The sequence below is a fragment of the Streptomyces sp. Inha503 genome (genome assembly GCF_047215865.1).
Taxonomy (GTDB): Bacteria; Actinomycetota; Actinomycetes; order Streptomycetales; family Streptomycetaceae; genus Streptomyces; species Streptomyces lycopersici.
The window spans coordinates 6,344,784-6,401,957 of record NZ_CP178360.1; the positions used below are offsets into that span (position 1 = coordinate 6,344,784).

Annotated in this window: 47 protein-coding genes, 2 pseudogenes and 1 riboswitch (1 of these 50 cut by a window edge); of the genes and pseudogenes, 26 read left to right on the forward strand and 23 right to left on the reverse strand. The window is 71.9% G+C overall.

From position 1 onward, the window contains the following. Together ACJX2R_RS26180 and ACJX2R_RS26185 are read left to right on the forward strand one after the other, a co-directional pair. Window positions 1-289, forward strand: partial view of a GAF domain-containing SpoIIE family protein phosphatase gene (locus tag ACJX2R_RS26180; protein ID WP_413102129.1) — the final stretch only. 1,379 nt of this gene lie to the left of the window's left edge; 289 of the gene's 1,668 nt are visible here — the last part of the coding sequence; the start codon falls outside the window, past its left edge; its stop codon occupies window positions 287-289. Between the two features lie 224 nt (window positions 290-513). Beyond that, window positions 514-2,010 (forward strand): aminopeptidase P family protein, encoded by a 1,497-nt coding sequence (locus tag ACJX2R_RS26185; protein ID WP_413102130.1) that lies wholly within the window; start codon window positions 514-516, stop codon window positions 2,008-2,010. A gap of 76 nt (window positions 2,011-2,086) precedes the next feature. Here the strand turns inward: ACJX2R_RS26185 and ACJX2R_RS26190 are convergent, their stop codons facing one another. After that, complete coding sequence (locus ACJX2R_RS26190) at window positions 2,087-2,641, reverse strand: carboxymuconolactone decarboxylase family protein (RefSeq protein ID WP_413102131.1); 555 nt, start codon at window positions 2,639-2,641, stop codon at window positions 2,087-2,089. A 47-nt stretch (window positions 2,642-2,688) separates the two neighbouring features. Here ACJX2R_RS26190 and ACJX2R_RS26195 point away from each other — a divergent pair, with 47 nt between their 5' ends. After that, on the forward strand, window positions 2,689-4,164 hold the full coding sequence (locus ACJX2R_RS26195) for a PLP-dependent aminotransferase family protein (RefSeq protein ID WP_413102132.1): 1,476 nt from the start codon (window positions 2,689-2,691) through the stop codon (window positions 4,162-4,164). Between the two features lie 101 nt (window positions 4,165-4,265). On the opposite strand, the gene ACJX2R_RS26200 is transcribed toward ACJX2R_RS26195, so the two are convergent. Further along, the gene (locus tag ACJX2R_RS26200) at window positions 4,266-4,769 is read right to left on the reverse strand and encodes an ATP-binding protein (RefSeq protein WP_121824507.1); all 504 of its coding nucleotides are present in this window, start codon (window positions 4,767-4,769) and stop codon (window positions 4,266-4,268) included. A 201-nt stretch (window positions 4,770-4,970) separates the two neighbouring features. Between ACJX2R_RS26200 and ACJX2R_RS26205 the strand changes: the two genes are divergently transcribed. The 9 genes from ACJX2R_RS26205 to ACJX2R_RS26245 all read left to right on the forward strand — a co-directional run bounded on the left by ACJX2R_RS26205 (window position 4,971) and on the right by ACJX2R_RS26245 (window position 15,114). Next, the gene (locus tag ACJX2R_RS26205; RefSeq protein WP_413102133.1) at window positions 4,971-5,789 is read left to right on the forward strand and encodes a hypothetical protein; all 819 of its coding nucleotides are present in this window, start codon (window positions 4,971-4,973) and stop codon (window positions 5,787-5,789) included. Between the two features lie 96 nt (window positions 5,790-5,885). Continuing rightward, entirely contained in the window at window positions 5,886-6,635 is a 750-nt protein-coding gene (locus ACJX2R_RS26210) for a YcnI family protein (protein WP_413102134.1), read from the forward strand. 143 nt (window positions 6,636-6,778) lie between these two features. Beyond that, window positions 6,779-7,438, forward strand: coding sequence for an SCO family protein (locus ACJX2R_RS26215; RefSeq protein WP_413102135.1), 660 nt, complete (start codon window positions 6,779-6,781; stop codon window positions 7,436-7,438). Continuing rightward, a complete protein-coding gene (locus tag ACJX2R_RS26220; protein WP_413102136.1) occupies window positions 7,435-7,929 on the forward strand; it encodes a copper chaperone PCu(A)C in 495 nt (164 codons plus the stop codon). Before ACJX2R_RS26215 ends, ACJX2R_RS26220 begins: the two co-directional genes overlap by 4 nt. Before the next feature lie 6 nt (window positions 7,930-7,935). After that, window positions 7,936-10,092 carry a copper resistance CopC/CopD family protein gene (locus tag ACJX2R_RS26225; protein WP_413102137.1) on the forward strand — a complete coding sequence of 719 codons (2,157 nt, stop codon included), beginning with the start codon at window positions 7,936-7,938 and terminating at the stop codon, window positions 10,090-10,092. Next, window positions 10,089-11,330, forward strand: coding sequence for an iron uptake transporter deferrochelatase/peroxidase subunit (gene efeB / locus ACJX2R_RS26230; RefSeq protein WP_413102138.1), 1,242 nt, complete (start codon window positions 10,089-10,091; stop codon window positions 11,328-11,330). The genes ACJX2R_RS26225 and efeB overlap by 4 nt, the downstream gene beginning before the upstream one ends. 129 nt (window positions 11,331-11,459) lie before the next feature. Beyond that, window positions 11,460-12,395, forward strand: a complete 936-nt coding sequence (gene pheA, locus ACJX2R_RS26235) for a prephenate dehydratase (RefSeq protein WP_413102139.1) — start codon at window positions 11,460-11,462, stop codon at window positions 12,393-12,395. Window positions 12,396-13,009: 614 nt separating this feature from the next. After that, window positions 13,010-14,287 (forward strand): serine--tRNA ligase, encoded by a 1,278-nt coding sequence (serS, locus tag ACJX2R_RS26240; protein ID WP_413102140.1) that lies wholly within the window; start codon window positions 13,010-13,012, stop codon window positions 14,285-14,287. Then, window positions 14,284-15,114 carry an HAD family hydrolase gene (locus ACJX2R_RS26245; RefSeq protein ID WP_413102141.1) on the forward strand — a complete coding sequence of 277 codons (831 nt, stop codon included), beginning with the start codon at window positions 14,284-14,286 and terminating at the stop codon, window positions 15,112-15,114. Before serS ends, ACJX2R_RS26245 begins: the two co-directional genes overlap by 4 nt. 87 nt (window positions 15,115-15,201) lie before the next feature. Here ACJX2R_RS26245 and ACJX2R_RS26250 read toward each other — a convergent pair whose 3' ends face one another. Together ACJX2R_RS26250 and ACJX2R_RS26255 are read right to left on the reverse strand one after the other, a co-directional pair. Then, on the reverse strand, window positions 15,202-15,651 hold the full coding sequence (locus ACJX2R_RS26250; RefSeq protein ID WP_413102142.1) for a phospholipase: 450 nt from the start codon (window positions 15,649-15,651) through the stop codon (window positions 15,202-15,204). A gap of 202 nt (window positions 15,652-15,853) precedes the next feature. Next, window positions 15,854-16,858, reverse strand: coding sequence for an Lrp/AsnC family transcriptional regulator (locus ACJX2R_RS26255; RefSeq protein ID WP_413102143.1), 1,005 nt, complete (start codon window positions 16,856-16,858; stop codon window positions 15,854-15,856). 152 nt (window positions 16,859-17,010) lie between these two features. Between ACJX2R_RS26255 and ACJX2R_RS26260 the strand changes: the two genes are divergently transcribed. The 3 genes and pseudogenes from ACJX2R_RS26260 to ACJX2R_RS26270 all read left to right on the forward strand — a co-directional run. Next, entirely contained in the window at window positions 17,011-18,555 is a 1,545-nt protein-coding gene (locus ACJX2R_RS26260; RefSeq protein ID WP_413102144.1) for an MFS transporter, read from the forward strand. A 327-nt stretch (window positions 18,556-18,882) separates the two neighbouring features. Beyond that, entirely contained in the window at window positions 18,883-19,632 is a 750-nt protein-coding gene (locus tag ACJX2R_RS26265; protein WP_413102145.1) for a hypothetical protein, read from the forward strand. A gap of 39 nt (window positions 19,633-19,671) precedes the next feature. After that, window positions 19,672-19,827: pseudogene (locus ACJX2R_RS26270) on the forward strand (MFS transporter); the annotation flags it as partial. A gap of 212 nt (window positions 19,828-20,039) precedes the next feature. Here ACJX2R_RS26270 and ACJX2R_RS26275 read toward each other — a convergent pair. The 7 genes from ACJX2R_RS26275 to ACJX2R_RS26305 form a co-directional block, all read right to left on the reverse strand. Further along, the gene (locus ACJX2R_RS26275; RefSeq protein ID WP_413102146.1) at window positions 20,040-20,768 is read right to left on the reverse strand and encodes an ABC transporter permease subunit; all 729 of its coding nucleotides are present in this window, start codon (window positions 20,766-20,768) and stop codon (window positions 20,040-20,042) included. Between the two features lie 15 nt (window positions 20,769-20,783). Then, a complete protein-coding gene (locus tag ACJX2R_RS26280) occupies window positions 20,784-21,710 on the reverse strand; it encodes an ABC transporter ATP-binding protein (RefSeq protein WP_138914843.1) in 927 nt (308 codons plus the stop codon). Then, window positions 21,707-22,606, reverse strand: coding sequence for an ABC transporter permease (locus tag ACJX2R_RS26285; protein WP_262704844.1), 900 nt, complete (start codon window positions 22,604-22,606; stop codon window positions 21,707-21,709). Before ACJX2R_RS26285 ends, ACJX2R_RS26280 begins: the two co-directional genes overlap by 4 nt. Continuing rightward, a complete protein-coding gene (locus ACJX2R_RS26290; RefSeq protein ID WP_262704843.1) occupies window positions 22,596-23,645 on the reverse strand; it encodes an ABC transporter ATP-binding protein in 1,050 nt (349 codons plus the stop codon). Before ACJX2R_RS26290 ends, ACJX2R_RS26285 begins: the two co-directional genes overlap by 11 nt. 322 nt (window positions 23,646-23,967) lie before the next feature. Beyond that, window positions 23,968-24,552 carry a PspA-associated protein PspAB gene (pspAB, locus tag ACJX2R_RS26295; protein WP_262704842.1) on the reverse strand — a complete coding sequence of 195 codons (585 nt, stop codon included), beginning with the start codon at window positions 24,550-24,552 and terminating at the stop codon, window positions 23,968-23,970. A 3-nt stretch (window positions 24,553-24,555) separates the two neighbouring features. Then, window positions 24,556-25,464: a zinc metalloprotease HtpX gene (gene htpX, locus ACJX2R_RS26300; protein ID WP_262704841.1), complete on the reverse strand. Its 909-nt coding sequence runs from the start codon at window positions 25,462-25,464 to the stop codon at window positions 24,556-24,558. A gap of 231 nt (window positions 25,465-25,695) precedes the next feature. Further along, a complete protein-coding gene (locus tag ACJX2R_RS26305; RefSeq protein ID WP_413102147.1) occupies window positions 25,696-26,604 on the reverse strand; it encodes an LLM class flavin-dependent oxidoreductase in 909 nt (302 codons plus the stop codon). A gap of 145 nt (window positions 26,605-26,749) precedes the next feature. Between ACJX2R_RS26305 and ACJX2R_RS26310 the strand changes: the two genes are divergently transcribed. Then, window positions 26,750-27,631 (forward strand): Cof-type HAD-IIB family hydrolase, encoded by an 882-nt coding sequence (locus tag ACJX2R_RS26310; RefSeq protein ID WP_413102148.1) that lies wholly within the window; start codon window positions 26,750-26,752, stop codon window positions 27,629-27,631. Window positions 27,632-27,737: 106 nt separating this feature from the next. Here the strand turns inward: ACJX2R_RS26310 and ACJX2R_RS26315 are convergent, their stop codons facing one another. The 6 genes from ACJX2R_RS26315 to hisC form a co-directional block, all read right to left on the reverse strand. Beyond that, window positions 27,738-28,586, reverse strand: coding sequence for a hypothetical protein (locus tag ACJX2R_RS26315; protein WP_413102149.1), 849 nt, complete (start codon window positions 28,584-28,586; stop codon window positions 27,738-27,740). A gap of 728 nt (window positions 28,587-29,314) precedes the next feature. Then, window positions 29,315-31,057 (reverse strand): GAF domain-containing sensor histidine kinase, encoded by a 1,743-nt coding sequence (locus ACJX2R_RS26320; protein WP_413102150.1) that lies wholly within the window; start codon window positions 31,055-31,057, stop codon window positions 29,315-29,317. Between the two features lie 298 nt (window positions 31,058-31,355). After that, window positions 31,356-35,249, reverse strand: coding sequence for a thiol reductant ABC exporter subunit CydD (cydD, locus tag ACJX2R_RS26325; protein WP_413102151.1), 3,894 nt, complete (start codon window positions 35,247-35,249; stop codon window positions 31,356-31,358). Between the two features lie 19 nt (window positions 35,250-35,268). Beyond that, a complete protein-coding gene (cydB, locus tag ACJX2R_RS26330) occupies window positions 35,269-36,270 on the reverse strand; it encodes a cytochrome d ubiquinol oxidase subunit II (protein WP_413102152.1) in 1,002 nt (333 codons plus the stop codon). Between the two features lie 28 nt (window positions 36,271-36,298). Continuing rightward, on the reverse strand, window positions 36,299-37,924 hold the full coding sequence (locus tag ACJX2R_RS26335) for a cytochrome ubiquinol oxidase subunit I (RefSeq protein WP_413102153.1): 1,626 nt from the start codon (window positions 37,922-37,924) through the stop codon (window positions 36,299-36,301). A 179-nt stretch (window positions 37,925-38,103) separates the two neighbouring features. Then, on the reverse strand, window positions 38,104-39,183 hold the full coding sequence (hisC, locus tag ACJX2R_RS26340) for a histidinol-phosphate transaminase (RefSeq protein WP_413102154.1): 1,080 nt from the start codon (window positions 39,181-39,183) through the stop codon (window positions 38,104-38,106). A 405-nt stretch (window positions 39,184-39,588) separates the two neighbouring features. Between hisC and ACJX2R_RS26345 the strand changes: the two genes are divergently transcribed. The 4 genes from ACJX2R_RS26345 to ACJX2R_RS26360 all read left to right on the forward strand — a co-directional run bounded on the left by ACJX2R_RS26345 (window position 39,589) and on the right by ACJX2R_RS26360 (window position 44,503). After that, window positions 39,589-40,689, forward strand: coding sequence for a LacI family DNA-binding transcriptional regulator (locus ACJX2R_RS26345; RefSeq protein ID WP_413102155.1), 1,101 nt, complete (start codon window positions 39,589-39,591; stop codon window positions 40,687-40,689). 231 nt (window positions 40,690-40,920) lie between these two features. Further along, window positions 40,921-42,153 carry a metallophosphoesterase gene (locus tag ACJX2R_RS26350; protein WP_413102156.1) on the forward strand — a complete coding sequence of 411 codons (1,233 nt, stop codon included), beginning with the start codon at window positions 40,921-40,923 and terminating at the stop codon, window positions 42,151-42,153. A 191-nt stretch (window positions 42,154-42,344) separates the two neighbouring features. Then, window positions 42,345-43,193, forward strand: a complete 849-nt coding sequence (locus ACJX2R_RS26355) for a hypothetical protein (protein ID WP_413102157.1) — start codon at window positions 42,345-42,347, stop codon at window positions 43,191-43,193. Between the two features lie 155 nt (window positions 43,194-43,348). Beyond that, on the forward strand, window positions 43,349-44,503 hold the full coding sequence (locus ACJX2R_RS26360; RefSeq protein ID WP_413102158.1) for a serine hydrolase domain-containing protein: 1,155 nt from the start codon (window positions 43,349-43,351) through the stop codon (window positions 44,501-44,503). 310 nt (window positions 44,504-44,813) lie between these two features. On the opposite strand, the gene thiC is transcribed toward ACJX2R_RS26360, so the two are convergent. Next, the gene (thiC, locus tag ACJX2R_RS26365) at window positions 44,814-46,577 is read right to left on the reverse strand and encodes a phosphomethylpyrimidine synthase ThiC (RefSeq protein ID WP_413102159.1); all 1,764 of its coding nucleotides are present in this window, start codon (window positions 46,575-46,577) and stop codon (window positions 44,814-44,816) included. Further along, window positions 46,570-46,687: riboswitch (TPP riboswitch) on the reverse strand. (Overlaps the previous gene by 8 nt.) A 71-nt stretch (window positions 46,688-46,758) precedes the next feature. Between thiC and ACJX2R_RS26370 the strand changes: the two genes are divergently transcribed. Then, the gene (locus tag ACJX2R_RS26370; protein ID WP_413102160.1) at window positions 46,759-48,258 is read left to right on the forward strand and encodes a YibE/F family protein; all 1,500 of its coding nucleotides are present in this window, start codon (window positions 46,759-46,761) and stop codon (window positions 48,256-48,258) included. Between the two features lie 71 nt (window positions 48,259-48,329). On the opposite strand, the gene ACJX2R_RS26375 is transcribed toward ACJX2R_RS26370, so the two are convergent. From ACJX2R_RS26375 to ACJX2R_RS26385, 3 genes are all read right to left on the reverse strand, one after another. Next, complete coding sequence (locus ACJX2R_RS26375; protein WP_044572700.1) at window positions 48,330-48,767, reverse strand: SsgA family sporulation/cell division regulator; 438 nt, start codon at window positions 48,765-48,767, stop codon at window positions 48,330-48,332. Window positions 48,768-49,232: 465 nt separating this feature from the next. Continuing rightward, a complete protein-coding gene (locus ACJX2R_RS26380) occupies window positions 49,233-49,427 on the reverse strand; it encodes a DUF5326 family protein (RefSeq protein ID WP_020870014.1) in 195 nt (64 codons plus the stop codon). Window positions 49,428-49,577: 150 nt separating this feature from the next. Further along, window positions 49,578-49,895, reverse strand: coding sequence for a cupin domain-containing protein (locus ACJX2R_RS26385; RefSeq protein WP_201856542.1), 318 nt, complete (start codon window positions 49,893-49,895; stop codon window positions 49,578-49,580). 77 nt (window positions 49,896-49,972) lie between these two features. Here ACJX2R_RS26385 and ACJX2R_RS26390 point away from each other — a divergent pair, with 77 nt between their 5' ends. From ACJX2R_RS26390 to ACJX2R_RS26410, 5 genes are all read left to right on the forward strand, one after another. Next, entirely contained in the window at window positions 49,973-50,353 is a 381-nt protein-coding gene (locus ACJX2R_RS26390) for a phage holin family protein (RefSeq protein ID WP_046085025.1), read from the forward strand. A gap of 24 nt (window positions 50,354-50,377) precedes the next feature. Then, window positions 50,378-51,001 (forward strand): low molecular weight protein-tyrosine-phosphatase, encoded by a 624-nt coding sequence (locus tag ACJX2R_RS26395; protein ID WP_413102161.1) that lies wholly within the window; start codon window positions 50,378-50,380, stop codon window positions 50,999-51,001. Continuing rightward, window positions 50,998-52,158, forward strand: coding sequence for a cystathionine gamma-lyase (locus tag ACJX2R_RS26400; RefSeq protein ID WP_413102162.1), 1,161 nt, complete (start codon window positions 50,998-51,000; stop codon window positions 52,156-52,158). Before ACJX2R_RS26395 ends, ACJX2R_RS26400 begins: the two co-directional genes overlap by 4 nt. A gap of 197 nt (window positions 52,159-52,355) precedes the next feature. Then, a complete protein-coding gene (locus ACJX2R_RS26405; protein ID WP_413102163.1) occupies window positions 52,356-53,252 on the forward strand; it encodes a LysR family transcriptional regulator in 897 nt (298 codons plus the stop codon). Window positions 53,253-53,294: 42 nt separating this feature from the next. After that, entirely contained in the window at window positions 53,295-53,813 is a 519-nt protein-coding gene (locus ACJX2R_RS26410) for an NUDIX domain-containing protein (RefSeq protein ID WP_413102164.1), read from the forward strand. An 815-nt stretch (window positions 53,814-54,628) separates the two neighbouring features. Here ACJX2R_RS26410 and ACJX2R_RS26415 read toward each other — a convergent pair. Both ACJX2R_RS26415 and ACJX2R_RS26420 read right to left on the reverse strand, forming a co-directional pair. Then, window positions 54,629-55,280: pseudogene (locus tag ACJX2R_RS26415) on the reverse strand (pyridoxamine 5'-phosphate oxidase family protein); the annotation flags it as partial. 154 nt (window positions 55,281-55,434) lie between these two features. Beyond that, on the reverse strand, window positions 55,435-57,027 hold the full coding sequence (locus ACJX2R_RS26420) for a globin domain-containing protein (protein WP_413102165.1): 1,593 nt from the start codon (window positions 57,025-57,027) through the stop codon (window positions 55,435-55,437). Window positions 57,028-57,174: the final 147 nt, after the last annotated feature.

A 57,174-nucleotide genomic window follows, 5' to 3' on the forward strand; every position in this document is an offset into this window, starting at 1 on the left:
GCTCTCCTGCTGGGAGGCGCCCAGCGTGGAGGTCGCGCCGTCCTCCGGAGAGACCCTCCTCTTCTACAGCGACGGGCTGCTCCACCGCACCGGGGAGCCGATGGACCGGGCCTTCGCCCGGCTGCACACGGCCGCGGCGAGCGCTCCCAAGGGCGTCCGCGGCGACCCGGACGCCCTCGCCGACCATGTGCTCCGTACGGTGCTCCCCGACGGTCCGGCGGCCGCCGTGGGGCGGCATTCGGAGGACGGCACGGAGGATCTCGTCCTGCTCGTGGCGCACTTCGACTGACGCGGGGTCGATCACGCGTGGCCCGGGTCGGCTGACGCGGGGCTATGACGCGGGCCCACGTCGGCTGACGCGGGGCCCACGCCGAGTGACACGCGGCCTCCTGACGCGAGGCCCCTGACGCGAGGCCCCCTTACGGCCGCGGCTCGAGCGCGGCCCCGGCCCCCGCTGGAGCCATGGTCACCCGGCGCCTCGGGCCCTCCCGGCCATCAGGCCCCGCACATACGATGGGAGGGGTCCAGTTCGAGGAGGAAGACGTGACCGAGGAGCCCACTTCCGAAGCCCCGGAGACCCCGGAAGGCGAGGAGCCCATCAAGCAGCGGAAGAACGGCCTGTACCCAGGCGTTTCCGACGAGCTCGCCGAGAGCATGAAGTCCGGCTGGGCGGACACCGAGCAGCACGACCTGGAGCCCCTCGCACAGGCTCCGCACACCGCCCGCCGCCGCGCCGCGCTCTCCGCGCGCTTCCCCGGCGATCGCCTGGTCATCCCCGCGGGCAATCTCCGCACGCGCTCCAACGACACGGACTACAGCTTCCGCGCCTCGACCGAGTACGCGTACCTCACCGGCGACCAGACCGAGGACGGTGTGCTGGTGCTGGAGCCCGAGGCGGGCGGCGGCCACACCGCGACGCTGTATCTGCTGCCGCGCTCCGACCGGGAGAACGGCGAGTTCTGGCTGGACGGCCAGGGCGAGCTGTGGGTGGGCCGCCGGTTCAGCCTTACGGAGGCCGAGAAGCGGCTGGGCCTGCCCGCCAGGGACGTCCGCAAGCTGGCCGACGAGCTCCGGGACGCCACCGGCCCGGTCCGTATCGTGCGCGGTCACGACGCCGGTCTCGAGGCCGCCCTGACCGACAAGGTGACCGGTGAGCGCGACGAGGAGCTGCGGGTCTTCCTCAGCGAGCAGCGCCTGGTCAAGGACGAGTTCGAGATCGGCCAGCTCCAGGCGGCGGTCGATGCGACGGCCCGCGGCTTCGAGGATGTCGTCAAGGTTCTGGACAAGGCGCGGGCGACATCGGAGCGCTATATCGAAGGAACGTTCTTCCTTCGGGCCCGGGTCGAGGGCAACGACGTCGGCTACGGCACCATCGCCGCCGCGGGCCCGCACGCCACCACCCTGCACTGGGTGCGCAACGACGGCCCGGTCCGCTCCGGCGATCTGCTGCTGCTGGACGCGGGCGTGGAGACCACCACCCTCTACACCGCCGATGTGACCCGCACCCTGCCGGTGAACGGCACCTACAGCCCGCTGCAACGCAAGGTCTACGAGGCGGTCTACGAGGCCCAGGAGGCGGGCATCGCCGCGGTCCGGCCGGGTGCGAAGTACCGCGACTTCCACGACGCCGCCCAGCACGTCCTCGCCACCAAGCTCGTCGAGTGGGGCCTGGTCGAGGGCCCGGTGGAGCGGGTGCTGGAGCTGGGGTTGCAGCGCCGCTGGACGCTGCACGGCACCGGCCACATGCTCGGCATGGACGTCCACGACTGCGCCGCGGCCCGCACCGAGACCTATGTGGACGGCACCCTGGAGCCCGGTATGTGCCTGACGGTCGAGCCGGGGCTGTACTTCCAGCCCGACGACCTGACCGTGCCGGAGGAGTACCGGGGCATCGGCGTCCGGATCGAGGACGACATCCTGGTGACGGAGGACGGCAACCGCGTGCTGTCGGCCGCGCTGCCGCGGACCGCCGATGACGTCGAGGCGTGGATGGCCCGCCTCACCGGCTGAGGCGGCCATGCGGCGGCTCATCGCCTGATCGTGTGGGTCCCCGTGGGGAGCGGCGGCGCCGCTCCCCACGGGGCGCTCAGTTCCGCCCCGGCACCTTGCGGGTGGTCACCGCGATCCGGTTCCAGGAGTTGATCGTGAAGATGAGGGCGATGAGCTGGGCCAGCTCCCGCTCCTCGAAGTGCCGGGCGGCCCGCTCGTAGACCTCGTCCGGGACGCCGCCGGGCAGCAGCGTGACCGCCTCGGTGAGCGCCAGGGCTGCCTGCTCCTTCTCGGTGTAGAACCCGGCCTCCCCGGCCTCCTCCCAGACCCCCACCAGGGCGATGCGCTCCTTGCTCTCGCCCGCCTTATGGGCGTCGGTGGTGTGCATATGGAGGCAGTAGGCGCACTGGTTCAGCTGGGAGGAGCGGATCTGCACCAGCTCCACCAGGGCCGGGTCCAGGCCCTCGCGGGCGGCCGCGTCCAGGCTGATCAGCGCCTTGAACGCCTTGGGGGCGGCCTTCGCGAAGTTGACCCGCCCGGTTGTCCGCCGCGCCGTCGTCGCGGTCTGGGCCGCCGTCGCGGTCTGCGTCGCCGCCTCTGTCGTCGTCCCCGTCGTCTGTGTCGTCGTCCGTGTCGGTGTCGAAGTCGTCATGGGAATGAAATTAGGCCGCTAAGCGACCCTCTGTAGGGTGCATTTCCATGGCGGATTCATGGGTCAATTCGGCGGAGATCCTCGGCAGTGACCTCCATCTGGAGCTGACCCGCGCGGGCAGCCGCAGAACCGCCCTGATGGCCGCGCTGCGGGAGGCCATCCGCGACGGGCGGCTCGCCCCGGACACCCGGCTGCCGCCGTACCGTTCCCTCGCCGCCGACCTGGGCATCGCCCGGAACACGGTCGCCGACGCCTACGCCGAGCTGGTCGCCGAGGGCTGGCTCACCGCCCGCCAGGGCTCCGGGACCCGGGTGGCGCCCCGCCCAGCGTCGCCCCCACCCCGGCGCCGAGCGCCCGGCAGGGAGCGCGGCGGACGGCCGTCCGGGGCGACCGGCGGCCGCCGTGGGCCCCGGCCCGCCCCGCGCCCGGCCCACAATCTGCTCCAGGGCCAGCCGGACGCCGCCTCCTTCCCCCGCACCGCCTGGCTCGCCTCGGCCCGCCGCGCCCTGAGCGCCGCGCCCCACGAGGCGTTCGGCCCCGGCGATCCGCGCGGCCGTCCGGAGCTGCGCCGCGCCCTGGCCGACTACCTCGCCCGCGTCCGCGGCGTACGCGCCGACTCCGAGCGGATCGTCGTCTGCGCGGGCTTCGCGCACGCGGTGCGGCTGCTGAGCGACACCCGGCTGCTGCGGCCCCGGATGGCCGTCGAGTCCTACGGCCTGGCCTTCCACCGCTCGCTGCTGAGATCGGCCGGGATCCGTACGGTCCCGCTCCCGCTGGACGCCGATGGCGCCCTTACGGAGGGACTGGCCGACCTCGACGGCGTACGGGCGACCCTGCTCACCCCGGCCCACCAGTTCCCCACCGGCGGTCCGCTGCACCCCGAGCGGCGGGCCGCGGCCGTCGCCTGGGCGCGGGAGAGCGGCGGTCTGGTGCTGGAGGACGACTACGACGGGGAGTTCCGCTACGACCGCCGTCCGGTGGGCGCCGTCCAGGGCCTCGACCCCGACCGGGTGCTCTACCTCGGCTCGGTCAGCAAGAGCCTCTCCCCGGCGCTGCGGCTGGGCTGGATGGTGCTGCCGGATCATCTGGTCGACGGCCTGCTGGCCACCAAGGGGGAGCGCGAGGGATGGACCGGCGTCCTCGACCAGCTGACCCTCGCGGACTTCATCGACTCGGGCGGCTACGACCGCCATGTGCGCCGTATGCGCCAGCAGTACCGCCGTCGGCGGGATCAGCTCGTCGCCGCCCTCGCCGAACGCGCGCCCCATATCCGCGTCTCGGGGATCGCGGCCGGTCTGCACGCGGTGCTGGAGCTGCCGCCCGGCACCGAGCGGTCCGCCCTGCGCGCCGCCGCCTGGCAGGGGCTGGCGCTCGACGGCCTCGGCGGCTACCGCCACCCGGACGCCACCACACCCCATCGCGACGGGCTCGTGGTGGGCTACGCGACCCCGCCCGAGCACTCGTTCGCGGGGGCGCTGGACGCGCTGTGCCGCGCTCTGCCGCCCGAACGGACGGCCACCTGAGGTTGCACGGCTCCCTGGCGTTACGGCGGCTCCCTGGCGTTCAGGCGGCTCCCTGACGGTGAAGCCACCGGCGTTCAGGCAGCTCCCTGGCGTTCAGCCGTTCATGACGCCCTGAGCAGCGCTCCTTCACGCCACTTGAGAATCTTGTCGAAGCTCACCACCACCCCGCCGCGGCCCGGACGGTCGCGGTAGCGGACATGGTCGGTGAGGGCCTCGATGAGAAAGAGCCCCCGTCCGTGCTCCGCCTGTGGCGGGGCCGGACTGCGCGGCTGCTGTGGTCTCGGCGCACCCGCCGGACGCCGCTCGTTCCGGGTGCGGGCCTCGCGGCGGACGGTACCGCGTCCGGCGAAGCCGGGACCGGAGTCGGTGACCTCGATACGGCAGGTGTCGCCGTCGATATAGGCCGTGACTCGATAATCCCCGCCCGTGCCGTCGCGACCCCCGTGCTCCACCGCGTTCGCACACGCCTCGGAGAGGGCGACCGACAGATCGTAGGAGATCTCCGGATCCACTCCGGCCGTCTCCATGGTGCCGAGGAGCAGTCGTCGTGCGAGCGGAACGCTCGCCGCCTCGCGGGGCAAATGGAGTGACCACCAGATGCTCATGCTCCAGCCTCCCGGCCGCGGCTCGACATACCGTTACGTATTGCCTGGGTCCATGGTCCGTAAGCGTGTTATTGACGTGACTCCGCTCATTCAGCGGACGCGCTCGATGCGCGAACCGGTGTATGGGCCTGTCCCGGTGTGCGCCGGTACGCCCCACCCGCCGTAGGGAACGCGTCCGCCCAGTGGGATGATGGCGCGGCCATGGCTTCCCCTGTCGCCCGTGCCGGCGCCGATCTGCGAATGCTGCGGGCCGCGGTCTTCACCGCGGTCTGCGTCGTGCTGTCCGCGGCGGGGCATGTGCTGGGCTCCTGCGCCACCGTGCCGCTGTGGACGCTGGGCGTGGGCTGCGCGGCGATGTTCACGGTGGCGCTGTCGCTGGCCGGGCGGGAGCGGTCGCTGCCCGGGATCGCGGCCGTGCTGGCCGTCGGGCAGCTGGCGCTGCACGCGCTCTTCGCGCTCGGGCAGGACCGGGCCGCGGCGGCCGAGGAGGCCGCCCATCGGGCCGACGCCGCCCAGGGCCATGTGATCGGCCTGGCCGCCAGGCTGCTGTGCGCCTCGGGCCCCGGGCGGCTCGACGCCGCGTCGGCCCATCGGATCGTCGCCCGCGCGGGCATCGACCCGTCCGCCGCGCACGGCGGCCCGCACACCATGCCGGCGTCCACCGCCCCGGCGGGGCAGGCGGCCGGGATGGAGAGCCTGCTGCCGTCGCTGCCCATGGCCCTGGGCCATCTGCTCGCCGCGCTGGCCATCGGCTGGCTGCTGCGGCGGGGCGAGATGGCCGTATGGCGGGCGGTGCGGCTGTCGGTGGACGGGGCCCGAGGGGTCGCGGAGGCCGCGCTCGTACGGGCGCTGCGCGCCGCCCTGAGGCTCGTACGGGTGCTCCTGACCCCTTCGCAGGCGCCTTACGGCGGGCCGCGCCGGCCGCGCACGGCCGAGCGGGACGAGGGCGGGACGACGGCCCTCGTCCTCCAGCACAGCGTGATCAGGCGGGGACCGCCGGTCTGCGATCTCGCGGCCTGACCGACGCGACGCTCCTCCAGCGGGACCGGAGGGCGGCCGCGACGTCACCGCACGCGCGCCCACCCATCTGATCATTCCTGTTCCTGGAGTGTTGACATGAACGCCATGCGTCTCCGCCGTCTGCCGGTCCTCGGAGCCCTCACCGCGGGCGGGCTGGTGCTGCTCACCGCGGGCCCGGCCTTCGCGCACGTGAGCGTGCAGCCCGGCCAGGCCGAGAAGGGCGGCTACAGCACCATCAACTTCAAGGTGCCCAACGAGCGCGACGACTCCTCCACCGTCAAGCTCGAGGTGACCCTACCCGCCGACCATCCGCTCGCCTCGGTGATGCCCCAGCCGGTCCCCGGCTGGGACGTCAAGGTCACCAAGTCCAAGCTCCCCAAGCCCATGGAGACACACGGCGAGAAGATCACCGAGGCGGTCACCAAGGTCACCTGGACCGGCGGCAAGATCGAGCCGGGGATGTTCCAGCAGTTCCCGCTCTCGGTCGGCCAGCTGCCCGACGACGCCGACCAGCTCGCCTTCAAGGCCCTCCAGACGTACGACAACAAGGAGGTCGTGCGCTGGATCGAGGAGCCCAAGGAGGGTGCCGCCGAGCCCGAGAACCCGGCTCCGGTGCTCAAGCTGGTCGCCCCGGCCGAGGGCTCGGACGGCGATGGCGCCGCCGCGGCGTCCGGCCAGGACAAGGACTCCGAGAAGGCCGGAGCGGAGAATTCCGCCGCCAAGGACGCCTCGGACGACGAGGGCGGCAGCGACACCACCGCCCGGGTGCTGGGCATCGCGGGCATCGTCATCGGCGCCGCCGGTGTCGCCTTCGGCGTGGTCGCCAGCCGCCGCCGCTCCGCCTGACCGCCAACCACTCGACCGCATGCGCGTGACCGCCGGTGACCACGGGTCCTGAACCGACCGCGTGATTCCCGGCGGGGGTGGCGGGCCCTCGTGTCCGCCGCCCCCGCGCGCCACCGATCCACCCCTCTTGGGAGAACAGTTCCATGCGCACCAAAATCCTGGCCACCGCGATCGTCGCCACCGCCGCGCTCACCCTCAGCGCCTGCGGCGGCTCGGACGACGGGGGCAAGGGCGACAACGCCGCCGCCGAGGTCAAGGGCGGCCAGAGGTCGGGGCAGGCCATCGTCCTCGACCAGGCGAAGGCCAAGCCGGACCTCGTCCTCACCGGCACCGACGGCAAGAAGTACGACCTGCTGAAGGAGACCAAGGGCCATCCCACCCTGCTCTTCTTCGGCTACACCCACTGCCCGGACGTCTGCCCGCTGACCATGAGCAACGTCGGCATCGCGGTGAAGAAGCTCCCCAAGGCCGAACGGGAGAAGCTGCGGGTCGTCTTCGTCAGCACCGACCCCGCCCGGGACACCCCCAAGCGGATCCGCTCCTGGCTGGACGCCCAGGGCGGCACCGACTTCGTCGGCCTGACCGGCGACTTCAACACCATCGAGGCCGCCGCGCGGCCGCTGGGCATCTTCATCGAGAAGCCGAAGAAGGAGAAGGACGGCAGCATCACCGTCAGCCACGGCGCCGAGGTGATCGGCTTCTCGCCCAAGGACGACGAGGGTCACTGGATCTACACGACGGAGGCCACGGCGGATCGTTACGCCAAGGATCTGCCAAAGATCATCGAGGGGCGGAACCCGTGAGGGTGACGGGCCCCGGCATCCGTAAGGCGGCCGCCGTGGTCCTCACCGTCGGCCTGTCCGCCGCGCTCGCCGCCTGTGGGAGCGAGGACAGCGGCGGCGGGGACCACGCGGGCCACAAGGGCGCCCCGAAGCTGTCCGTGAGCGGTGCCTATGTCTCGCAGCCGCCCATGGACGACATGGCGGCGGGCTACCTGGCCGTACGGAACGCCGGTGGCGGCGCCGACGAGCTCACCTCCGTCACCACCCCGCTCGCCTCCGAGGTCACCCTGCACACCACCAAGGGCAACCGGATGAAGCAGGTGAGCTCGCTCGATGTCCCGGCCGACGGCCGGCTCGAGCTGACCAGCGGCGGAGATCATCTGATGCTGACAAATCTCACCCACCGGCCGAAGGTCGGTGAGAAGGTCAGCTTCACCCTCCACTTCGCCACCTCCGACCCCATCGAGATCAAAGTCCCGGTCGAGCCGACGACGTACCGCCCCAAGGACTGACGCCCGATGCCCTCGCTGACCTCCCTGGCCCCCGCCGGGCCCACCGCGACTCCCACCCGGAACACCGCGACCGCCCGGCGGCTGATGGCGATCTGCGGCACCCTGCTCGCCGCGCTGCTGTGCGCGCTGAGCGTGGGCGCGAGCTCCGCGTCCGCGCATGCCGCGCTCACCTCGACCGACCCCGCCGACGGCTCAGTGGTGAAGACCGCCCCCAGGGAGGTCACGCTGAACTTCTCGGAGGGTGTGCTGCTCTCCGGCGACTCGGTGCGCGTGCTCGACCCCAAGGGCAAGCGCGTGGACACCGGGAAGACCGCCCATGTCGACGGCAAGTCGTCGACCGCCGCCGCCGGGCTGCACTCCGGACTGCCGGACGGCACCTACACGGTGGCGTGGAAGGCGGTCTCGGAGGACAGCCACCCGGTGAGCGGCGCGTTCACCTTCTCCATCGGCGCCCCGTCCAAGACCAAGGCGAAGGTGCCCACGGGCGAGGCGTCCGACTCCACCGTCAGCACGCTCTACGGAATCGGGCGGTACGCCGCCTACGGCGGTTTCGCGGCGCTCGTGGGCGGCGCTGTGTTCGCCGGGGTCTGCCGGTCCTCCCGCCCGGTGCGGAAGATCGCCGTGGGCGGCTGGGTGACGGTCTTCACGGCCAGCCTGCTGCTGTTGCTGCTGCGCGGTCCGTACACCGACGGCGAGGGGATCGGCGGGATCCTCGACCTCGGCAGGCTGGGCGATGTGCTGTCCACCAAGCCGGGTGCGGCGCTGCTGTCCCGGCTGCTGCTGCTCGGCGCGGCGGCGGTCTTCCTGGCCGTCCTCTTCGGCTCGTACACCCGGCGCACCGGGGAGGGGGAGGCGGACGCGCGGCGCCGCCAGGACCTCGCCTTCGGGCTCGGCTTCGGCGGCACGGTGATGGCGGTGGGCCTCGCCGCGACCTGGGCGATGGCCGAGCACGCCTCGGTGGGCCTGCAACGGCAGCTGGCCATGCCGGTGGACGTGATCCATCTGATCGCGGTCGGGGTCTGGCTGGGCGGTCTGGCCTCGCTCGCGGTGACGCTCCGGGCGGGCGAGCCGATCGAGCGGGCGGCCGTGCGCCGCTTCTCGCGGCTGGCCTTCGGCTCGGTCGTCGCCCTGGTGGTCACCGGGCTGTACCAGTCGTGGCGGCAGGTGGGCTCCTGGGGCGCGCTGACCGACACCGAGTACGGGCGATGGCTGCTGGTCAAGGTGGGTCTGGTGGCGGTGCTGGTGGGCATCGCCGCCGTCTCGCGCCGCTGGACCGGGCGCCTTACGGATGTCACGGAGGCGGCTGGGGCGGAAGCGGACGCGGACGCGGACGCGGAGGCCACGGCGGGGAACGGTGCCGAGACCGATGTCGAAGCCATGGCCGACACGGCCAAGGCCGAGACCGAGACCAAGGCCGGGGCCAAGGCCGCGGTGAAGGCCGCGCGGCCGGTACGTACCGGTGTGGCCGACGCGGCGGTCGGCACCCCCGCCGACGCCTCCGCCGACGCCCCCGATGACGACGACGCCGAGTCCGGTGACGGGCCCGGCGACGGCTCCGGTACCGGCGCCGCCGATGACGATCCCGTACGCACCGCCCAGCTCGCCCGTCAGCGGGCCGCCAAGGACAAGACCGCCACCCTGCGGGAGCGCGACGCCGACCGCGAGCGCAGCGGGCTGCGCCGCTCGGTGCTCGCCGAGACCATCGTGGCCGTCGTGCTGCTCGCGGTGGCCACCGTGCTCAGCGGCACCCAGCCCGGCCGGGCCGAGACCGAGCAGGCAAGCGCCCCGGCCTCGACACCCGGTGACCAGCTGAACGTCGACCCGGTGAGCGTGCTGATCCCCTACGACACGGGTCCCAAGAGCGGCCGCGGCAAGGCCGTGGTGATGATCGAACCCGCTCTGCCGGGTGACAACGCGCTGCACGTCTTCACCACCGACCTGGCCGACCGCCCCGTGGACGTGCCCGAGGTCAAGCTGTCGCTGACGCTCAAGGACAAGGGGATCGGGCCGCTGCGCATCCCGCTCGAGCGCCTCTCGACCGGACACTGGAGCGCCAAGACCGTCCAGCTCCCCATGGCGGGCACCTGGCAGCTCTCCCTGACCGTACGAACCTCCGACATCGACCAGGTGACGGAGACCAGAAACGTGAAAGTCGCTCAATGACCACAGAGCAACCACCCTCGTCCAGCATCTCCCGGCGGCGTCTGCTGGGCTCGGCGGGCGCCGCCGGAGCGGCCGGACTGGTCGCCGGCGGAGCCGCCGGGGCCTACGCGTCCGAGGCGACGCGGGAGGCCCCCGCACCCCTCAGCTCGCTGGGCGCGACCACCGTGCCCTTCCACGGCAGGCGCCAGGCGGGCATCACCACCCCGCTCCAGGCCCACGGGCATCTCCTCGCCTTCGACCTGGCGCCCGGTGCGAACCGTAAGGCGGCCGCCGCACTGCTGCGCCGCTGGTCGCGGACGGCCAAGGAGCTGATGGCGGGCGAGGCCCCACCGGATGACACCGGGATCGCGCTCGACGCCGGTCCCTCCTCCCTTACGGTCACCTTCGGCTTCGGCCGGACGTTCTTCGGCAAGGCGGGGGTCGAGGACCGGCTGCCGGAGGCGCTCGCCCCGCTCCCCGACTTCGTCTCGGACGCGCTCGACCCCAAGCGCAGCAACGGCGACCTGTGGATCCAGATCGCCGCCAATGACGCGCTGGTCGCCTTCCACGCGCTGCGCGCCCTCCAGCGCGAGGCCGCGGACACGGCCCGGCTGCGCTGGCAGATGAACGGCTTCAACCGGTCCCCCGGCGCCACCGGCCGCCCCATGACCACCCGCAACCTCATGGGCCAGATCGACGGCACCAACAACCCCAAGCCGACCGACGACGACTTCGAGCGGCGGATCTTCGTACCGGAGAAGGGCGAGCCCGCGTGGATGGCGGGCGGCTCCTACGCGGTCGTCCGGCGCGTCCGGATGCTGCTGGACTCCTGGGACAACCTCTCCCTTGAGCGGCAGGAGAAGGTGGTCGGCCGCCGCAAGTCCGACGGCGCCCCGCTGTCCGGCGGCACCGAGACCACCCCGGTTCAGCTCGACAAGGTCGACAAGAACGGTGCGCTGGCCATCGCGGGCGCCGCCCACGTACGGGTCGCGGCGCCCGCGTCCAACCAGGGCGCCGCGATGCTGCGCAGGCCCTTCTCGTACCACGACGGCTTCCGCGACGACGGGGCGCCGGACGCGGGGCTGCTTTTCATCGCCTGGCAGGCGGATCCGATGAAGGGGTTCGTGCCGGTGCAGCGGAAGCTGGACCTGGGCGACGACCTGTCGCGGTTCCTGCGGCACGAGGCCAGCGCCCTGTTCGCGGTGCCTCCGGGCTGCGCCCCGGGGGAGTACGTGGGTCAGGCACTCTTGGAGGGATAGGAAACGGGACGAGCCGCCCCGGGGCATCGCGTCCAAGGGGTGTCCATATGGGTGTCCACCACACGGGTCGGAGGCCCCGGCCGACGCGGGTATCGTGGCGGTCTCGTCTGATCACAGGGAGCGACCGTGATGTCGGCCAGCCGCTACGCCTACCTCGGCCCCGAGGGCACCTTCACCGAGGCCGCCCTGCGGTCCATGCCGGAGGCCGCCACCCGGGAGCTGGTGCCGATGGTCTCCGTGCCGGTGGCGCTCGACGCGGTGCGCTCCGGAGCCGCGGCGGCCGCCCTGGTGCCCATCGAGAACTCGGTCGAGGGCGGGGTCACCGCGACCCTCGACGAGCTCGCCACCGGCAAACCGCTGATGATCTACCGCGAGGTGCTGCTGTCGATCAGCTTCGCGCTGCTGGTGCGGCCGGGCACCGCGATCGCGGACGTCAAGACGGTGACCGGGCATCCGGTGTCCCAGCCCCAGGTGCGCAACTGGCTGGCGGCGAACCTCCCGGACGCCGTGTGGGAGTCGGCCGCCTCGAACGGGGACGGCGCGCGGCTGGTGCAGGAGGGGCGGTACGACGCGGCGTTCGCGGGCGAGTTCGCGGCGTCCAGGTACGGTCTGGAGCCGCTGGTCACCGACATCCACGATGCACAGAACGCGATGACCCGCTTCGTGCTGGCCGGACGCCTCGCCCGGCCCGCCGCCCGGACCGGTGCGGACAAGACGTCCGTCGTGATCTGGCTCGGTGACGACCACCCGGGCGCGCTGCTCGAGCTGCTCCAGGAGTTCTCCGCGCGCGGGGTCAACATGATGCGGATCGAGTCCCGCCCGACCGGCGAGGGCATCGGCCGCTACTGCTTCTCGGTGGACTGTGAGGGGCACATCACCGACCGGCGGGTGGGCTCGGCCCTGATGGGGCTGAAGCGGATCTGCCCGAAGGTGCGGTTCCTGGGCTCGTACCCCCGGGCGGGTGTGACAGCCGACGACATGGCGCCGCTGCGGCACGGGACGTCGGACGAGGCGTTCACGGAAGCGGCGGAGTGGCTGGCCCGCTGCCAGGACGGCCGGGCCTGAGCCGGGCCCGACCGGGCCTGAGCCGGACCCGCGCCTGAGCGGCCCCGGAGCGGTTCCCCCCGGCCCCCGGACCCACACCGGAGCCCGTCAACACAATCGCTGCGGAAAAGTTATCCACAGGCTGATGCCTCGCGCTGGGGATAAGTCGACATCATCAATCCGACACAGCGGGCACATCGCAATGTTCTTCGCATTGACCGTCATTGTCGAACATCACTCACCTGTCACCCCAATTCGCCCGACCAACCCTTTGGAGTGAGGGATTCCTCTCTTGTGGAGTGTGTGAACGCGGTTTGATAAGGGAATCCATCGCCGAGCATCTGGGCGCCCTTAACGATCACTGCGACATCCACAGATCTCACACACAGCCTGTGGATAACTTCGGGGATTCCCCCCACACCTGTGGACAACCAGCCCCCAACTCACCCCGCACACAAGGGAAGAAGGTCGACTCGGCGCCGCCTCTTTGCCCCTTTTCGGGGAATGCGGAAGCATTCCTTGACGGTGGCCGTCACAGGAATTCCCCGGTTTACCCACAGCCCCAAAAGGGGGCAAAACAGGACGCAAAGGAATATCGCGTCGAGCAGCCGAGGTCACACCGGTAACCTGGGGGGGTGATTGACCTTCGCCTGCTCCGTGAGGACCCCGATCGTGTGCGCGCCTCCCAGCGCGCTCGTGGAGAGGACGTCGGCATCGTCGACGCGCTCCTGACCGCCGATGAGCGGCGCAGGTCCTCCAGTGTCCGCTTCGACGAGCTGCGCGCCGAGCAGAAGGCGCTCGGCAAGCTCATCCCCAAGGCCTCCGCCGACGAGAAGGCCGAGCTGCTGAAGAAGGCGGGCGAGCTCTCCGCCGCCGTCAAGGCGGCCGACGCCGAGCAGGACGTGGCCGCCGAGGAGACCCAGCGGCTCCTGCTCCAGCTGGGCAACCTGGTCCACCCCGAGGTCCCGGTCGGCGGCGAGGACGACTTCGCCGTCCTGGAGACCGTCGGCACCCCGCGCGACTTCGAGGCCGAGGGCTTCGCGCCCAAGGACCACCTGGAGCTCGGCGAGCTGCTCGGCGCGATCGACACCGAGCGCGGTGCCAAGGTCTCCGGCTCCCGCTTCTACTACCTGACCGGCGTCGGCGCCCTGCTGGAGTTCGCACTGGTGAACGCGGCGATGGCGCAGGCCACCGAGGCGGGCTTCACCCCGGTGCTCACCCCGGCGCTGGTCAAGCCGAAGGCCATGGAGGGCACCGGCTTCCTCGGCCAGGCCGCCGAGGACGTCTACCACCTCGACAAGGACGACCTCTTCCTGGTCGGCACCTCCGAGGTGCCGCTGGCCGCGTACCACATGGACGAGATCCTGGAGGCGGACCAGCTGCCTCGGCGCTACGCCGGGTTCTCCTCCTGCTTCCGCCGTGAGGCCGGGTCGTACGGCAAGGACACCCGGGGCATCTTCCGGGTGCACCAGTTCGACAAGGTCGAGATGTTCGTCTACACGACGCCGGAGGATGCCGAGGCCGAGCACCAGCGGCTGCTGGAGTGGGAGAAGCAGTGGCTGACCTCGCTGGAGCTGCCGTTCCGGGTGGTCGACCTGGCCTCGGGTGACCTGGGCTCGTCGGCGACGCGGAAGTTCGACTGCGAGGCCTGGATCCCGACGCAGGGCAAGTACCGCGAGCTGACCTCGACCTCCAACACCACCGAGTTCCAGTCGCGGCGGCTGTCGATCCGGATGCGCGAGGGCAAGCGGGTCCGTCCGCTGGCCACGCTCAACGGCACGCTGTGCGCGATCACCCGGACCATCGTCGCGATCCTCGAGAACCACCAGCGGGCCGACGGCTCGGTGCGGGTGCCCGAGGCGCTGCGGCCATTCCTCGGCGGGCGCGAGGTCCTGGAACCGGTCGCACGGTGAGCGGCGGCGACGATCTTCCGTACCGCCTGGTCGCGACCGATCTCGACGGGACGCTGCTGCGCCCCGACCACACCGTCTCGGCGCGGACCCGTGACGCGCTCGCCGCGGCCACCGCGGCGGGCGCCGCGCACATCGTGGTCACCGGGCGGACCGTCCCGGTGGCCCGGCACATACTCGACGACCTCGACTACGAGGGGCTCGCGGTGTGCGGCCAGGGCGCCCAGCTCTACCACGCGGGCGAGCACCGGCTGCTGACCTCCGTCACGCTGGACCGCCAGGTGGCGCTGCTGGCGCTGGAGAAGATCGAGGCGGAGATCGGTCCGCTGTTCCTGGCCGCGGCCCGCGACGGGCTGGACGGCGAGGTGCTGTTCGGCGAGGGGTACCGGATGGACCACGAGGGGATGTCCCTGGTGCCGTTCACCGAGCCGGCCGAGCTGTGGTCGGAGCCGATCAGCAAGCTCTACATCCAGCACGCCGAGCTGGGCGACGACGCGCTCGCGGACGCCGCCCGGACGGCCGCCGGGGGCCTGATCGGGGTGACGATGGCCGGCACCGGCCTGGTGGAGCTGCTGCCGCTGGGGCTGACGAAGGCCACGGGTCTGTCGATGGCCGCGCGCCGGCTGGGGATGACCGCGGCGGACGCGATCGCCTTCGGCGACATGCCCAATGACATCCCGATGTTCGGCTGGGCCAGGCACGCGGTCGCGATGGCGAACGCGCACCAGGATCTCAAGGCCGTCGCCGACGAGGTCACCGCGTCCAACACGGAGGACGGCATCGCGGTGGTGCTGGAGCGGCTCTTCCCGGCGGCGGCGACGAGCGGGTGAACCGGCCGGACGCCGGTGCGGCCGCCTCGGCGGACCGCCCGGCATCCGGGCTCGACGGCGGGGCTGGTCGGCCCGCCGCGGGGATGGTCAGCCCAAGACCTTGACCGCCTGGTAGTACGTCCAGGCCGTGCCGTCGCACGACGTCTTGGTGGCACCGCTGTAGGCGCCGCACACCCGCTTCAGGTCCTCGTAGAAGGCGCTGTCGATGCGCGCCTTGTTGGCGTCGAAGATGCCCATCGCCTTGTGGTTGCGGTAGCCGAAGTCATGCCGGGCGCAGGCGGTCTGGAAGGGGAAGCCGAACGGGTTGTCGGGGGAGCTGCTGCAATAGTCGGTGGACCAGTCGAACTCGTAGGCGGCCCAGGCACCCTGGTTGTTCCGGGCCGCGAGCCAGGTGTTGTAGCTGCTGGCGCTGGTCTGGGTCCAGCTGGCGAGGACCTGCTGCTTGTCCGCGGGGACGGCCTCGGCGGGGGCGGCCAGGGCGATGGTGGCGGCCGCGGTGACGGCTGTGGCGGCGAGACTCGTGACGAGACGACGCATTCGGGGTTCCCTCCGTTTTCACTCCTGACACCCCCTCAAAGGCTTTTGGCGAAGGGAGGGGGCGGCGCGGTGTGATCCAGCGCACGCCAAGAGTTCGCCAGGTCCCTGACAACCGTCAAGATCTACATCGACGTAGAGATGAACAGAGTTCGACCACCAGAGTTTCGGAGTTTCCTCCAACTACCGCTGCGGAACGGGCTGTTCAGGAGGGTCGCCAGGGCACCCGGGAGGAAGGGGTGAACCGCGGCCCCGGGCCCTTGACCCGGCGGAGGATCGGGGAGGTCTCCATGTCCCGCACGGAGGTCAGCTCGGCGATACGGGTCGTCAGATACGTGTAGAGGGCCGGGACATCCGCGCAGACCACGGTCGCCAGCAGATTCTTCGCTCCGGTGGTCGCACATGCGAACGCCACCTCGGGGTGGTTCGCGAGCGTCTGCCCGGTGGCCGCGAGCTCCGACGGCTGTACCGACAGCCATATCGCGGTGGTGACGTCCTGACGGAACAACCGGTGCGAGTAGTCGACGTCGAAGTACAGGGTGCCGTCGGCGCGCAGATCGGCCAGCCGGCGGCGCACCGTGGACTGCGACCAGCCGGTGGCGGCGGCCAGTTCGTCCAGCGGCGCCCGCCCGTCCCCCGCGAGGACGTCCAGCAGCTTGCGGTCCCCGGCGCTCACCGGTCCGCGCGGGCCCTTGGACCGGTCCGGGGCGGGCGTGCGCAGCCGCGCGATCTGCTCGGCCGTCAGCGCGTCGGACTTGTTGACCAGGCCATGCTCCCCGCCGTAGTACTCATGCAGCACACAGTGGGCGCTCACCCCCACCACCCGTGGGGTCTGCGGGAGTTTGCGCAGCAGCAGGGCGTCGCTGTCCTGGCCGGACGCCGCCCGCGTCGACGCGGCGACCTCGGTGCCGTCGGAGAGCACATGCACCCAGGAGGTGTCGGGCCGCCGGGCCATCGCCTCGGCCACCGGAAGGGCGGCGTCCGGCAGGCACCGCACCCGTACCATCCAGACCACGTCGCCGACCGCCGCCGGGTCGGTGAGCCCCAGCACCCGGATCGCTCCGGTCGTCCGCAGCCGGGTGTAGCGGCGGGCCACGGTCTGGTCGGAGACGCCCAGCACCTCGGCGAGCCGGCTGAAGGGGGCCCGGCCGTCGAGCTGGAGGGCGTGCACCAGTGCCCGGTCCAGGTCGTCGTACGCGTCGGATTCCACCGCACCAAGCTAGCGACTGTCGGATATCGCCGCCGGGTCGGGGGCCGGCTGGGAGAACGAACCGGGTCGGGGCGACCGTAAGAGCCGCGGGAACCGCCCTCGGGCCGACCCCGCCTCCCCATGTCGGAATGTGCCGGATCCCGGAGTCAGTCATGCGCAGATCATGGTGGCCGCTCGCCGCCATCACCCTCGGCAACTTCATGCTGTTGATAGACGTCACGATCGTGAACACCGCCCTGCCCCAGGTGGCACGGGGGCTGGACGCGTCCTTCACCTCCCTCCAGTGGGTGATGGACATCTACGCGCTGGCGCTGGCCGCGCTGCTGATGGTGGCCGGATCGGCGGCGGACCTCTTCGGACGGCGGCGGCTGTACCTGGTCGGCCTCGCGGTGTTCGCGATCTCCTCCCTGGTCTGCGGTCTGGCACCGGACGCCGGGGTGCTGATCGCGGCCCGCGCCGTGCAGGGGGTGGGGGCCGCGGCCATGTTCGCCACCAACACCCCGCTGCTGATGGCGACGTACTCCGGCCGCGACCGCGGAATCGCCTTCGGCGTGTGGGGCGGTACGAGCGGGGCGGCCGCGGCGGTCGGCCCGGTGCTGGGCGGGGTGCTGACCGAGTATGTCGACTGGCGCGCGATCTTCCTGGTCAATCTGCCGCTGACGGCGATCGCGGTGTGGATCACGGTCCGTTCCATCGAGGAGTCGCGCGGCACGGCCGGGGTGCGCATCGACTGGCCGGGCGCCGCCTCGTTCACGGTGTGCGCCGGGGCGCTGACGTACGGGCTGATGCGCGGCGGCGAGGAGGGCTGGGCCGACACCGGCACGGTCACCGCGCTGGTGTCGGCCGCGGTCGCGCTGGTCGCCTTCGTCCTGCTGGAGCGCGGGAAGCGGCAGCCGCTGCTGGACCTGGGGCTGATGCGCCGCCCGACGTTCGCGGTGCTCATGGCGGCGGCCCTGCTGCTCCAGGCGGCGGCCTTCCCGTACCTCACCTACGCCGGGCTGTGGCTCCAGTCGGTGCTGGGGATGGCCCCGGTACAGGCGGGGCTCGCGGTGACGCCGATGGCGGGCGTCTCGCTGGTCGTCGGCGCGGCCGGCGGACGGCTGCTGGACCGGGTCGCCCCCGGACGGGCACTCGGCGGCGGACTGCTGCTGGTGGGCGCGGGCGCGCTGGTCAACGCGGCGATGGTGACCCCGGACTCGGACTGGACCGCATTCGTCCCCGGCCTGGTCCTGGCCGGTCTGGGGATCGGCCTGGCCATGCCGGTGCTGGTCTCGGCAGCCCTCGGCTCGGCCCCGCCGGAACGGGCGGGCATGGCCAGCGGCGCGGTGAACACCTTCCGGCAAATGGGCTACGCACTGGGGATCGCCATCCTGGGCACGGTGTTCGCGACCCGGGTGCGGGACATGGTGGACGGCGGCGACACCGTCCCGGCCCGCGCGGCCGGGCAGGCCGCCGAGGCCATCAGCGGCGGCCACGCCGACGCCGTGATCGCCGCCGCGCCCCCGGCCCGGGCGGACGCGGCACGCGCCCTGGTCCACGAGTCGTTCGCGGCCGGTCTCGACCGCATCTGCGTCATCGCGGGCATCGCGGCCCTGGCGGCGGGCCTGTTGGTCCTCGCCGTCGTCCGCGGCGGCCCCGGCGGCACGCCCCCGAAGCCGACCCCCGAGAAGTCCCCGCCGGAGCCGGTCCACGTTTGAGCGGTGGGCGGCGCGATACGACTCACTACAACGAGGGGCGGGCGCCCGACAGCGCCCGCCCCTCGCGGCGTTGAGGCCGACGTCCGTCAACACGACGCGGTGCGAGTAACCCTCCTGCGATCGGATCGTTGTTCCATATACGCGTTATGCGCGGAGGCAACGCGAGCTGGAGCCTCGGCCGGGCGACGGATCGACGGGCAGCGATGTCACGGCGGTTGGGTCCGAAAGAGGTTGGCAGCCTCCGCTCCTGGTCCCTGGATACGGGCGGCCTGGCCCCTGGCTGGTGGGGCGTGACCACCATTCGAATCCACACCGGAAGGCACACGTATGCCACCCGAGATCGCACTACTGGAGTCGCGCGCGCTGCGCGACAGCGTCATCGAACGGACGGATGTCCTCGACAAGGTCAAGGCTCTGACTCTGCTGCCGGATGGGCTGCATATCACCACGCGCATGGTGGCGGAGTACTTCGAGGTTGGGGAAGAAGCCGTCAAGAGTCTGGCCAAACGGCATCGGGGGGAGTTCCAGAGCAACGGGATGCATATCCTCCGAGGCTCTGAGCTGCAAGCCTTTGAAAGGTCCAACTTGGACCTTTCACATTCGAGTTATCCACAGGGCCGCGCCCACCTCACCCTCTACCCCCGTCGCGCAGTGCTCAACGTGGCCATGCTGCTGCGGGACAGTGACATCGCCAGGCGGGTACGCACCTATCTCCTCGATGTCGAGGAGTCGGCCCGGAGCGGACCGGAAGCCGGGGTGGAGCAGCTTCCGCTCGAACAGGTCCTCACTGAGCGGATGCTGGCCGGGCCGATCGGCGTCCGCCTCGACGCCGTCGAGGAGTGTCTGGCGGATGTCGGCTCCACACTGCGGGAGCTGGCGCCGTGGATGGCCAGGGTCTCCGCCCGGCTGGACGGCATGGACCGGCGGCTCGACGCGCACGGGCGGGTCATCTGTGCCATGAGCGAGCGGCTCTGCGATCTCGGTGAGGACATGGCCGAGGTTCGCAGGGACGTCGCCACGCTCAAGGGGGAGGCGGCTCAACGGCGGGCGCGGCGGGCCAGGCGGCGGCGGGCGTAGCGGACTGGAGAAGCCCGGTGGGCAGGGTGGTGACCTGGCGGCCACTTCGGACTGTCCGCGACCACGGGCAGCCTGGTCACCACCATTCCGCTGATCTTCATGGGCCTTGCCTCGCCCTTCGCGCCCCGGCTCGCCCGGCGCTGGGGCACCGAGGCGATGCTGCTGAGCGCGCTGGTGCTGGCGGTGCTGGGGCTGGGCGTGGGCCGCGACCGCAGGATCCGGTCCTGAGCGGCGGCCGACGCGGCCCCGGACACACGGTGGCGGCGGCCGTCATTCCGACGACCGCCGCCACCGCGGAGACGATCTGCGGCCGCTCCGCCTTTCGAGCGCGATGACGACCGTAAGGCGTGCACGGACCGCTGGGCGGTCTTCGCGGGCATCACCTCGCGCCGGTGGTCACTTCGTGGTCACTCCTCCCCCGCGAGGGTCAGCGTGCGCAGCTTGCGGCCCGCGTACCAGGTCGCGGCCACGGTCACGGCCAGCAGCAGGATGACGCCGGTCGTCAGGCCGACGTCCGACGTGATCACATCGCCGTCCGCGACCTTCTGGGCGAGCGCCAGCGCCCACTGCTGCACGCTGAGCTTGCGGGCCCCGGCCACCAGGCTGCCGAAGAAGGTCTCCCAGACCAGGGCGTAGACCAGCCCCGCGATCACCGCGTGCCGGGTCACGGTGCCCAGCAGCAGGAAGACCGCGCTGTAGGCGACAGAGGCCACGGCGGCGGCGACGGCGTAGCCGACGGCCAGCTGGTTCGCGTTGCCGTTCAGCACGAAGCCCGCGAGCAGGGTGGGGATCGCGGAGAAGGCGACCGTGACGCCGATCGCCACGATCAGCTTGGTGACGATGATCGTCGGCCGCTTCACCGGCTTGGCCAGCAGATAGATGACCGAGCCGTCGTCGATCTCCGGGCCGATCGCGCCCGTACCGGCGATCACGCCGATCAGCGGGACCATCGTGGCCATCGCGAAGCCGCCGAGGATCGCGTCGGCCGTGTCGTCGTCCGCGCCGGTCAGCAGCCGTACGGCGAGCGAGATGATCAGCAGCAGACCGGGGAGGGTGAAGAGGATCAGCGCACGGCGGCGGCCGAGCAGGGCCCGGTAGGTGAGCCGCGCGACGGTGGGGTGATAGAGCGAGGACATCGCTGTGGGCTCCTTTCAGGCCGCGACGAGGTAGGAGAAGACGCTCTCCAGGGACTCGTCGGAGGGCGAGACCGTGAGGAGTCGGATGCCCTGGTCACGTGCGACCCGGGGCAGCAGTTCGGTGAAGCGGGCGAAGTCCACCGCCTGGATGTGCAGCCCGCCGTCGACGCCGGTACTCGCGTCGACCTCGATACCGGTGGTCGACGGGTCGGCGATCAGGGCGGCCGCGAGCGCGCGGTCGTCGCTGGACCGGACGAGATAGCGGTGCGGACGGTCCGTCATCAGCCGGCGGATCTTACGGAAGTCGCCGGAGGCGGCGTGCCGCCCCGCGACGATCACCTCGATATGCGCCGCCAGCTGTTCGACCTCTTCGAGGATGTGCGAGGAGAACAGTACGGTGCGGCCCTCGGCGCCCATCCGCCGCAGCAGATCCATCAGCTGCATCCGCTGCCGGGGGTCCATGCCGTTGAACGGCTCGTCCAGCAGGAGCACCGAAGGCTCGTGCACCAGCGCGGAGGCCATCTTCACGCGCTGGCGCATGCCCTTGCTGTACGTGGCGATCTTCCGGGAGCCCGCGTAATCCATCTCGACGGTGTCGAGCGCCTTACGGGCGGCGGCGCGGGGATCGGGCAGCCCGTGCAGCTCGGCGTTGGCGATCACGAACTCGCGGCCGGTGAGGAAGTCGTACATCGCCTCCCGCTCGGGGACGATCCCGATGTGGCGGTACGCCTGCTCATTGCGCCAGATCGGGGCGCCGTCGAGGGTCACGGACCCGGTGGAGGGGGCCAGGAAGCCGCCCATCATGTTGATGAGGGTGGACTTGCCGGCGCCGTTGGGGCCGAGGAGCCCGGTGACACCGGGGCCGATGTCCATGGTCACGTCGTTGACGGCCACGACGTTCCCGAACCAGCGGGAGACGTTGTCGATGGCGATCGTGGTCACAGGCCGACCTTTCGGTAGCGGCGCATCAGCAGCCCGTACGAGCCGGCGATCAGGCCGAGGAGAACGAGGACGTAGACGAGCCCGGTCCCGGTGCCGGGGCCGACCCCGCCGGGGAAGGAGGAGGTGGCACCGAGGAACGCCGTCTGCACCCCGTCGATGATGGTGATCGGCGAGAACAGCCCGATCCAGCTCACCGGGCCGGTGTTGCCCTGGTCCCAGGCGATGGCCTGGACGGCGGACACCGCGCCGTAGGAGATGGTCAGCAGGGCGATGACGGCGGCGACGCCGAAGCCGCGGCGCGGGGTGAGCGCGGCGACGACCAGGCTGATGCCGGCGAAGAGGAGGGAGAGCAGAGCCACGGAGACCAGTCCTTGTGCGAAGCCCTTCGTCTGATCGGCGAAGTCCAGCTTGGCGAGCAGTGCCCCGGCGTAGAGGATCAGCAGGGGCGCGCCGGTGAGGATGAACAGCGCGGAGGCCATGGCGGCGAACTTGGCCACCACGTAGTCCATCGTTTCGATGGGCCGTGAGAAGTAGAGCGGGACCGTCTTGAAGCGGAGGTCCCGGGAGACGGACTGCGGCGCCTGGGAAGCGGTGTAGAGGCCGATGACGGCCTGCAACATGATCGCGTAGCGGGTGTACTTGACGGGCAGCTCGTCCGCGCTGGTGGCGATGGCCACCGCGACGATGATCGCGGCGGGCATGCACATCACGGCGAACAGCAGCATCGGCGCGACCTTGGACTTGGCCGAGCGGCCGAGGCCGTAGGCGCCGCGCAGGCTCTGGGAGAAGAGCGAGCGGCGGGCGTAGGCGCGGCCGAGGCGCGGGCCCTCGTAGTGGCGGTAGCCGATGTTGTGAATGACGTCGGCGCGCTGCTGGGTCACGGTCTCAGGCGGCATCGACGGCACCTCCGTTCCCGTGTGCGCTTGCGGCGGCGTTCGCCTCGTCCGCGGGGCTCGCGGCCTCGTCGTCGGACCGGAAGATCTCCGCGATGCGGTGGCGGCGCTGCTCCATGCGGACCAGGCCGAGGCCGAGGTCGGCGATGGTGTCGCGGACCGTGTCGTACGTCTCCTCGCCCGCGACGTCGACCAGCAGCACATGGTCGGAGCCGGGCGACCCGTCGGCACCGCGGCCCGCGGGCTGCACGGTGAGCCCGGCCCGGTCGAGCGCGGTGCGCAGCGCCGTGGTGCCGTCCGGGTGGTCGGCGGTATCGGTCACCTCGACCGCGAGGGAGGCCGTGGCCTGGGTGAAGTCGCTGGTGGAGCTGGAGCGGAGCAGCTTGCCGCCGTCGATGACCACGACATGGTCGCAGGTGCGCTCCAGCTCGCCGAGCAGATGCGAGGTGACCAGGACCGAGATGCCGAAGTCGGTGTGCACGCGGCGGATCAGCCCGAGCATCTCGTCGCGGCCGACCGGGTCCAGTCCGTTGGTCGGCTCGTCCAGCAGCACCAGGCGCGGGTCGTGCACCAGGGCCTGGGCCAGCTTGACCCGCTGCTTCATGCCCGTGGAGTAGCCGCCCATGGGGCGGTACCGCTCCTCGTACAGCCCGACGTGGCGCAGGGTGTCGGCCGTGCGCTCGCGGGCCGCGGAGGGCGGCAGCCCGGACATCCGCGCCATGTGGACGACGAACTCGGTGGCCGAGACATCGGGCGGCAGACAGTCGTGCTCGGGCATATAGCCGACGCTTTCGCGGATGGCGCTGCCGTCCTTCGCCACATCGAGGCCGAGCACGGAAGCGCGGCCCTCGCTGGCGGGGGACAACCCGAGCAGGATCTTGATCAGCGTGGACTTACCGGCGCCGTTGGCACCCACCAGGCCGGTGACCCCTGGTGCGATGTCGACGGACAACCGGTCGAGCGCGGTGACGCGGGGGAACCGCTTGCTCAGACTTTCGGTGGCGATCACAGTCACGTGTTCGACGGTAGTGGTGTGAGACACAGGCGGCGTCACTCCAGACGGTGGGATTCACCTCGTCCTCGGGTCTGACGCGCCCGTAGGGGACAGGCCCCGACCGGAGGGGATTACCGAGGGTATCCACAGCCGGTCCGTGGGCTTATGCCCGGGTTCGAGGACGAGGGCGTCGGCGGTCAGGCCCGCCCGACGGGCCCGGAGCAGCATCGCCGCGCCCAGCACCGGCCCGGCCAGGGCGCCCCACTGCCAGCCCAGCGTGGCTTCCCCTCCGGGGAGGGAGAGTTGGGCGGGAGGGGGAGTTGGGCACAGGACCGGCCGGAGTCGGACCTTCCGGCCGGGAGCCGGAGCGTCAGAGACCCGGTGCGCCCCAGACCGGGAACCAGCGGCTCAGATCCTCCTCGATCCGCAGATCGTCCCCGAGCAGCGCCCGCATCTGGAGCTCCAGCGCGTTGTCCCGCTTCTCCGCGACGCCCGGCAGCGGCGCGAAGGGGTAGAAGGTGCCGCGCTTGTAGAGGTACACCAGCGCGAGCGAACGCCCCGCCATGTCCTGGAAGCCGATCAGCGAGCACAGCAGCTGGGGGCCGAAGCCCCCGTCCTGGAGCAGCGAATTGACCGCGTGCAGATCGTTGACCAGCGAGGCCACATCGTCCGGCCGCTGCCGGGCCAGCAGCCAGGTGTAGCCGTACGCGTCCTGGCTGAACTCCACGGGCACCCCGCCCCGGTCCGTGTCCGCGTCCAGCAGCTCCCGCACATCCCGCTGGAGCTGGGAGAAGGCGCCGCCCTCCACGCTCGCGAAGCAGACCGAGCCCCGGCCGGTCGGGGTGAACCCGGCCCCCGCCTCCAGGCTGACCGCGGCCCCCGGGAGCCCGAAGAGCCGGTCGAGGTCCGGGCGCACCGGTTTGCTGCGGCCCAGGATGGCGTCCAGCAGCCTCATGCCTCAGCCCCTTCCCGCCTGGCCCAGCTGGGTGGAGACGCGGGCGAGCTGGTCGAGCCGCCGCTCCAGCGTCGGATGCGAGGAGAACAGCCGGCTGACGCTCTCGCCGGAGAGCGCGGGCGCGAAGAAGAACGCGTTGTACGGCTCGACCTTGCGCAGGTCCCGGGTCGGGATCCGGGCCATCTGCCCGGTCACCTTGGTGAGCGCGGCGGCGAGCGCCGAGGGCCGCCCGGTCAGCAGCGCGCCGGCGCGGTCGGCGGACAGCTCGCGGTAGCGGGACAGCAGCCGGGTCAGCAGGAAGCTGATCGCGTAGACCACGGCGCTGATCAGCGGGATGAGCAGTACCGCGATGCCCACGTTGTTGTTACGGCTGCCACGGCTGAGCCCGCCCCACAGCGCCGCGCGGGTCATGATGCCCGCCAGCACGCCGAGGAAGGAGGCGATGGTCATGACCGCCACATCGCGGTGGGCCACATGCGACAGCTCATGGGCGAGCACGCCCTCCAGCTCCTCCGGCTCCAGCCGCCGCAGCAGGCCCGTGGTGGCGCACACCAGCGCGTTGCGCTGGTTGCGGCCGGTGGCGAAGGCGTTCGGCACATCGGTGTCGGCGATGGCCACCCGGGGCTTGGGCATGTCCGCGAGCGCGCACAGCCGGTCCACCGCGCCGTGCAGCTCGGGGGCCTGCTGAGGGGTGACCTCCCGGGCGCCCATGCTGAACGCCGCGATCCGGTCGCTGAACCAGAACTGCGCCACGAACAGCCCTCCCGCGATGATCACGATCAGCGGCCAGGCGCCCTTGAACAGGGCGAGCAGCAAGCCGATGAAGACCACATAGAGCAGCCCGATGAAGAACATCGTCGTGACCATGCGCGTGGTCAGCCCACGGTCCGGGGCATAGCGGGTATGCGGCATGGGATACCTCCCCAGTGACGCGACGCCAACGGCTCTATACCCGATTCTGCCGCTTATCGGGCGATCCGCGCCGCGCGCCGGCGCCCTTTTCCGGCGGGCGGCCGCGTCCGGCGGTCGGCGAGCCGCTGTGTCCGGTTCTCCGGCGAGCTGCTGGGCTGCTGTGTGCGGCGGTCCGGCGAGCCGCTGTGTCCGGCGATCCGGCGAGCCGCTGTGTCCGGCGATCCGGGCCGCTCACCCCGCTATCTGGGCCGCGCCCTCCGTGGCGATCTTCTCGAAGACCCCGAGGTCGGCCGCGAAGATCGAATCGGGGATCGGCCAGTGCAGCACGATCTCCTCGATGCCCAGCTCGGCATGGCGTCCGGCGAAGTCCACAAAGGCGTCCACCGAGCTCAGCGGCCCCGTGCCATCCGGGGTGAAGCCGGTGAGAAGGATCTTGTCGAGGTCGCCGGCGCCCCGCCCGGCCTCCGCGCACGCCTTGCCCAGCCGGTCGATCTGACCACCGATGGCGGCCAGCGAATCGGCCGGGGTGCCCGTCTCGGAGATCTTCGGATCGCCCGTGGTCACCCACGCCTGGCCGTACCGCGCCGCGAGCCGCAGCCCGCGCGGACCGGTGGCAGCCACCGCGAACGGCAGCCGCGGCCGCTGCACACAGCCGGGGATGTCGCGCGCCTCGTACGCGCTGTAGTGCGTGCCCTCGTACGTCACCGCGTCGTGTGTCAGCAGCCGGTCGAGCAGCTCGACGAACTCGCCGAACCGGTCCGCCCGCTCCCGGGGCGACCACGGCTCCTCGCCGCCGCGCAGCAGCGTCGTCGCGTCGAAGCCGGAGCCGCCCGCGCCGATGCCGAGGGTGATCCGCCCACCGGACACGTCGTCCAGCGTGATCAGCTCCTTGGCCAGCGTCACCGGATGCCGGAAGTTCGGGGAGGTGACGAGGGTGCCCAGGCGCAGCCGCGAGGTCGCCGCGGCGGCCGCCGTCAGCGTGGGGACCGCCCCGAACCAGGGGCCGTCGCGGAAGCTGCGCCAGGACAGGTGGTCATAGGTGTACGCGGCGTGGAAACCCAGCTCCTCGGCGCGCTGCCAAGTCTTCCGGCCGCCCTCGGCCCAGCGGTGGATGGGCAGGATCACGGTGCTCACTCGCATACCGCGAGCCTAAGCGGTGGGTGTGACAACGCCGTACCGCCGCGACGTCCGGACGAGCCCACCGGAGCGGGCGCACCGCCGAGCGGTGCTCGAGCAGGCCCACCCGGGCACCGTGCCCTCATCGATGAGTGGCATATGCGGGAGGATGGTTGCCGTGACTCCTGCGACCGACCGGCCGAACACCCCGGCCCCAGAGCGTTTCCGCCCCGCCCCGGCCCGGCCCCGGCTGATCGCCACCGACCTCGACGGCACCCTGCTGCGGGACGACAAGACGGTCTCCGACCGCACCGTGTCGGCGCTCGCGGCGGCCGAGCGGGCGGGTATCGAGGTGTTCTTCGTCACCGGCCGCCCGGCCCGCTGGATGGACGTCGTCAGCGCCCATGTGCACGGCCACGGCCTGGCCATCTGCGCCAACGGCGCCGCCGTGGTCGATCTGCACCAGGGCGGGCTGCCGGTCGAGGTCCGTCCGCTCGCCACGGACCGGGCGCTCACCATCGTGGCGGCGCTGCGCGAGGCGGCCCCGGGCACGTCCTTCGCGGTCGAGCGCAGCGGCGGGATCTTCTACGAACCGCGGTACCCGCCCTTTCACCTCGACCCGGGCGCGATCGTCGCCCCCGCCGAGAAGTTGCTCCACGACGGATTCGCGCACGCCGACATGCCGGTCCTCAAACTGCTCGCCCACCACCCCGAGCTGGCGCCCGACGACTTCCTCCAGTTGGCTCGCTCGGTCGCCGGGGCCCACGGCGACTTCACCCGCTCCAGCCCGTCCGCCCTGCTGGAGGTCAGCGGGCTCGGGGTCAGCAAGGCCAGCACCCTGGCCCGGTGCTGTGCCCAGCGCGGGATCTCGGCCTCGGAGGTCGTGGCGTTCGGGGACATGCCCAACGACCTGGAGATGCTGATGTGGGCGGGTACCTCGTACGCGATGGCCAACGCCCACCCGGAGGTGCTCGCCGCGACCACGCACCGCACGGGCGCCAACACCGAGGACGGGGTCGCCGTCGTCATCGAGCGAATCCTGACGGGTTAGGCACGCGCGCCCTTCTCCGCCCGGACCCCCGACACCGCCTCCCGGACACCGCCCCCCGGCACCGTGAGGCACTGGGGGGCGGTTCGCCTGACCGAGACCGGGGGTCTTACCAGAAGATGACCGCGTAGCCGTTGCCACCGGCGGTACCGGGGGCACCGTTGGAGCCAGGGGTGTTGCCACCGGGGCCGCCGACGCCACCGTCGCCGCCCGCGCTGCTGTTCGTCGGGGGCAGCTCGACGATGCCGTCGACCGCGTCGCCGCCCTCACCGCCATCGGCGCCGCTCGCACCGTTCTCACCGCTGCGGTTCACCACGGAGAGGCTGTTGCAGGCGCCGGTGCCGCCGGTGCCGCCCGTGCCCGGGGTGCCCGGGGCAGCCGTGCCGCCGCCACCGCCCGTGCCGCCGGTGCCACCCGTGGCGGCGAGCTGGATGCCGGCGCTGGAGGTCAGGGTCGTCGTCCCGCCGTTGCCGCCGGTACCACCCGCCGAGCCGGGGTTGCCGCCCGCGGCGCCACCCGGACCGGCGGTGCCCGCGGTGCCACCGGTGCCCAGGTCCACCGTGTAGGTGGCGAACGGCGTCACCGGGAGGACGCACCAGGTGAAGCCGCCGGATCCGCCGCCACCGCCGGTGCCGCCGGCGCCCGTCAGCGGGGCGCTGGCGCCACCGCCACCACCGCCGCCACCACCGCCCGCTCCCCACGCCTGGATGTGCACCGAGGTGACACCCGCGGGAGGCGTGAAGGCGCCGTCCGCGGTGAACTCCTGGATCCCGTGGATGATGGCCGGCGGCCTCGGCGGCTTGGGACGGCCGGGGCCACCGCCCGTGGGGTCATCCGCCTGCGCCGCGGGAGACATGGTCAGCATCTGGCTGGAGACGGCGGCGACTGCCGCGACGGAGGCGAACAAAACCCGGCGACGCGTCCGGGATCGCTTGGGAGTGGGACTCTGGCTGTTCACGTCATGACTTCCTTCCCCGCGGTCGGGCCACATCTGTCGCGGAGTGCGATGGGATACGAAGGACCGAACGGCCCGCGAGCCTCATCCCACCGTCGGCCACCACGACCCGCACTCTGACGAGGCGCTAGTTGGCCCGCGTAGGTGAGCCGTTGGGCCGCCCGGGCGACAACCCCCGCCCCACCGCGCCCTGTCACCGCCCCAGCACCCCCCGCGGGCCCTTGGCCCGCCCACCGGCCGGTCAAGCCCCCGGCTCGACAACGGCCTCACGGCCACCTTCGCTGGCAACAGCGCCTCCGGCCCCCACCCGGCCCGCGGCCGTGAGAACCCCGGCCCCGGCAGTGGCCCCAGGCTCCTTACCCGACAGCGGCCCAACGGTGCCTCAAGTCCCGGACTCGCCCCCAGCTCGACAGTCGCTCCGAGGTGCCCTCACCCGACAGCAGCGCCTCAGGCACCTTCGCTGGCAGCAGCGCCTCCGGCCCCGACCCGGCCCGCAGCCGTGAGAACCCCGGCCCCTGCAATGGCCCCAGGCTCCTTACCCGACAGCGGCCCGCCAGGCGGCTTCACCCGGCAACGACACCCCCGGGCCCCGCGGCCCGGCCGACAACTGTCAGGCCCCTCCGCCCGACAGCGGCCAGTGAGGCTCCCTCATCCGGCATCGGCGCCCAAGCCCCGGCCTCGCCCCCAGCGCGGCAGTCGCCCTGAGGCGCCCTCACCCAAGCAGCGGCGCCTCAGGCGTCCTCGTTCGGCAGCGGCGCCTCCCAGACCACCGCCGTTCCGCGGCCGTCCTCACCGAGGCCGGGGCCGAAGGTGCTCGATCCGCCCAGCGCCTCGGCCCGCCGTACCAGGTTGGCCAGACCGCTGCGCCGCCCGTCCGCGGGCACGCCCACCCCGTCGTCCGCGACCGTCAGCCGGACCGCCGGCCGTCCGTCCGCGAGCCGGGCGGTGGCGTCCACGACCACCTCGATCCGCTCGGCCCGGGCATGCCGGAAGGCGTTGGACAGCGACTCGCGCAGTGCCGCGACGAGATGGGCGCCGGTCACGGAAGCGACCAGGTCGTCCACCGGACCCACGAAGGTCAGCGACGGCTGGAAGCCCAGCGGCACGGCGGCCGCCCTGACCTCCCGCAGCACCCGGCCGCGCAGGCCGGGCGGCGTCTCGGGCGGGGTCTGCTGCAACGCGGAGACCGCCGTCCGTACCTCCTGGATGGTGGCGCCCAGCTCCTCGACGGCCCGCTCGATCCGCTCCCGCACCTCCGGCGCGTCCGACTGGCGCTCCGCGCTCTCCAGCAGCATCCCGGTCGCGAAGAGGCGTTGGACGACGAGGTCGTGGAGGTCGCGGGCGATCCGGTCGCGCTCCTCGAGGACCGCGAGCCGCTCCCGGTCGCGCTGCGCCTCGGCGAGCACCAGCGCGACCGCCGCCTGCGCCGCGAACTGGGCGGCCAGGGTGCGCTCGGTCGCGGTGAACGGGTCGGCGTCGCGCTCCCGCGCGGTGGCCAGCACGCCGAGCACCCGGTCCCCGCTGCTCAGCGGCACCATCATGCTCGGCCCGTAACGCCAGGGGACGCCGGTGCCGAGCAGCGGGTCAGTGGCCGGATCCTCGATGAGGACCGGCTGCCCGGCCAGCAGCCTCGGCACGGCCGGGGAGCGGGCCGGAAGCACCGCCCCGAGCAGCCCGGACCGCTCATCGGCGGCCACCGCCACGGCCTTCAGCCCGTCACCGCCGTCCTCCGGCAGCAGCACGATGCCCACCGCCGCGTCCGCGAGTTCCCGGGCCTTCTCGGCGACCACGGCCGGCCCGTCCCCGGCGCCGCCGGACAGCACCGCCTGGGTTACGGCCACCGACCCCTCGATCCAGCGCTCACGCTGCCGGGTGGCCCCCTGGACGCGGGTGTGGCCGATGGCGATCCCCGCCTCGGTCGCCAGCACCTCGACCAGATGCCGTTCGGAGTCGGTGAACGGACCACCGTCCCGCTTCTCGGCGAGACAGAGGACGCCGAAGATCTCCTCCCCGACGCGCAGCGGGACGGTGAGATACGCGCTCGACGGCTGGGACGGACCCGCCAGCTGGGACGGGCTCGTCGGCTGGGACCGGCCTGGCGACCGGGACGGGCCCGACGGCTCCGCGGCCGAGGGCGCTCCGGTGCGGCATGCGTCGGCGAGCAGCTCCGCGGACCGCTCCCGGTCGGTCTCCGTCACGCCGTACGTGACCACATCGGCCAGGCCCTGACCCGCGGCGGCGTCGCCCTCGATACGGTGCACTCCGATCGCGGCGCGGCGCGCGCCCACCAGCTCGGCCGCGGTACGGACGATCCGGTCGAGGACGGTGTGCGCGTCCGGCCCCGTGCCGAGCGAGCGCATCGCCTCCAGCAGCCGCGGCAGCCGCGCCGTGAGCTCGGTGGACAGCCCCCGCAGACCGCGGGTCGCCTCCGCGGCCACATCCAGGGGGTCGGGGGAGGGGGCAGCGGCCGCCATGCGTCGAGCCTAATGAATACCGCGGATAAACGCCCTGTTGGAGGCGCTGGACCTACCCTGCTTCCGCCGCTTCGGGGTGCCATAGGGGCGGCCCACGCGGGCCAGGGACAACCATGCGGCAGTCCGTGGCAGTCCGTGCCCCTGTCCGGCCGCGCGCCAGTGGCACCGGCGGCAGGCACCGCGGGCCCCTGGACCCGGGGTCTGGGGCGGAGCCCCAGTTGTGGGAAGGGGCGGGGAGGGGAACAGCCCGCCGCAGGCGCCAAGACGCGCCGGACAAGCCCCAGCCCACACCCGGCGGCTACCCAGCGCCCACCAGGACTCCGCCCTCCACCGCCTCGCGCTCCAGCATCCGGCGGAATGGGCCGTCGGCCGAGGCCAGTGCCGCGTACGTTCCGCGCTGGACGGCGCGGCCGCCGTCGAGGACGATCACCTCGTCCACCGCGTCCAGGCCCGCCAGCCGGTGGGTGATCAGGACGGTGGTGCGCCCCCGGGTCACCGACAGCAGGTCGGCCGTCAGGGCGTCGGCCGTGGGCAGGTCCAGGTGCTCGGCGGGCTCGTCCAGGACCAGCACCGGGAAGTCCGCCAGCAGCGCGCGGGCCAGTGCCAGCCGCTGCCGCTGGCCGCCGGAGAGCCGTGCGCCCTGCTCGCCGACGAGCGTGTCCAGGCCGTCCGGCAGCCCATCCACCCAGTCCAGCAGCCGGGCCGCGGCCAGTGCCGCGCGCAGCTCGTCATCGCTCGCGCAGGGGCGCGCCAGCCGCAGGTTCTCGCGCAGCGAGCTGTCGAACACATGGGCGTCCTGGGCGCAGAGGCCGACCAGCCGCCGCACCGCGTCCCCGTCCAGCGCGGCGGCGTTCCGGCCCGCCAGGGTGTATGTGCCGCCCTCGGTGTCCAGGAAGCGGAGCAGCACCTGGGCGAGGGTGGTCTTGCCCGCCCCCGACGGTCCGACGACCGCGACCCGGCGGCCCGGGCGCAGCTCCAGCCCGAACCCGTCCAGGGCTGGGGTGGACTGCCCGGGGTGGCGGGCGGTGATCCCGCGCAACACCAGCGGATACGGCGCACTCGGCACCTCCTCGCGCACCACCGCCTCGCGTCCCGCCTCATCGCGCGCCACCGCCTCGCCTCGCGCCTCCTCGGGCTCGCGCACCGGAATCGGCTCGTCCAGCACCTCGTACACGCGCTCCGCGGCGCGCCGCACCCGCTGCCGGTGCTGCACCGCGAGCGGCAGCCCCGCGACGGCCTCGAAGGCGGCGAGCGGGGTCAGCACCACGACCGCCAGCCATACCCCGTGGATGCGGCCGTCCGCCACGGCCGGGACCCCGACCCACGCCGCGGCCGCCACGGTGAGACCGCAGACCAGTGCGGACAGCCCGGCGCCCGTACCGGCGGCGGCCGCCGTCCTCCGGGCGATCCGGGTGAGCACCGCGTCGGCCCGGCGCACCGCGTCCAGCCGGCGCGGCAGCGCACCCGCGACGGTCAACTCGGCGGTCCCCGCGAGCAGGTCCACGACCTGCGCCGACAGAGCACCGCGCGCCGGTGCCAGCCGCCGCTCCGCGCGCCGCGCGAGCGCCCCGGACACGGCGGGCACCACGACCCCCGCCACCAGCAGCCCCGCCGCCAGCACGGCCCCGGCCTCGGGCAGCACCCAGGTGAGGAAGCCCACCGAGGCCGCGCCGACGGTCAGCGCGGTGCCGACGGGCAGCAGCCAGCGCAGGAAGTAGTCCTGCACGGTGTCCACATCGGCCACCAGCCGGGAGAGCAGATCGCCGCGGCGTGTCCGGCCGAGCCCGGCGGGCGCCAGCCGCTCCAGCCTCCGGTAGACGGCGACCCGCAGCTCGGCCAGCACCCGCAGCACGGCGTCGTGCGAGACCAGGCGCTCGGCGTAGCGGAAGACGGCCCGGCCGATCCCGAACGCCCGGGTCGCGGTGACCGCCACCATCAGATAGAGCACGGGCGGCTGCTGCGCGGCCCGCGAGATCAGCCATCCGGATACGGCCATCAGCCCGACCGCACTCAGCAGGGCGAGGCTCCCGAGCGACAATGCCAGCCCGAACCGCCCCCGTCCCCCACGCGCGGCCCCCCGCACCCGCGCCAAAGCGCTCCGGCGGGGGCGGGTACGGGGACGGGTACGGGCGGCCGAGCCGTGCGAGGCGGCCGCACCGTCCGACGCGGCCGAGCCATCCGGCGTGCTCACCCCCGTACTGCCCGGCCCGGACCGCGCGGCACCCAGCCGCCCACCGGGCCCGTGGTCCGCCATCAACGCGTGCGCGGCGGCGGACGTCCGCCCCGCACTCGTCGTTGCCTCCAGCGCGCCTTCGCGCGCCTCCGCGTGCGGGTGCCCGGCCGCGCGCGCGAGGCCCACCGCCGACGCGGACTGATCCACGGGCAGCGGGCCCAGCCCGCCAGGGGATGCCGCCCCGGAGCCCGACCACGCGTCCGCATCCGCCGCCGACGCGCGCTCAACCGCGGGCAGAGCGGCAGGCCCACCAGGGGCGGCAGCCGCAGAACCCCGGCCCGGCCCCGGCAATCGCAGCACCCGGTCCGCCAGCGGCAGCAGTGCCGGGCGGTGGACGACCAGGAGGACCGTGCGGCCCTCGGCGAGCCGACGCACCGCCCCGACGACGGACGCCTCCGTCTCGCCGTCCAGGTTCGCCGTCGGCTCGTCCAGGAGCAGCACCGGGCGGTCGGCCAGGAAGGCGCGGACGAGGGCGATCCGTTGGCGTTGGCCCGCGGAGAGTCCGGCGCCCATCTCACCCAGCCGGGTCTCGAGCCCGTCCGGCAGCGCGGAGACGAAACCCAGCGCGTCCGCGTCGCGCAGGGCGGCCCGTACCGCCTCGTCGTCGGCGTCCGGCCGGGCCAGCCGGACGTTCTCCGCGATCGTTCCGGCGAAGAGGTACGGGCGCTGGGGCACCCAGGCGATCTGGCGCCGCCAGCTCTCCGGGTCCAGCGAGGCCAGGTCCCGGCCCCCGATCAGCACCCGGCCCTCGTGCGGTGCGGCGAAGCCCAGCACGGCGTTCAGCAGGGTCGACTTCCCGGCGCCGCTGGGACCCACGACGGCGACCGTCTCCCCCGGGCGGATCTCGAAGGAGGTCCGGGCGAGGGAGGGTTCGGTGCGTCCGGGGTGGCGGACCACCAGGCCGTCCAGCGCCAGCGCGGCACCCCGGGCGTCGGGCGCGGGCGCGCCACCCACCCCAGAGAGCGTGCCACCCGCGCCAGAGGTCGCACCGCCCGCCCCCGAGGGCTCGCGCTCCAGCACCGCGAACACCTCGTCCGCCGCCGTCAGCCCCTCCGCCGCCGCGTGGTACTGCGCGCCCACCTGCCGCAGCGGCAGATAGGCCTCGGGGGCGAGCACCAGCACCACCAGCCCGGTGAAGAGGTCCATCTCGCCGTGCACCAGCCGCATTCCGATGTCGACCGCGACCAGCGCGACCGACACCGTGGAGAGGAGTTCCAGGGCCAGGGAGGACAGAAAGGCCAGCCGCAGCGTCTTGAGCGTGGCCCGCCGGTAGTCGCCCGTGATCGCACGGATCGAGGCGGCCTGGGCCTTGGCCCGCCCGAAGACCTTCAGGGTGGGCAGCCCTGCGACGACATCGAGGAAGTGCCCGGACAGCCGGGACAGCAGCCGCCACTGACGGTCCATCCGGGACTGGGTGGCCCAGCCGATGAGCATCATGAACAGCGGAATCAGCGGCAGCGTGGCGACGATGATCAGCGCGGAGATCCAGTCCGCGGTGACGATCCGGGCGAGCACCGCCACCGGCACCACCACGGCCAGCCCCAACTGGGGCAGATAGCGTGCGAAGTAGTCGTCCAGCGCGTCGATGCCCCGGGTGGCGAGGGTGGTGAGTTCACCGGTCCGCTGGGAGTCCAGCCAGCTCGGCCCGAGCCGTACGGCCCGCTCCAGCAGCCGCAGCCGCAGCTCCGACTTGACCGCCGCACCGGCCCGGTGGGCGGCCAGTTCGGTCAGCCAGGAGACGACCGCCCGGCCGACGGCGACCAGAGCCAGCAGCCCCAGCGGAAGCGTCAGCGCCGTCACGCCGTCGCCCCGCTGGAAGGCGCCCACCACGATCTCGGCGATCAGCATCGCCTGCGCGATGACCAGTCCCGCTCCGGCCAGGCCCAGCGCCACGGAGGCGGCGAGGAAGAAGCGGGTGGCCCGTGCGTACCGCAGCAGTCGGGGGTCGATTGGTTTCACGTGAAACACCGCACCCGCGTCAGTGGGCGGCGGGGATGTGCCGGGTACCGATGCGCTTACGGAAGACCCAGTACGTCCACGCCTGGTAGGCCATGATCAGCGGCATCATGATGGCGCCGACCCACGTCATGATCTTGAGCGTGTAGGGGCTGGAGGCGGCATTCGCCGCCGTCAGGCTCCACGCCGGGTCCAGCGAGGAGGGCATGACCTCGGGGAAGAGCGCCAGGAAGAGCATCGCGACGGCCGCCGCGACGGCGACCCCGGACAGCCCGAACGCCCATCCCTCACGCCCCCGCTGGTTCATGAGCAGCGCCGCGGTCAGCGCCAGAACGGCGATGACGACCGCCACCAGGCTGCGGGCGTTCCCGCTCTCGCCCTGCGTCCAGACCAGGAACGGCACCGCGACCACGGCGGTGGCCAGACCGAGCCGGGCCGCGTACCGCCGCGCCCTGGTCCGGATGTCCCCGTCCGTCTTGAGCGCGGCGAAGACGGCGCCGTGGAAGGTGAACAGCACCAGCGTGACCACCCCGCCCAGCAGGGCGTACGGCGTGAGCAGATCCGACAGACCGCCCGCGTAGTTCCCGTCCCGGCCGATCGGCACTCCGTGCACCAGATTGGCGAAGATCGCTCCCCAGAGGAACGCGGGCAGCAGCGAGCACCAGAAGATCGCATGCTCCCAGTTGCGCTGCCAGCGGTCCTCGGGGCGCTTGTGCCGGTACTCGAAGGCGACACCGCGCAGGATCAGGCAGACCAGGATGGCCAGCAGCGGCAGATAGAAGCCGCTGAAGAGCGTCGCGTACCAGTCGGGGAAGGCGGCGAAGGTCGCCCCGCCCGCCGTGATCAACCAGACCTCGTTACCGTCCCACACCGGCCCGATCGTGTTGATCAGGACCCGGCGCTCGGTGCGGTCGCGGGCGAGCAGCTTGGTCAGCACGCCGATGCCGAAGTCGAAGCCCTCCAGGAAGAAGTAGCCCGTCCACAGGAAGGCGATCAGCAGGAACCAGAAGTCGTGAAGGTGCATGATCCTCTCCGGTGATCCTCTACGGCCGTCAGTACGCGAAGGTCAGCGGCTTGTCGGCGTCCTCGTCCTCGGCGGAGGCCCCGCCGTCCGGACTGCCAGGACCACCCGGACCGCCCCGGCCCCCGGGGCCGCTCGAGGGCAGCCGCAGCTTCGGATCCTTGGCGGGCGGCTTCTCGTCGGTGTCCGGTCCGGCCTTGGCGTACTTGGTCAGCAGCCGCACCTCGATCACCGCGAGCACCCCGTACAGCAGCGTGAAGACGCCGAGCGAGATCAGCACCTCGGTCTGGCTGACGCCGGGGGAGACCGCGTCGGACGTCTTCATCAGCCCGTAGACCGCCCAGGGCTGCCGACCCATCTCGGTGAAGATCCAACCGAAGGAGTTGGCGATCAGCGGAAAGCCCATGGTGAGGATGCCGACCCGCCAGGACCAGGTGGACAGCAGCGGGCCCATCTCGCGCTTCTTGGTGAGCATGAGCCGGGGCACCTCGTCCTCACCGGTGCGGAAGGCGGGCGCCAGCCACCGCTTGCGGCGGGTCGTCCACAGCCCGATCAGCCCGGCGACGAACGAGGTCATCCCGAAGCCGATCATCAGCCGGAAGCCCCAGAAGGTCATGAAGATGCTGGGGATGTAGTCATCGGGCTGACCGCCGTAGGCGTCGGCCTCCCGCTGCGCGATGTCATTGATCCCGGGGACGGAGTCGGTGAAGTTGCTGTGCGCCAGGAAGGAGAGCACCCCGGGGACCTCCAGCTCGACGCTGTTGTGCCCCTTGCTGACATCGCCGACGGCGAAGACCGAGAAGGGCGCGGGCGCCTGGGTGTCCCAGAGGGCCTCGGCCGCCGCCATCTTCATCGGCTGCTGCTCGAACATCACCTTGCCGAGCTGGTCGCCGCTGATCGCCGTACCGAGCCCCGCGATCACCGCGACCACCAGGCCCACCCGCAGCGAGGCCCGCATCGCCCCGATCTGCTTCTTCCGCTGCTCGCCCAGTTCCTCGCCGCGCTCCCGGCGGCGCTTGGCGCGCAGCAGATGGAAGGAGGAGATCCCGATGATGAAGGCGGCGCCGGTGAGGAAGGCCGCGGTCAGCGTGTGGAAGACCACGACCAGGGTGGTGTTCTGGGTCAGCACCGCCCAGATGTCGGTGAGCTGGGCCTTTCCGGTGGCCTTGTCGATCGTGTAGCCGGTCGGGTGCTGCATCCAGGAGTTGGCGGCCAGGATGAAGTACGACGAGAGGATCGTGCCGAGCGCGACGATCCAGATGCAGGCGCAGTGGATCTTCTTGGGCAGCTTGTCCCAGCCGAAGATCCACAGGCCTATGAAGGTGGACTCGAAGAAGAAGGCAAGCAGGGCCTCCATCGCGAGCGGGGCGCCGAAGACATCACCGACGAAGCGGGAGTAGTCCGACCAGTTCATGCCGAACTGGAACTCCTGCACGATGCCGGTGACCACACCCATCGCGATGTTGATCAGGAAGAGCTTCCCCCAGAACTTGGTGGCGTGGAAGTACTTCTCCTTGCCGGTGCGGACCCATGCGGTCTCCAGACCCGCCGTGATCGCGGCGAGAGAGATCGTCAGCGGCACGAAGAGGAAGTGGTAGACGGTCGTGATGCCGAACTGCCATCGGGCCAGCGTCTCCGGCGCCAGAGCCAGATTCACCTGAATCTCTCCTTACGGTCGTGCCTGCCCGCGGAGCGAGCTTGTGAACGTATTCACATTCACAAGCAATGATACGCACATGGCTTCGCCCCCTCCCACCGGGGGTGGTAGGGGGCGAATGGGACACGTATGGGTATGCTGCGCACCTCTCTAAAGGGCCGTTGGGGCCCTTACGAGGCTCAGAGCTCCTTGCGGTACTCCGCCGCCGTCCGCAGGAAGATCTCGTTCGCCTCGCGCTCGCCGATGGTCACCCGCACCCCCTCGCCCGGGAACGGACGGACCACCACGCCCGCCGCCTCGCACACCGCTCCGAAGTCGGCCGTGCGCTCCCCCAGCCGCAGCCAGACGAAGTTCGCCTGCGAGTCCGGGACCGTCCACCCCTGGGCGGTCAGCGCCTCCCACACCCGGCCCCGCTCGGTGACCAGCGCGTCCACCCGCTCCCGCAGCGCGTCCTCGCTGCGCAGCGAGGCCACCGCCGCGTCCTGGGCGAGCTGGCTGACGCCGAACGGCACCGCGGTCTTGCGCAGCGCCGCCGCCACCGGCTCATGGGCGATCGCGAAGCCGACCCGCAGCCCGGCCAGGCCGTACGCCTTGGAGAAGGTGCGCAGCACACACACATTCGGCCGGTCCCGGTAGAGATCGATCCCGTTGGGGACCCGTTCGTCCCGGATGAACTCGATGTACGCCTCGTCCAGCACCACCAGCACATCGGACGGCACCCGCTCCAGGAACCGCTCCAGCTGGGCCCGGCGGACCACGGTGCTGGTCGGGTTGTTGGGGTTACAGACGAAAATCAGCCGGGTGCGGTCGGTGATGGCGTCCGCCATTGCCTCCAGGTCGTGCTCCTCGGCGTCGTTCAGCGGGACGCGCACCGACGTCGCCCCGGCGATCTGAGTGATGATCGGATATGCCTCGAAGGACCGCCAGGCGTAGATCACCTCATCGCCCGGCCCCGCCGTGGACTGGACCAGCTGCTGGGCCACGCCGACCGAGCCGGTCCCGGTGGCCAGATGCTCCAGCGGTACGTCGAAGCGGCTCGCCAGCTCGGCGATCAGCGCGGTGCAGGCGAGGTCCGGGTAGCGGTTGAAGGAGGCGGCGGCGTTCGCGGCGGTCTCAAGCACCCCGGCCAGCGGCGGATAGGGGTTCTCGTTGGAGGAGAGCTTGAAGGCCAGGGGGCCGCCCGCGGCGGCCGGCCTGCCGGGCTTGTACGTCGGGATGCCGTCCAGCGCGGCGCGCAGCTTGGGGCTCTTCTCGGTCACCGACAGTCCTCCTCGACCCATCCTGTCTCGGGCCGTGGGCAGCGTTCGCACACGGCAATACTGCACACCTTATGAGGATTCCCCCGAATCGCGTACCCGCCGGGCGCCGCCGCGTATCCGCCTCCGGCGCCCGCGTACCCACCGGGGGGAGCGCCCCGCGTTTTCGCGCGCGCCGGTGGCGAGCGCCGTGGCGCGCATCACCCGTGCAGGTGAGTTGAGACCTCTTCGAGACATGTATCAATCACCAGGCGTGGATATGCCAGGGGCGATCAGAGGCCCCATGGAACCCCCAACTGGCTTCACTTCCAAGGGAATTGGGGAAAGCGCTCATGCAGAAACGTGCCTTCCGAATACCGATGGCGGAATCGCGCAACCCTCCCACCCGCGCCCTACTATCGGCTGGCCATGACAGCAGCAGGGAAGCACCAGGTGAGCCGGTCGGCCGGCCGCCGGTTAGGGCGGGCGGGCATCCGGGACGTGGCCGCCGCCGCCGGGGTCTCCATCACGACCGTCTCCGACGCGCTCAACGGCAAGGGCCGGCTCCCGGAGGCCACCCGCCGCCATGTCCGCGAGGTCGCCGAGCGGCTGGGCTATCGCCCGTCCGCAGCGGCCCGCACGCTCCGTACCGGCAAGTCCGGCCTCATCGGCCTGACCGTGACCACGTACGGGGATGAACCTTTCACCTTCACCGAGTTCGCCTACTTCGCCGAGATGGCGCGGGCCGCCACCTCCGCCGCGCTGGCGCGTGGCTACGCCCTCGTCATCCTCCCCGCCACCTCCCGCCACGACGTGTGGTCCAACGTCGCCCTCGACGGCACCGTGGTGATCGACCCCTCCGACCACGATCCGGTCGTCACCGAGCTCCTGCGCCAGGGCATCCCCGTCGTCAGCGACGGCCGCCCCGCCGGCGCCCTCCCCGTCACCGCCTGGGTCGACAACGACCACGAGGCGGCGGTGCTGGGGCTGCTCGACCATCTCGCCGAGGCCGGCGCCCGCCGGATCGGACTGCTCACCGGGACCTCCACGGACACCTACACCCGGCTGTCCACCACGGCGTACCTGCAATGGTGCGAACGGGTGGGACAGGATCCGGTCTATGAGGCGTACCCGGCCCACGACCCTTGTGCCGGTGCCGTCGCCGCCGACCGGCTGCTCGCGCGCCCGGACCGCCCCGACGCGGTCTACGGCCTCTTCGACCCCAACGGCACCGATCTGCTCGCCGCCGCCCGCCGCTACGGGCTGCGGGTCCCCGACGATCTGCTGCTGGTGTGCTGTAGCGAATCGACCGTCTACCGCACCACCGAACCGCCCATCACGACCCTCTCACTCAAACCTCGCCGGATCGGCACGGCGGTCGTCCAGTTGCTCATCGACGCCATCGAGGGCCTTGACACCGACCACCCCGTTGAGCAGGTCATACCCACCGAATTGATGGTGCGGACGTCCTCGCAGCGCCGTCCGCCGCGTACGACGGTCAGCGCTCCGCGCAGCCGCACTGGAGGCTGACCTGAGGGCGACTCAAGGATTACCCGAGGAGGACCTGAGGCCAATGGGCTTCCCCTACTGGGCCAATCCGGGATAAAAGTCCGACGAAGCAGGAGCGAGCAGCGATTGACGGCACCCTGGTGCGTCACAAGCCCTCACGGTCATTCCTATGATGGGCGGACGACACCGCGGACCGCCGTCGACCAGGCAAGGTCCACAAGGTGGCACGGCGGCGTGATGGTGGAGGGGTCGATGACTCAGGGGGCCGGTCTGGAAGCCACGGCAGGGACCACGGCTGCGATCCCTCCTGTGCTCGCGTACGGGGCGCACACCCCGCCCGGCATGGTCGCGCCCGGAGCCGTGCCGCCCGGGTCCGCGCCCGCCGCGCCGGGCACCGCGCCCGTGCCGCAGAGCGCGTCCGCGCCCGAGGGGCCCGCACCCGGCGCACCGGCTCCGGGCGCACCGGTGCCCGGCGCGCCCGCGCCGGACACGCCCACGCCGCTGCCCCTGCCCGCCGAGTACACCCCGACCGAGCGGCTCCCGGTCCTGGGCCCGGGGCACACCCTCAAGGACACCCAGCTCGTCCCGCCGCAGGACCGCCCCACCGTGGCGCTCACCCCGGTGCCCGAGCCCGAGGACGGCCCGCTGGCCCAGGACGAGGGCCCCGGCCCGCTGTACGTCGTGGGCGACGTCCACGGCTACCACGAGGAGCTGCGCGAGGCGCTCGCCGCCGAGGGCCTGATCGACGCCAAGGGCAACTGGTCTGCGGGGAACGCCCGGTTGTGGTTCCTCGGCGACTTCACCGACCGCGGCCCGGACGGCATCGGCGTCATCGACCTGGTCATGCAGCTCTCCGCCGAGGCCGCCGCCGCGGGCGGCTACTGCAAGGCGCTGATGGGCAATCATGAGCTGCTGCTGATCGGCGCCAAGCGGTTCGGCGACACGCCGGTCAACTCCGGTGCCGGAACGGCCTCCTTCCAGGCGGCCTGGCTGCTCAACGGCGGCCAGCGCAGCGATATGGAGCGGCTCGAGGACCACCACCTCCAGTGGATGTCCCGGCTGGACGCGATGGCGGAGGAGGACGGCCATCTGCTGGTCCACTCCGACACCACCGCCTATCTGGAGTACGGCGACTCGATCGAGGCCGTCAACGACACCGTCACCGAGACACTTCAGCGCAGCGACGCCGACGAGTGCTGGGACCTGTTCCGCAAATTCACCAAGCGGTTCGCCTTCCGCGACGAGGACGCCGGACCCACGGCGGCCCGCGAATTGCTCGACGCCTACGGCGGGGAGCGCATCGTCCACGGCCACAGCCCCATCCCGTATCTGCTCGGCGAAGTGGGTTCCGAGGATGGCGAGGACGGCGGCGCGCCCGCGGTCGAGGGCCCGCATGTCTACGCGGACAATCTCGCCGTGGCCATGGACGGCGGCATCACGATGGCCGGAAAACTGCTGGTCGTTCAACTTCCCCTGGCGAACTGAGGATTCAGCGGACGCTGTCCGGGGCAGATAGAGAGTTTCACCGGCGCGGGAGCAATTCGGGAAACTTGCTGTCACCCCGCGCCGGATCGGCTCTACCATCGGCTTATCCGTCGCAGGCTCTCCTCCGTTTCCGCCCGACTGCCCGGCGAAAGCCGGTCGTCACGGCCCTACGGAGCATCGGGGGATGCACCATGAAAAGCGCTCCGCACCTGCTGACCGAGGACCGCCCGGAGTTCGAGCGGGTTCTCGACGAGGCACTGCGCACCGCGGACCGGCGCCCGGACCTCAGCGGTATCGGGCAGCGGCTCACTGCCGAGCAGCTGCGCACGATGGCGCTCGGGGCATCGACCGCGATAGCGGCATGCGCGGCCGACGAGTACCAGACGTACCGCGAGACTCGCGCCAAACTGCGCGAGCCCGCCCCGCTCTTCCCGCTCGCCGGGGACGTGGGCGAGCGCGAGCAGCCGGACGGCACGGTGGGGCTCGCCGGCGCGATGCAGGACGCCGCGGGGGCGGGGCTCGTGGCCATGCTCGCGGTACTGGCCCCGGTGCTCGCCGGTACGGCCGCGATCATCTTCCTCATCGTCGGCTATGTCCTCAACGTCCTGGACCCGGCCCCGTCCATCGCCCAGCCGATGGTCACCGCGGGCTGGTTCTTCGCCGCGCTGACCGCCGCGGCCATCCTGATCGCCGCCGTCGGACTGCTCCTGACCGCGCTGCGCAACGGCTCCAGCGCGATCCGCGGCGAGGCGCGCAGCGAGCGGCTGGAGGAGGTGGACCGCGCGCGCGAGGTCTGGCGGGATGCCCTGCTGGAGCGCGGCATCCTGCCGTTCCTCCGCGAGGCCCTGGCCAACCCCTCGGCCCCGGCCCCCTCCGCGTACGTCCCGATCAACCCCGAGGCGGTCAGCCGCACCCCGCACCTCGGCTACAGCCGCCCCGGCTTCAGCACCGACGACGAGGGCCCCAAGGCCCGCCCCCGCTACAGCAGCCCGGACTACACCAGCCCCGACTACGGCGGACCGGAACACCAGCCGGACTAGCCCGGGGCGCGGGGCGCGGTCCGGACGCGGGGCGCGGGCACGGCTCCGGGTGCGAGTACTGCTCTGGGCGCGGGTACGGCTCCGGGTGCGGTCCGGGTGTGGGTGCGGGTCATCCCGGATGGCCGCGCGCGGCCGCCTCGGCAGCATGGCTGACCATGACTTCCTTGACCCGACGTACCTTCATGGGCGGTTGCGCGGCCGGGACGCTGCTGGCCATGGCCGGGAGCACCGGCGCCCGCGCGGCGACCAGGACCACCGCATCGACCATCGCGCCCGACGACGCCGCCCTCCAGGCCGCGATCAGCGATCTCACCCACCCGCCCGCCACCTCGGCCCAACTGCGCGTCGACCGCCGGGGAGACCGCTGGTACGGCACGGCGGGGGCGGCGGACATCACGAGCGGACGGGCCGTGTGCCCGGACGACCGGTTCCGCGCCGGCAGCGTCACCAAGGCGTTCGTGGCCACCGTGGTCCTTCAACTGTGGACCGAGCGCCGGGTGGAGCTCGACGCCCCCATCGGACGCTACCTCCCGGGCCTGCTTCCTTCCGCCTTCGCCCGCCGCATCACCGTGGCCCAGTTGCTGAACCACACCAGTGGGCTCCCCGACCACCGGGGAATTCCGGACGACAGCACCCCGGAAGCGGTCCTGCAACACCGATGGGACCGGTGGACACCGCGGGAGTGGGTCGAGACGGTGACGCACGATCCACTCAAGTTCGCCCCGGGCACCAAACAGGAGTACCGCGGCATCAACTATGTGCTGCTCGCCCTGCTCATCGAAAAGCTGACCGCCCGCCCCTACGGCCAGGAGATCCAGACCCGCGTCCTGCGTCCGCTGGGCCTGACCCGAACCCTGCTGCCGGGCCAGGACCCCCGCCTCCACGGCCCGCATGTGCACGGCTATCTACGGATGACCGACGGCTCACTGCGCGATGCCACCGTGTATAACCAGTCCTCCGCCTGGGGCGAAGGCGAGCTGGTCTCGACCGTCGACGACCTGTTCCGCTTCCAGCAGGCCCTGTCCTCCGGCGCGTTGCTGCCACCCCACGCCCTGGACAAGCTCTTCACCCTGCCCCCGGACTCCGTACGCATGCTGGACGGCGGCCCCGCCCGCTACAGCCTGGGCCTCCAGACGGCCACCGTGAACGGCGTGACGTTCTGGGGCAAGACCGGCGAAACCACCGGCTACCGCACCCGCATGTTCGCCACCCGCGATCTGAGCCTCCGCTTCGTCCTGTCCTACACCCCGACGCCACTGACCACACAGGAGGAGATGACCAACCGAGTCGTCGCCGCACTCACCACCTGAATCCACCCCCGCCCCCTCCAGACAAGCCACACCCGATGGGACGTTTCACGTGAAACATGGCGGAAGCCTCAGCCGGGTTAGCACTAATGGGCGGCTACACCACGACGTGAAAGGCCCTGCTCGGCCATGCGCGCCGGAGGAGCGGCGAGAGTCTCTTGAGACTGTGACTTCCAGTCCGGCTGGAGACGCGGGGCCCGAAGTCGCAAATCGAAGTTGCGGCTTCGGACCCGCCCCGCGGCATATCGCCTGGTTCAATCCCCAGGCGTTGTTGCCGGGATCCACCCGCGATCTCGGCCTGCGCGTCCGCGCCTCAGTCCGCGATCGGCAGATACACGCGGTTGCCCGCCTCCGCGAACTCCCTGGACTTCTGGGCCATACCGGCCTCCGCCTCCACCGCGTCCATCGCGCCGCCGTGTTCACGGCGGATGTCCTGAGAGATCTTCATCGAGCAGAACTTCGGCCCGCACATCGAGCAGAAGTGCGCCGTCTTGGCCGGCTCCGCCGGCAAGGTCTCGTCGTGGAAGGAGCGGGCGGTGTCCGGGTCGAGGGCCAGGTTGAACTGGTCCTCCCAGCGGAATTCGAAGCGCGCGTCGGAGAGCGCGTCGTCCCATGCCTGGGCGTCCGGATGGCCCTTGGCCAGGTCGGCCGCATGGGCGGCGATCTTGTAGGTGATCACGCCGGTCTTGACGTCCTCGCGGTCCGGCAGCCCCAGGTGCTCCTTGGGGGTGACGTAGCAGAGCATCGCCGTGCCCCACCAGGCGATCATCGCGGCGCCGATGCCCGAGGTGATGTGGTCATAGGCGGGGGCGATGTCGGTGGTGAGGGGGCCCAGGGTGTAGAAGGGGGCCTCCTCGCACACCTCCTGCTGGAGGTCGACGTTCTCCTTGATCTTGTGCATCGGGACATGACCCGGGCCCTCGATCATCGTCTGGACGCCGTGCTCCTTGGCGATGCGGTTGAGCTCGCCGAGGGTGCGCAACTCCGCGAACTGCGCCTCGTCGTTGGCGTCGGCGATCGATCCCGGGCGCAGTCCGTCGCCCAGCGAGTAGGTGACGTCGTACGCCGCGAGGATCTCGCACAGCTCCTCGAAGTGGGTGTAGAGGAAGGACTCCTGGTGGTGGGCGAGGCACCACGCCGCCATGATGGAGCCGCCGCGGGAGACGATGCCGGTCTTACGGCGGGCGGTCAGGGGGACGTACGGCAGCCGGACGCCGGCGTGGACGGTCATGTAGTCGACGCCCTGCTCGGCCTGCTCGATGACCGTGTCCTTGTAGATCTCCCAGGTCAGCTCCTCGGCCTTGCCGTCGACCTTCTCCAGCGCCTGATAGAGCGGCACGGTGCCGATGGGGACCGGGGAGTTGCGCAGCACCCATTCGCGGGTGGTGTGGATGTTGCGGCCGGTCGAGAGGTCCATGACCGTGTCGGCGCCCCAGCGGGTCGCCCAGGTCATCTTCTCGACCTCCTCCTCGATGGAGGAGGTGACGGCGGAGTTGCCGATGTTGGCGTTGACCTTCACCAGGAATCGCTTACCGATGATCATCGGCTCGATCTCCGGGTGGTTCACATTGGCCGGGAGGACGGCGCGGCCCGCCGCGATCTCCTCCCGGACCACGTCGGGGGAGACGTTCTCGCGGATCGCCACGTACTCCATCTCCGACGTGACCTCGCCCCGCCGCGCATAGGAGAGTTGGGTCACGGGGGCACCCGGGCGGCCGCGCCGCGGCTGGCGCGGACGGCCGGGGAAGACCGCGTCGAGGTTGCGCAGCCCCCCGCGGGGCGAGGTGTGCTTGAGCCCGTCGTCCTCGGGGCGGACGGGACGGCCCGCGTACTCCTCGGTGTCGCCGCGGGCGATGATCCAGTTCTGCCGCAGCGGCGCCAGGCCGCGGCGGACATCCGTCTCGATGGTGGGGTCGGTGTACGGGCCGGAGGTGTCGTACAGCGTCACATCCTGGCCGTTGGTGAGGTGCACGCGGCGGACCGGGACCTGGAGGTCCGGGCGCGAACCCGTGACATACCCCTTATGCCAGCCGAATTCGGCCGTCTCGGTGCGCGATGGTGCATCCTGCTGAGTCATGAGACCCACTCCCTACGCCGGCATTACCCGGTAACAGGTTCAGCGGTCGGCGCAGCTGTCAGCGTCAGCGCCCTCTCAGCCCGGTGCTCCGAGCTCCCGCGATTGCAAAGGTTCGTCACCACGCTAACGGTTTATCCACAGCGCTGAACAGGGGGCCCACATCTCTTGCGATGATGCGAGCGTGACCGCCATCCAGCAGGACCACCCGCCCGAGCAGCCCCACCCCTCCGATCAGGCGCATGGCCACGGCCACGGACATTCCCATGGCCACTCCCACGGCCATGGCCCCGCCACCCCTGTCTCCGCACGCCTCCGCAAGATCATCGCGGTGGTGCTCATTCCGTTCACCGTCGCCGTCGTGGCCGGTCTGATCGTGCTCTGGCCGGGTGGCACGCCCGACCACAAGGCGCACGGCCGGAGCGGTCTCGGCTTCGACCAGACGACCGTGGCCGGACGGGTGGTGAAGGTCGAGGAGGTGAACTGCGCCGATGTGAACGCCCAGCCGCAGGCGCCCACCGAGCCCGGCCAGGGCGGCGCCGCCCAGAACGGTGCCCCAGGGCAGAGCGGGAGCCCGGGGCAGGGCGGGAAGAAGAGCGTCTGCGAGAAGGCCACGATCGAGGTCACCTCGGGCAAGGACAAGGGCCGCACGTTCCCCGAAATCGTCCAGCCCAACGCCTCGCGCCACTTCAGCGCCGGGCAGGAGCTGAAGCTGGCGTACGCCCCCAAGGCGCCCAAGGAGCTCCAGTACTCCGTGTCCGACGTCGACCGGTCGATGCCGATGGCGCTGCTGGCGGGGCTGTTCGCGCTCGCGGTCGTGGCGGTGGGGCGGCTGCGCGGGGTGTTCGCGCTGGTGGCGCTGGCGATCAGCTTCGGGGTGCTGACGCTGTTCATCCTCCCGGCGATACTCCAGGGTTCCAATCCGCTGGTGGTCGCGGTCGTCGGAGGCAGCGCGATCATGCTTCTCGCGCTGTATATGTGCCATGGGCTGACGGCGCGTACATCGGTCGCGGTGCTCGGCACGCTGGTGTCACTGCTGCTGATCGGGGTGCTGGGCTCGCTGTTCATCGGCTGGGCGAGCCTGACCGGCAACACGGACGACCAGACCGGGCTGGTGCACGGCCTCTATCCGAACATCGAGATACGAGGGCTGCTGCTCGCGGGTGTGATCATCGGCTCGCTGGGCGTGCTGGACGATGTGACGGTCACCCAGACCTCGGCGGTGTGGGAGCTGAGGGAAGCGGACCCGACCACGTCCAGGCGCAAGCTCTACGGGGCGGCGATGCGGATCGGGCGGGACCACATCGCCTCCGTCGTGAATACCCTGGTGCTGGCGTACGCGGGCGCTTCGCTTCCGCTGCTGCTGCTGTTCTCCATCGCGGACAGCGGGGTCGGCACGGTCGCCACGAGCGAGATCGTCGCTGAGGAGATCGTACGGACGCTGGTGGGCAGCATCGGGCTCGTCGCCTCGGTGCCGGTGACCACCGCGCTGGCCGTGCTCGTGGTCTCCGCGGACCGCGCCCCGGCGGCGGACGGCGGCGCTGCGCGGTTGATCGGCGCGGGCGGCGCACAGGCGCCACAGAGGGCCCAGGCGTCCCCGGCGTCCCCGGCGCCACAGGCTGCCCAGTCGGCCCGGACCGGCCGGGGCGGACGCGGGCGGCGCCGCCGGGCGAAGGGGCACTGAGGCGATGGCACACTGCCCGGCGGCCCGGCCATGGCACAGCACCGGCCCTCGGCCCGCAGCGCGTCCGGCTCTCAGCCCGCGTACCGGTCCTCGGCCAGGATGCGGTGGAGTTCGGCATCGAGATCGCCGACCGGGTCACAGGCCGCCGGCTCCTGGCCGAAAGGCACCACCCGGTCCGTCCGATCGAGGAAGGCCACCAGCGGAGCGGCCCCGGCCCGGAACAGGGCCCGTTCACAACCCACTTGGAGTCTGATGAAGACGTCCGAAAGCCCCTCGGGGGAGGCGGGGGCGATCCGCACATCCCCCTCGCCGGTGGGTTTGCTCAACCCGTCCAGCAGCAGCTCTCGCGCGAAGGCCCAGCTCACCGGCGCGTCACCGGGCAAATGGAAGGTGATCTCGACGGCATAGGGGTCGCCGCTGTCGTAGGACAGCTCGACCGGGATCCGGAAGGAGAGATCCTGCGAGACCAGGAAGGTCATCGTCACTTCCGCCTGAACTGTGTCACGCATCTCACGCATCGTTCGCCGCCCCGGGTTGTTTGCGCTTCGCCGACTCTGGAGCGTAGCGACTCGATTGCTGTGCGGAGTCGGTTTGCCTCGTGTGAGGGAACGAAAATGGCCAGTGTTGCCGTGAGGAGACCCGCGCGGCCGGGCGGCGCGGACGGCGCGGGCCCGGTGGGCGGGAGATCGGGGCCGGCGCACCGGCCGTATCGAAGATCGCTGTCGTCAACAGGCACCCCCGGGGTGTTGTTGCGAGGCGGACGCCGAAGAAGAACGCCGAGGACTCGCACTGTAACGGCAGGGGTGGCGCTGGACGGTGCTCCCGCCCCGGCGGTATCCCTCGCGCGGCGTATCCGCGCGCGGCGGGGATGCGTCAAGGCCTGCGGGAACGCGTCAGGCCCTGGGGGACGCGGCGGGCCCTGGGGGACGCGGCGGGCCCTGGGGGACGCGGCGAGCGCCGCGGGGCGGGGCGGGTCAGGAAGTGAACTTCCGTACGACGTAGATCAGCCCGGCGATCAGCACCACCAGCAGCAGCGCCTTGAAGACGAGGCTCACCACGAACCCGATCACGCTCATGATCAGGCCGCCGAAGACGGCGAGGACGAGGACCGGTATCGCGATCCAGGTCACCCACCACGGCAAGCCCTGGAATATCCCCTTCGTGGTCACGTGACTCCCTGCTTTCTCTCCGAGCCGTGGATCCGGACGCCGACGGCCGGTCTTCCCTGCCCTCGATGCTAGGACGGGACGGAGGCGCGCGGACGGCCCGCGCCCCCCGTCCTCCCCTGACCGGACCCCTACGGGACCGGCGGGACGGCCTCAGCCCTCCGGGGGCGAGAACACCACCAGCACCCGCAGATCCTCGGTGATGTGGTGGAACTTGTGCGCCGTGCCCGCCGGGACGTACACCACACTGCCCCGCCCCACCTGTGTCGTCTCCATCCCCACCGTGACCGACGCCCGGCCGCTCATCACGACGTACACCTCGTCCTGGCCGTGCGGCGACTGCGGGTCGGCCTGGCCCGCGTTCAGCGCGTACAGCCCCACGGACATGTTCCGCTCCCGCAGGAACTGCAAATACGCGCCGTCGTTCGCGGCCCGCTCCGCCTCCAGCTCATCCAGCCGGAACGCCTTCATTCGCCTCTCCACCCCTGCCTGACCCATGCCTACGGTGCCCCTGCCTGCGCCGGGGCCTGTCTGCGACGATCTCAACCATGAAGAATTTTCTCGTCAAGACGATCGCGAACGCCGGCGCCCTCGGCGTCGCCATCTGGCTGCTCAAGGACATCACGCTGACCGGTGACAACACCGGCCGCCAAGCGCTCACCCTCATTCTCGTGGCGCTGGTCTTCGGCGTGGTGAACGTGGTGGTCAAGCCGATCGTCAAGCTGCTGGCCTTCCCGCTGTTCATCCTGACCCTCGGGCTGATCACGCTGGTGATCAACGCCCTGATGCTGCTGTTGACCTCCTGGCTCGCCGGAAAGCTGGACCTGAGCTTCCATGTCGAGGGCTTCGGCACGGCGGTGCTCGGCGGCCTGATCGTCTCCATAGTCGCGTGGGCCCTGCATGTCGTGCTGCCCGATGACAAGGACTGATCACGGCCGGAGATGATGGAAGGCATGAGAGACCCGTCGCCCTACCGTGTCTGCTTTGTCTGCACCGGCAACATATGCCGCTCGCCGATGGCCGAATCCGTCTTCCGCGCCCATGCCGCGGAGGCCGGTCTTGACGGCCACCTCGAGGTGGACAGCGCGGGCACCGGGCCCTGGCACGAGGGCGACGGGGCCGACCGCCGCGCCATCGACGTACTGACCGCCCATGGCTATGAGCAGGATCACATCGCGCGCCAGTTCCGGGCCGAGTGGTTCGATCGCCTCGATCTGGTGATCGCCCTGGACAGCGGCCATCTGCACGAGCTGCGCGCACTCGCGCCCACCCCGCACGACGCCGCGAAGGTGCGGCTGCTGCGGGCTTACGACCCGGACGCGGACCACGACGCGCTGGGCGGCCTCGATGTGCCGGACCCGTACTTCGGCGGGCTGGACGACTTCGAGGAGTGCCTGGAGATGGTCGAGGCCGCGAGCGGCGGGCTGCTGGACGCGGTCGCCGAGGCCATCGACGCCTCGGAGAAGGGCGCGGAGAGCGCCACCGTCGAGTCGAAGGGTGCGGAGAGCGCGGAGAGCGCCACCGTCGAACACGCGTCGGCCGCCGCTGGCCCGGACGCGGGGAAGGAGTCCGCATGACCGGCGACGGCACCCGCACCGTACGGGCCGGACTGCCCGAGGCCGAGGCGTACGAGCCGACGCTGCCGGGCCCGGTCTTCGCCGCCCACTACCACCTCCCCGGCGACGCCGTCGGCCCCTACACCTACGGCCGGGACGCCAACCCCACCTGGTCCCTGCTGGAGCGGGCGATCAGCGAGCTGGAGTCGCCGGGCACCGACGCCGAGACGGTCGTCTTCTCCTCCGGCATGGGCGCGATCTCGGCCGTACTGCTCTCACAGCTGCGCCAGGGCGACGCGGCCGTCCTGCCGTCCGACGGCTATCAGCTGCTCCCGGCGCTGATCGAGCGGCTGGCGGGCTACGGGGTCACCGTGCGCACCGCCCCGACCGGCGAGGACGCCCAGCTGGCCGCCCTGGAGGCGCTGGGCGACCGGACGAAGCTGCTATGGCTGGAAACCCCGTCCAATCCTGGACTGGACGTCTGCGACATCCGCCGGCTCGCCGAGGCGGCACACGCCAGGGGCGCGCTGGTCGCCGTCGACAACACCCTCGCCACCCCGCTCGGCCAGCGCCCGCTGGAACTCGGCGCGGACTTCGCCGTGGCGAGCGGCACCAAGGCGCTCACCGGCCATGGTGATGTACTGCTCGGCTATGTGACCTGCCGCAATCCACGGCTCGCCGCTGAGGTGCGGGCCTGGCGCAAGACGGTGGGCGCGATCCCCGGCCCCATGGAGGCATGGCTCGCCCACCGCTCCCTGGCCACCCTCCAGCTGCGCGTCGACCGCCAGGCGGCGACCGCCCTGGCCCTCGCCGAGGCGCTGCGCGACCGTCCCGAGATCACCGGGCTGCGCCACCCCGGTCTGCCGACCGACCCCTCCCACCGGGTGGCGGCCGGGCAGATGCGCGGCGGGCGATTCGGCTGTGTGGTCTCCTTCACCCTGCCGGACAAGGAGCACGCGGAGCGCTTTCTGACCGCGCTGCGGCTGGTGGACGACGCCACCAGCTTCGGCGGGGTGCGCTCCACGGCGGAGCGGCGCGGACGGTGGGGCGGCGACGCGGTGCCCGAGGGTTTCATCCGGTTCTCGGTCGGCGCGGAGGACGCGGACGATCTGATCGCCGATGTGCTGCGGGCGCTCGATACGGCATCGGGCACGGCAAGCACCGGGGCGGATGGCTGAAAGCGGGCGGGTATGCCTGTGCGGGCGTCTCAAGCCTCCCCCCTCGTGGCTTGAGACGCCCCGGTTCTTCTCGTGGAGAACCGCTTGAACAAGGCTAGTTGACTCAGCGTCAGTGTCCAATCACAGTAGCGACATGGGCCTATCGGCATATTTATAGTTGGCATGCGTGCGGGGCGCGACGAGGCGAGGGGAACCGCATGGATCTGGCCCTCTTACGCACCTTTGTCGCGGTTCACCGCGCCGGGTCCTTCACCCGCGCCGCCGGGCTGCTCGGGCTCTCCCAGCCCGCCGTCACCGGCCAGATACGCACCCTGGAGCGGCAGCTCGGCCGCCCCCTGTTCCTCCGTACGGCGCGCGGCGTCGTCCCCACCACCGTCGGGGACGAACTCGCCCACAAGACCGCGCCACATCTCGACGCCCTCGTGGAGATCACCGAGACGGGTCTCGACGACCGCTCGGCGCTGCGCACCCTGCATCTCGCGGGCCCTCCGGAGTTCACCGCGCTGCGCGCCCTGCCCGCGCTGACCACCCTGGTCACCCAGGGGCTGGCGGTGCGCTGCGCCTTCGGCAGCGCCGAGGAGCTGTTCGAGGGGCTGGGCGCCGGCCATCACGACCTGGCCATCACCACGGCCCGGCCGCGGGGGCGGCTACTGGCCGCCACGCCGCTGTGCGACGAGGAGCACGTGCTGGTCGCGGCCCCGCGCTGGGCCGCCCGGCTCGGCGGCCCCGCGGTGCTCCAGGTCAAGGGCGTACGGGCGCTGGAGGCGCTGCCCGTCGTCGAGGTGCATGAGAGCCTGCCGCTGATCAGCCGCTACTGGTCGGCCGTCTTCGACACCCGGCCGGTCACCGCCGGCACGATCATCGCGCCCGATCTGCGCGCGGTGCTCGCCTGCGTCGCGCGGGGCGCCGGGCTCGGCGTCCTGCCGCGCTATCTCTGCATGGACGCGCTGGACGCCGGGGAGGTGGTGGCGCTGCTCAACCCGCCGGTGCCGCCGCTGCGCACCTATTTCCTGGTGGTGCGGACGGGAGCGCTCGCGCTGCCGCATATCGCGCGGGCGCACGAGTGGCTGTTGCGCGCGGCTGTCGATTGGTGAGTAAGTGGTTTCGCGGGACCAAGGGTGCGGCAGATGTCCTGCATGACCGAACGACCCGTGGTCAAGCGCACCGCCCGTGCCATTCTGCTCGACGGCGACACCGCGCCCCGCATGATCCTGATCAAGCGCACCAAGCCCGGCCAGGCGCCGTACTGGATCACTCCGGGCGGCGGAATGGAGCCCGAGGACGCGACCGTCGTCGAGGCCCTGTACCGCGAGGTGGACGAGGAGCTGGGCGCGAAGGTGACGGACGTGGTGCCCGCCTTCGTCGACACCGTCCCGCATCCCGATGAGAGCGCGGAGGGCGCGGAGGGCTCCGGGGGTGTGGGCGCGACCGGTGTGAAGGTGCAGCACTTCTTCGTATGCAGACTCGCCTCGATGGACCTCACCCGGCGGCACGGCCCGGAGGTGGACGAGCCGTGCGGGGAGTACGACGTGGTGAGCGTCCCGTTCACCCGCGAGGGGATCGCCTCGGTCGAGGTGGTGCCGCCCTCGCTGCGGGCCTATCTCGACGCCAACATCGAGGGCGTGCTGGCCCTGCTCGCGGACGACCTCGGCTGAGCGAGGCGAAGCCCTGCCGGGCGGATCTTCGCGAACAGGACCACAGGACCACAGGACCAGCGGGGCTGGGCTCTCTCGGGGCAGGACCTAACGGAACCAGCCGCTGAACGGCTGCTGGGTCTTCCGGGCCGCCCGCTGACGCGCCTCGGCCAGCACCCGCTCGGCCTCCTCCCGCCAGTCCTCGGGCCCCGCGTCGGGACGGACCGGCCGCCGGATGGCCGGGCTGAGATCACGCATCGCGGAGGGCTCGGCGGACCGCCGAGCGAGGTCGGCCGCTTCGGGCTGCGCGGCCGGTTCGGGCCGCGCCATCGGCTGGGGCTGTGCGACCGGCTGGGGCTGTGCCGCCGGTTCGGGCTGTGCCGCCGGTCCGGCGGCCGGAGCCTGAGGGCCCGGGGCTTCCTGAGCAGCCGGGGCCGTCGGGACCGTCGGGGCGGTCTGGGGAGGCAGGCCCACCGGCCACGAGACCGGTGACGTGGGCGGGGCCGGAGGGATGGCCAGAACCTGAGTGTCCGAGTCCGTCAGGGGCTGAGGGTCCGGGGCGGCCGGGGCGGCCGGAGCCTGCGGGACCGAGCCCCCCAGCTCGGCCTGAGCCGCCGGAACGGGCCGGGCGGCCTGGCCCGGCAGGTCCACCGCCCACGAGGGCCGTGAGACGGAGGGCCGTGAGACGGGCGGAGCGGGAGGAACGGGCTGGCCAGGACCGGCAGGCGGAACAGGCTGACCAGGACTGACAGGCGGAACGGACTGACCGGAAGTGGCAGGCGCAACGGGCGGAGCGGGAGTGGCGGACGGAGCAGGCGGAACGGGCGGCGCAGGTGGGACCCTGCGCCCCTCGCGGGCCTCGGCCGCGGCGCCGAAGAAGTCGCCGCCCTTCCGCTTGACGTCGTCCGTCCCCCAGTCCCGCTCCCGGTCGTGCTCAAGGGCTTGGTCACCGGAGGGCCCCCGGCGCCGGGCGGCGTCGCCGCCGCCGGTGCGCCGCTGCGCCGGGACCTTCTGGAGGTGCGGAATGTGCTTGGCGCAGTGGATGTACGCCTCCTCGACGGTCACCTCGACCCACACCACCGCGCGCCGCCCCGGCACCGGGTCCACCGGCAGCCCGGAGTGCGCCTCGCGCATCTCGGCGTCCTCCACCACCCGGGCCCGGCCGTTCACATGCAGCCCGATCCGGTCCCGGAAGAAGTCGACCATGAGAATGCCCAGGTGGGGGTTCTCCTGGATATTGCCGAGGCTGGCCAGGACGCCGTTCCCCCGGTATTCGGGATAGGCCAGCGTGCGCGTGTCGAGCACTCTCAGAAAGCCGGGCGGACCGGCCCGGAAGGTACTGTCGCACTCCCCGTGCCGGTCGGAGGTGGCCAGGAAGAACATTTCCTGGCGCCCGATGAACTCCCGCATCCGGACATTCAGGTGATCCAGCACCTGGTCGTCGTAGAAGCGGTCGGCGCGGTCGACGGTGCCCAGTCGCCGCTGCATATGGTGTTCGCCGTCGCTCCCGGGACGCCACGCGCGGTCGTCCAGGTGCTCCGCACTGTCCACGGTTCTCGTCCCCGTCCTGATTCGCCGTCCGGAATCGCCGGAATGCCTGCCCAGTGTTGGTGTTTTGTCGTATGCCGTCCGTGCCCGCGTCCTATTCCGCGGCCGCGGCGAGCTCCTCGATGGAGTCGTGCCGGATGCGGTGCGACGGAATGCCGATGCCCGTCAGGGCGTCGACGCCGCTGCGGATCATCCCGGGCGGCCCGGAGAGATAGGCGTCGAACGCGTTCCACGGGCCGTACTGCCGCACGGCGTCGGGCAGCCGACCGCTGAGGCCGTTGGTCGGGCCGTCGGAGACGACGGGACGGACCGCGAGCCACGGATGCTTCTGGGCCAGCCGCAGCATGGTGTCGATGTCGTACAGATCGTGATCGTTGCGGGCGCCGTAGAAGACCTCGACCGGACGGTTGCGGCCGTGGTCGGCGACGTCCTCGACCAGCGCCTTGATCGGCGCGATACCGGTGCCGCCGCCGAGGCAGAGCAGCCCGTTGTCGCTGGCGTGGTCGACCGTCATGGAACCGGCGGGGGGCCCGAGGCGGATCACATCGCCGGGGCGGGCCCGGTGCACCAGCGCGGAGGACACCCATCCGGCCGGGACGGCCTTCACATGGAACGAGAGCAGCCCGTCCGAGCGCGGCGCTGCGGCGAATGAATAGTGCCGCCAGACCCGCGGCCACCAGGGCGTTTCCAGTGAGGTGTACTGGCCCGCCAGAAAGGGGTACGGCTGGTCCGGGCGAACGGTGATCACGGCGATGTCGTGGGTGCGCAGCTCATGCCCGACCACCTCGGCCTGCCACCACGCGGGGGCGATCAGCTCGTCCTCGGCGGCCGAGTCGATCATGATCTGGGAGATCTGGGTGTAGGCCCGCACCCAGGCGGCCTCGGCCTCGTCGCTCCAGGTGGTGACGGCGTAGCGGGTGAGCGCCCCGATCAGGCATTCGCCGACGGCGGGGTAGTGCTCGGGCCGGGTGCCGTACTTGCGGTGGCCGCGGCCGAGCCGGGAGAGGAACTCGGTGAGGATGTCGAGGTCGTCGATGAGCCGGGCGGCGGTGAGGATCGCCTTGAACAGCCGGTCGCGCTGGGCGTCCATCGCGGCGGGGAAGAGCGGCCGCAGCTCGGGGTGCTGGACGAAGAGCAGCGCGTAGAAGTACGAGGTGACCTTGTCGCTGATGGGCTCGACCTCGGCCATGGTGCGGCGCAGCAGGATCGCGTCGGGCGAGGCGGTCTCGGGGGCGGCGAACGGCGAGTCGGGGCCGGGCCGGAAGTCCTGGGGGGCCGGGGGCACCTCGTCGGGGCGCTGATGCTCCTCGCGCCCGCGGGCCGCGGGGCCGGGCGTGGCGGCGGCAGGGCCGTGACCCGCGGGGCCGGGGGCCCGGCGCTCGTCCGGGCGGTGCTCGTCCGGGCGGCGGTCGTCGGTGCGGCGGTCGCCCGCTCCCGGGCCGGGCGCGGGGGCGGCCGGTTCCGCGGGCGCACGGCGGTCGGCTTCCGCGGGCGTACGGCGGTCGGCTTCGGTGCCGACCGGCCGTATCGGGTTCACCGGGCGGCTGGGCGCGCGCTCATCGCTCTGCTGGTCCGGGGCCCTGCGGTCATCGGCCGGTTTCCTGCTCGGGGTGAACCAGCCCCAGTCGCCACTGTTTCCGCCGGAGCCGTCGCTGCCGGCCGACGATGTGGTGGTCGGAGCGTCCATGGGTGCCTCGCCTCGAACATCTTTCTGTCGGTCTTCGCACTTCCGCTGCCGGAATGTGCCCGCAATTCCCCGTCCTGGTGCACTGGTTCAAGCGAGAATGGTCGTGGACCCTCTCTGGAACTCTCTTCCGGGCAGCATGCCATGCTC

What these genes read in the sequence shown, in the direction of transcription:
- ACJX2R_RS26385 (WP_201856542.1), bottom strand. Translation starts at nt 49,895, where the DNA reads ATGAAGGCGTTCCGGCTGGATGAGCTGGAGGCGGAGCGGGCCGCGAAC.
- efeB (WP_413102138.1), top strand. Translation starts at nt 10,089, where the DNA reads ATGACCACAGAGCAACCACCCTCGTCCAGCATCTCCCGGCGGCGTCTG.
- ACJX2R_RS26305 (WP_413102147.1), bottom strand. Translation starts at nt 26,604, where the DNA reads ATGCGAGTGAGCACCGTGATCCTGCCCATCCACCGCTGGGCCGAGGGC.
- ACJX2R_RS26350 (WP_413102156.1), top strand. Translation starts at nt 40,921, where the DNA reads ATGACTCAGGGGGCCGGTCTGGAAGCCACGGCAGGGACCACGGCTGCG.
- ACJX2R_RS26310 (WP_413102148.1), top strand. Translation starts at nt 26,750, where the DNA reads ATGGTTGCCGTGACTCCTGCGACCGACCGGCCGAACACCCCGGCCCCA.
- ACJX2R_RS26390 (WP_046085025.1), top strand. Translation starts at nt 49,973, where the DNA reads ATGAAGAATTTTCTCGTCAAGACGATCGCGAACGCCGGCGCCCTCGGC.
- ACJX2R_RS26215 (WP_413102135.1), top strand. Translation starts at nt 6,779, where the DNA reads ATGCGCACCAAAATCCTGGCCACCGCGATCGTCGCCACCGCCGCGCTC.
- pheA (WP_413102139.1), top strand. Translation starts at nt 11,460, where the DNA reads ATGTCGGCCAGCCGCTACGCCTACCTCGGCCCCGAGGGCACCTTCACC.
- ACJX2R_RS26225 (WP_413102137.1), top strand. Translation starts at nt 7,936, where the DNA reads ATGCCCTCGCTGACCTCCCTGGCCCCCGCCGGGCCCACCGCGACTCCC.
- ACJX2R_RS26285 (WP_262704844.1), bottom strand. Translation starts at nt 22,606, where the DNA reads ATGCCGCCTGAGACCGTGACCCAGCAGCGCGCCGACGTCATTCACAAC.
- ACJX2R_RS26200 (WP_121824507.1), bottom strand. Translation starts at nt 4,769, where the DNA reads ATGAGCATCTGGTGGTCACTCCATTTGCCCCGCGAGGCGGCGAGCGTT.
- ACJX2R_RS26190 (WP_413102131.1), bottom strand. Translation starts at nt 2,641, where the DNA reads ATGACGACTTCGACACCGACACGGACGACGACACAGACGACGGGGACG.
- ACJX2R_RS26260 (WP_413102144.1), top strand. Translation starts at nt 17,011, where the DNA reads ATGCGCAGATCATGGTGGCCGCTCGCCGCCATCACCCTCGGCAACTTC.
- ACJX2R_RS26420 (WP_413102165.1), bottom strand. Translation starts at nt 57,027, where the DNA reads ATGGACGCTCCGACCACCACATCGTCGGCCGGCAGCGACGGCTCCGGC.
- ACJX2R_RS26265 (WP_413102145.1), top strand. Translation starts at nt 18,883, where the DNA reads ATGCCACCCGAGATCGCACTACTGGAGTCGCGCGCGCTGCGCGACAGC.
- ACJX2R_RS26205 (WP_413102133.1), top strand. Translation starts at nt 4,971, where the DNA reads ATGGCTTCCCCTGTCGCCCGTGCCGGCGCCGATCTGCGAATGCTGCGG.
- ACJX2R_RS26320 (WP_413102150.1), bottom strand. Translation starts at nt 31,057, where the DNA reads ATGGCGGCCGCTGCCCCCTCCCCCGACCCCCTGGATGTGGCCGCGGAG.
- ACJX2R_RS26360 (WP_413102158.1), top strand. Translation starts at nt 43,349, where the DNA reads ATGACTTCCTTGACCCGACGTACCTTCATGGGCGGTTGCGCGGCCGGG.
- ACJX2R_RS26345 (WP_413102155.1), top strand. Translation starts at nt 39,589, where the DNA reads ATGACAGCAGCAGGGAAGCACCAGGTGAGCCGGTCGGCCGGCCGCCGG.
- thiC (WP_413102159.1), bottom strand. Translation starts at nt 46,577, where the DNA reads ATGACTCAGCAGGATGCACCATCGCGCACCGAGACGGCCGAATTCGGC.
- pspAB (WP_262704842.1), bottom strand. Translation starts at nt 24,552, where the DNA reads ATGAGGCTGCTGGACGCCATCCTGGGCCGCAGCAAACCGGTGCGCCCG.
- cydB (WP_413102152.1), bottom strand. Translation starts at nt 36,270, where the DNA reads ATGCACCTTCACGACTTCTGGTTCCTGCTGATCGCCTTCCTGTGGACG.
- ACJX2R_RS26355 (WP_413102157.1), top strand. Translation starts at nt 42,345, where the DNA reads ATGAAAAGCGCTCCGCACCTGCTGACCGAGGACCGCCCGGAGTTCGAG.
- ACJX2R_RS26375 (WP_044572700.1), bottom strand. Translation starts at nt 48,767, where the DNA reads ATGCGTGACACAGTTCAGGCGGAAGTGACGATGACCTTCCTGGTCTCG.
- ACJX2R_RS26195 (WP_413102132.1), top strand. Translation starts at nt 2,689, where the DNA reads ATGGCGGATTCATGGGTCAATTCGGCGGAGATCCTCGGCAGTGACCTC.
- ACJX2R_RS26275 (WP_413102146.1), bottom strand. Translation starts at nt 20,768, where the DNA reads ATGTCCTCGCTCTATCACCCCACCGTCGCGCGGCTCACCTACCGGGCC.
- ACJX2R_RS26410 (WP_413102164.1), top strand. Translation starts at nt 53,295, where the DNA reads ATGACCGAACGACCCGTGGTCAAGCGCACCGCCCGTGCCATTCTGCTC.
- ACJX2R_RS26405 (WP_413102163.1), top strand. Translation starts at nt 52,356, where the DNA reads ATGGATCTGGCCCTCTTACGCACCTTTGTCGCGGTTCACCGCGCCGGG.
- ACJX2R_RS26400 (WP_413102162.1), top strand. Translation starts at nt 50,998, where the DNA reads ATGACCGGCGACGGCACCCGCACCGTACGGGCCGGACTGCCCGAGGCC.
- ACJX2R_RS26395 (WP_413102161.1), top strand. Translation starts at nt 50,378, where the DNA reads ATGAGAGACCCGTCGCCCTACCGTGTCTGCTTTGTCTGCACCGGCAAC.
- htpX (WP_262704841.1), bottom strand. Translation starts at nt 25,464, where the DNA reads ATGCCGCATACCCGCTATGCCCCGGACCGTGGGCTGACCACGCGCATG.
- ACJX2R_RS26210 (WP_413102134.1), top strand. Translation starts at nt 5,886, where the DNA reads ATGAACGCCATGCGTCTCCGCCGTCTGCCGGTCCTCGGAGCCCTCACC.
- ACJX2R_RS26250 (WP_413102142.1), bottom strand. Translation starts at nt 15,651, where the DNA reads ATGCGTCGTCTCGTCACGAGTCTCGCCGCCACAGCCGTCACCGCGGCC.
- ACJX2R_RS26185 (WP_413102130.1), top strand. Translation starts at nt 514, where the DNA reads ATGGGAGGGGTCCAGTTCGAGGAGGAAGACGTGACCGAGGAGCCCACT.